This window comes from Pedobacter psychrotolerans (assembly GCF_004340665.1).
GTDB lineage: Bacteria > Bacteroidota > Bacteroidia > Sphingobacteriales > Sphingobacteriaceae > Pedobacter > Pedobacter psychrotolerans.
The window spans coordinates 519,043-576,713 of the sequence record NZ_SLWO01000004.1; the positions used below are offsets into that span (position 1 = coordinate 519,043).

Sequence of the window (57,671 nt, forward strand, 5' to 3'; positions counted from 1 at the left end):
TGAGCCAATACCGGGCAATAGATGCAGAATATGTTCGTGGAATTGGCGCAACCATGAGCTTGAACCTAAATTATTCCTTTTAGAAATGCTAAGGAAAACATTCTTTTGGTTACATAAATGGATCGGCCTGATTACAGGTCTGATTGTTTTTATTGTGAGTGTAACAGGCTGCATCAATGTTTTTTCTGATGAGCTTAAAGAGTTTTTCTACCAGGATAGATTATATGTTAAAAACGGTACAAATGATCGTTTTTTAAGTTTCACTCAACTGCGGGATGAGGCGCAACATGCCCTTAAACCAGGAATCAAAATATCACGTGCAGAAATTTATCCGGGCAAAAACCGCAGCTGGGTATTTCGTGCATCAGCTACAAATAAAAAGGCATTCGGCTACTGGAAACAGTATAAATATTATTATCGTGTATACATCAACCCTTACTCTGGCAAAGTAGTATATGTTGAAAATACCAAAAATGAATGCTTTCAGCTGATCTTGAATCTGCATATGAATTTATTACTGGGCGACTCCATCGGCACCATGATTACCGGAATAGCCGTGGCTTGTTTTTTTGTTTTATTGTTGACTGGCCTTATATTGTGGTTTCCAAGAAAATGGACAAAGAGAGGATTCAAAAAAGGGCTATTGCTTCAGCCAGGTGTAGGGAAAAAGCGCTTCAACTATGATCTACATAATGTCCTAGGATTTTATGCATTAATCCCCGCCATGCTGATTTGCATTACCGGATTGGTTTTCGCATTTTCATGGGCCGATCAATCGGTACAATACTTAGCAAACGGTGCAGAAACAATCAAAAAGCGAAGCATTCCGAAATCAACACCAAACATCAATTATCCCGCTAAACCAACAGACCGTATAGTAGATAGTCTATTAAAAACACATTATGCTGCTGATCTTTTTTCCATCCGCTTCAGGGAAAAAGAAACTGATCCACTTGATGTGCAGGTGAGATTAGCCAAAAACCGCACACACCTTTTTGAGTGGTATTATTTTGACCGCAACACCGGAAAAATGCTCATGCATTATAATGACAGGAATGTGATTGGTGGCGAAAAATTCAGAAGCATGAATTACGATTTACATACTGGTGCATTTGCAGGGATTCCTTCTAAAACCCTAGCATTCATCATTTCCTTAATTTGTGCCTCTATGCCGATAACAGGCTTTATCATGTGGTATAACAAAGCCATACCGAAGAAAAGAAAAGATCACAAATAAATTGGCCATATTTCATATTTCTCACAATATATTGGATCAATAACCAGAAATAAAATTCTGAAGCTTAACAATCGCGCTATCTCTTAAATAAAATATTTTAATATTTATTTTGAACATTCGACATATTTAGTATTTTTGTCGACATGAAAACTAATGTACCTGATGAAAGTGTAAGAGATAGTATAGTTGATGCAGCTCTGGGCGTATTCGAGCGCTATGGTCTTCACCGTGTTTCCATGCATGATATTTCTGTAGCCAGTGGTATGGGAAGAAGTTCACTCTACCACTACTTCGGTAATAAAATGGAAGTATTTGATGCAGTTTCAAAAAAATTACTTGAACAGGTTTTCATTGCTGCAAAGAAAGAAATTGATACCGAATCAACAATGGCGGTGAATGTTTCTAAATATGAACTGAAGAAACTGGAAGGTATCAAAGCCATGAGTCGGAAATATCATCTTGCCTTAATTGATCTGAAGCAAGATCCAGCCTTATTGTTAACTAAAATGAGGATTATCATTCATGATGAAACCAAGATGCTTAATGATTTAATCGACCGCGCTATCGATCGGAAAGAAATTCTCCCGTTAAATATAGAAGACAGACGTTTTTTAGCAGAAACAATAGTTACAGTTTTCAGAAGTTTTGAGCAGGAGATTTTGATTTTTGATCGTTTCCCAGAAATGGAAGCTAAATTATTTTGGCTGGTTTCAATTTTTCATAAAGGACTACAATAGACCTTTTTTTTACGCAAGTTATCGACAAAAATACACAATATGTTAAATGTTAATCATGAATAGAATCAATTTTTTAATCGCCGGTGCATCACTTGCTATGCTATCCGGTATTACAGGCTGCACTAATAAAAAAGAGCACAAAGCAACGCAAAACATTATAAATGTACAGGTTATGCAACTTGGTTCAGCAGCAGGGGATTATACACAATCAATTGTTTATAATGGAACACTTCAGGCCAATAAATCAATTGATTTGAGTTTTCAAGTCTCCGGAACCATTAAAAGTCTTACCGTTCAACCAGGTGATTTTGTAAAAAAAGGACAACTGGTGGCTGCAATAGATGAAACGACATACCGCAGTCAATATCAGGCACAGGCAGCGCAGGCTAAACTTGCTGAAGAAAATTACAGGCGTACTAAAACTGTATTTGAAAAAGGAAGTATTGCAGAAATTAAAATGCTCGAGGCTAAATCAAATTTTGACCAGGCCACCGCGATGGCTAAAGCTACCTATCAGAATATTGTTCATACCAAATTATTTGCACCCGAAAGTGGATATGTTGGTGAAAAGAATGCGGAAGTTGGTGCCATTGCTTCTCCGGGGCAGCCAGTAATCAAGTTGTTAGATACCCGATCTGTTGAAGTGCTGGTATCAGTTCCGGAAAATGAAGTGAACCGATATCAAACCGGAGAAAAAGCTACAGTGCGTATTGAAGCTTTAAATAACGAAGAGTTAGAAGGGCGAATCTCTGAGATTGGCGTATTATCATTAAATAACAGTGCTAACTACAACCTTAAAGTAAAACTTAATAATCCAGATCAAAAGCTTCGTCCGGGGATGCTGAGCAAAGTTGTATTTGACAGTAAAAGCAATAAAAGCCATGTAGGCAATAATGAAATTGTAGTGCCTTTACAAGCCGTTCAGGTAGATGAAAAAGGAAACCAATATGTGTATGTGGCCAGCTCAGACAACAAGGCTAAAAGAAAACAAGTGAAAACTGGTCAACTTTATAGCAATGGATTAGCGATCAAAAGTGGTCTGGAAAGCAATGAACGCCTGATCATATCCGGTTTTCAGAAATTAATCGATCAATCACCTATTGCGGTGCAAAAATAAATCAGGCAAAATGAAAACAGAAAAAAATGGCATGATAGAATGGGCCATGCAATATAAAGTGCTTCCCCTCACATTAGCTTTTGTGCTCGTTATTTTGGGAATCTTTGGGTTATTCAAAATGCCTCGCAATGAATTCCCTGATTTTACCATCAGGCAAGGTGTGGTGATAGGTCTTTATCCAGGCGCCTCATCCGCTCAGGTAGAAGAACAACTCACTAAAAAAGTAGAAGAATATTTATTCAGTAACAACGAGGTTAACAAAACAAAAACATATTCTTACTCTCGTGATGGAATGATGTACATTTTCGTAGAGGTATCAGAAAATGTCAATAGTCCAGATACCAAAGCATTCTGGAACAAGATAAAAAATGGGTTACTCCTTTTACAGGCCCAGTTGCCAAAAGAGGTACGGGGAATAATGGTTAACAGTGATTTCGGAAACACCTCTGCACTTCTTTTAGCCGTAGAATCACCTACCCGCCCGTACAAAGAATTGCAAAAAAACGTGGAGGATATTGAAGCCGAACTGCGTCATGTAGAAGATGTTGCCAAAATTTCACACACCGGAAATCTAACTGAGCAAATCGGCATCTATGTAGATAATAATAAACTATTGCAGAATGGCATATCACCTTCTTTATTGATTAATACCCTTCAAAATGAAGGGGCCATCAGTGCGGCGGGAACTGCAGATGGGCAAACGTTAGAGCGGCCAATTCACCTCACCAGCTTTTATAAAACAGAGGCAGATCTCGCCCAACAGGTAATTCACAGGGATGACAATGGAAACGTCATCAAACTTGGAGATCTGGCAACAATCAAAAGGGAATATGGTGATCCTGATAGTTACATTACAGCTAATGGAACCAAAAGCATTATCATTTCATTGGAAATGATTAAGGGGAAAAATATTGTAAGTTTTGGTAAAGAGCTGGAAGAACGGCTGGATAAAATTAGTGCTAAGCTTCCCTCCGACATCAAACTGGTGAAACTTGCCAACCAGCCAGAAGTGGTAGATGAGTCCATCACCCACTTTATGAAAGAATTTGGATTTGCCTTAATTGGCGTTGTATTGGTAGCCTTGCTCCTGCTTCCATTCAGGGTTGCTGCCGTTGCGGCTGCCACTATTCCAATTACCATCGCGGCAACGATAGCGATTATGTACTTGATGGGTATTGAATTAAATACGGTTACTCTTGCTGCACTAATTGTAGTGTTGGGAATTGTGGTGGATGATCCGATTGTGGTGATTGACAACCACGTAGAGAAAATTGATCATGGAATGTCTGTATGGGATGCAGCCAGAAGCAGCGCCAAGGAACTATTTCCTTCTGTATTTACTGCTACACTTGCTATATCAGCTACTTTCTTTCCTTTAATGTTTTTTATGACTGGAACAGCCAAAGATTTCATCAGCGTTTTTCCGATAACGATATCCATCGCATTATTTCTTTCGCTGATTATTTCCATGTTACTGGTACCCTATTTTAATACATTGTTTATTAAAACTGGTCTTCATGATCCTAATAAGCCAAAAACAAAAAAATCAATGCTTGATTATTTGCAAAGCTTTTTTGATAAACATATCGGTAACGCCATTAAAAACTATAAACTAACCGTTTTATTCGGACTTGGCTCCATTGTAATAGGTATTATTTTTATGGGGCTTCTGCCACAACAGCTCTTCCCAACCATTGACCGTAACCAGTTCGCAATTGAGATTAACCTGCCAAGCGGATATAATCTCAAAGAAACAGATAGTGTGGTTAAAAACATGGAAAGGATTATGAAAAAGGATGAGCGCATCAGGAACTATACCAGTTTTATTGGCAATAGCTCACCCCGCTTTCATACCGTTTACGCACCTAATCTGCCAGCCAAGAATTACGCCCAAATATTGGTGAATACGATATCAGAAGATGCTACTGTAGATATTATCAAAGAATACACCACAAAATATAGCAATAACTTCCCTTCAGCTTATGTGCGCATGAAGCAACTTAATATGGCTGCTGTTCCGGCACCCATAGAATTAAGAATATCTGGAGATAATATCGCCGCACTTAAAAACATTGGCGACAAGATCATCGCCATTGGTAAGGCCAATGATCAGATTACCTGGGCAAGAACAGATTACAATGAGATGGAGGAAGGAATTCTTTTAGATGTAAAAACACAGGAACTCTCGAGATTGGGCCTTACGAAAAGTGATGTGGCAAATACTATCGCCATGAATACGGATGGAATAGATGCCACCAGGGTTTGGGAGGGTAATTATCAGATTGATGTGAAGGTAAAAGGACCCGAGGCATCCAAAACCAATACATCAGATTTACTGGATTTAAATATTCCTTCACAACAAACCAAAGGAACAGTACCACTTAGGCAGGTGGCTAATATCAAACCAGACTGGCATGAAGGCCAGGTAGTACGTCGGAACAGTATCCGTACACTCACCGTTCGTATGGATGTTGCACCTGGTGCAGTAGCAAATGGCGTGCTGGCTACATTGCAGAAAGACATTGAAAAGATAAAGCTCCCTAACGATGTTGAAATTACCTATGGCGGAGAGCTGGAGATGCAAAATGAAAACCAGGGCCCTATGGGAACGGCTTTGGGAATGAGTATCATATTGATTTTTTTAATTCTAATATGGCACTTTAAAAAATTGAAGCATGCCATATTAAGCATTACCACTATGCCTTTATCTCTATTAGGTGCATCATTTGGCCTCTTGGTTACGGGATATCCTTTTGGGTTTACCTCATTTTTAGGACTACTGGCGTTATGTGGCATTGTGGTTAGAAATGGAATTATATTGATTGATCATGCAGAAGAGTTGAGGCATGAAGGCAAAACCGTTCTAGAAGCTGCAACCCTTTCTGCAGAACGCCGCATGCGACCAATCTTTTTAACCTCATCAGCAGCAGCAGTTGGCGTTACCCCAATGATCATTAGCGGATCAGCACTATGGGGACCATTGGGAACTGTAATTTGTTTTGGATTGATGATCTCCATGCTATTAACCTTATTTGTTTTACCAACCCTATACTGGTTGTTTTTTAGAAAAGAAGACAAAGTAGAAAATGAGGTAGAAATCACTCAGCCTTCATCTAATTAAAAATCATTGACATGAGAATTTTCATTTTTTTTATAGTATTATTTTTATCAAGTGGTGTAATAAAGGCACAGAATGTAATTACGCTTGATCAGAGTTTAAAGGCAGCAAACGCCTATAGTAAAGCCATTAAAAATGGCGAACTGAGTGTAAGTTCTGCAGAAGCAGGGGTACAATCTGCTAAATCATATTACCTGCCAAGCGTAAGCGGATCGGCTTTAGGTTTATATGGCTTTAAAGATATTATCCCGCCAATTCCATCACTACTTGATAAAGGAATCAATAACATATACACCGTTGGTGTTACCGCCACCCAAAGCATTTATGCTGGTGGCAAGATCCTCACCAGTAACCAACTGGCAGCTTTGAAGCTCCAGGCGAGTAAAATTCTTGCCAGGCAATCAGCTGATTCCGTGTTATTGCTTACCGAGCAGAAATACTGGAATATAGTAAACTTGCAGGAGCAGCAAAAAACCATCCGGGCTAATGAGGAGTTACTCAACAGTTTGCTTAAATCGCAAAAAGACCTGCTCGCTTCCGGTCTGATTGCAAAAAACGATCTGTTAAGGGTTAAAGTTCAGTTGAGCCAGTTATTGGTAAACAAAAGTAAACTCAACAACGGACGTATGCTTGCATTATTTGATTTCTCGGTATACACCGGTTTGCCTTACGATTCGCTAATGGTGATGCAAGACACCCTAAATAAAACGAAACTACCAACATTGCCTGCCAGTAAGGCTGATACTACCTTGTCAAATCTTTACAGCTATCAGTTACTGGCTCTCGATGTAAAAAGTAATGCCTTGCAAACCCGGCTAGAAAAGGCAAGTAATTTGCCAAGTCTGTCCGTTGGTTTAAGTGCATCACAGGCCGGATCATTTAACGGGGCTTTTAAAAGTTCATTTTTGCCAATCGGATTTGCCACGCTCAGTATCCCGCTATCTGAAAATCTATGGGGAGCAAATCGCCAGAAGATTAAACAGCGTAAAATAACTGAGAGAATTTCTCAAAATAATTTTAACGACGGGCGCAATCAATTGCAAGTTAATATTATGAAATACTGGTATGATTTGAAAGATGCCCTTACCCAAATTAATTATGCAAATGATAACCTGGTTCAAGCTTCAGAAAACCTGAAGATAAACAGAGATAATTATAAAGCTGGCTTAAATAGTATCAGTGATGTTTTAGATGCACAAGCTTCATATCAGCAGGCAGAAACCACTATCAATACGGCGTTTACTGATTACCGGGTTAAGCTAGCTGCATACCGCTTTGCAACAGGTAAAATCAATAAAATGTAGTACCTTTTAGGTTTGAACTAAATAGTAGAAACCACATTCTATTGATCTATTGCGTTTTATATCCAGTCTGCCATTCGCTCCACTCCCCTCCTTTTTTTAAGGAGGGGTGCCCATCGGGCGGGGTGGTTTAAGCCCCTTGTATCGCAATTCCCCTATCCGCCTATCGGCACCTTTCCACTGGAAGGGAAAGGGCGAAAGAAAATAACATTTCTCGAATCTGCCCCATATTGTAAAATCAAACTCCCCCCTCCTTTTTTTGAAGGATAAATCAGTTATTGATTCATATAAGCCTTTGAAAAACCTAATTATGATTTGATTTCAGCACGTATCTTATTTCAGATCATTATTTGATTTTTATAAATTTACAGCATGAAACAAGCTGAGAGTGTAGATGATTTTTATAAAAGATTACCAAGCCCTGCTTCAACACATGTTTCGCCAAGCAATGTTGGTATTGGTCATATTAATGTGTTCAGCAGGGAAACATGCTCTGTAGTGAGCCCTTACAGTCGCCGCGATTTCTATAAAGTTTCGCTGATTATAGGTCAGGGCAAAATCTTTTATGCAGATAAATGGATTCAAATTGACAGACCGGCATTGCTATTTACAAATCCAATTGTACCCTATTCCTGGGAGGCAGAATCCGTGGAGCAGTCGGGCTGGTATTGCCTTTTTACTGAAGATTTTATTCAGCATAGCGAGCGGGTAAATAATCTCCGGGATTCTCCACTATTCAAAATAGGCAGTAATCCAATATTCTTTCCTGATGAAGCTCAATTGAATGAAATTTCAATCCTATTTCAAAAAATGCAGGCAGAAATGGCTTCAGATTACCCACATAAATATGATGTTATCCGCAGCTACTTACACCTGCTGATTCATGAGGCCATGAAAAATAATGCAGCTACCAATTTTCGTACTTATTCCAATGCCTCCTCCAGGGTTTCGGCTTTGTTTCTGGAATTACTGGAAAGGCAATTCCCGATCGATTCCCCAGCGCTTATACTCAAGCTGAAAAGTCCGGCTGATTTCGCTGCTTCCTTATCCATACATATTAATCACCTCAACCGCTCGGTGAAAGACGTTACCGGAAAAACCACAACCACCCATATCACAGCACGGATCATTAAGGAGGCCAGGGCTTTGTTGCAACATACCGACTGGAACATCTCTGATATTGCTTATTGCCTGGGCTTCGAATATCCATCCTACTTTACTTTGTTCTTTAAAAAACACACTGGTTTGGCACCTACTCAAGTTCGTTCATTTGTTTGAATATTATAATGATCGGTTTGATCGTTATAAGTTAGCATTTTGCTTTCATGCCTACATTTGAAAAAACAAAATTTGATCATCATGAAATATAGAACACTTGGAAAAACAGGCGAACAGCTATCTGCACTTGGTTTAGGTTGTATGGGAATGAGCTTTGCTTATGGCCCTACAGATGAAAAGGAAAGTTTAGCAACATTAGAAAAAGCACTTGATCTCGGTATTAATTTTTGGGATACTGCGGATATGTACGCGAATGGTGCCAATGAGGAACTGATTTCCAAAATACTGGTACCTAACCGCGATAAGATATTTATCGCAACAAAATTTGGATTTCGTTTTAAGGATGGAATTGCAGGCCCCAGCAACGCAACCGGTACTTATTTCGATGGCTCTCCTGCCTGGATAAAAATAGCTGTTGAACAAAGCCTGAAACGACTCAAGATTGATACTATTGATCTTTATTATGCGCACAGAGTTGACCCTAATATCCCGATTGAAGAAACTGTTGGCGCAATGGCAGAATTGGTGAAAGAGGGTAAAGTACGCTACCTCGGACTTAGTGAGGCATCTCCCGCTTCCATCAGGAAGGCACATGCAGTACATCCAATTTCAGCACTGCAAAGTGAATATTCGCTGTTAACCAGAGATGTAGAAAAGGAAATCTTGCAGACTGTTAATGAACTTGGCATTTCGTTGGTACCTTACTCTCCTCTTGCAAGAGGTCTGGTAACCAATACGTTGAATGTGAATACCTTGGCTGATGATGATTTCAGAAGAACTTTACCTCGGTATCAGCCTGAAAACATTGAGAATAACAATAAACTAATTATCGAATTTTCTGCATTTGCAGCAACCAAAAATTGCACGCCAGCTCAACTTGCCCTTGCCTGGGTTTTAGCACAAGGTGAAAATATCATTCCTATTCCTGGCACTAAAAAAAGAAAATACCTGGAAGAAAATGTGGGTGCGATTGATGTTAACCTGACGGTTGCTGATCTTACAGCTATCGATGAGCTGATTAAACAATATCCTGTAATTGGTGAACGCGATAGTGAAGGTGCAATGAAGTTAGTTAATCATTAATGGTTAAGAGATCATATCATTTTTAAGACTGGCGAAGTTTTTCTATCAGCAAGTTGACCAACTTACGAAGTTTTAGTGGCCTGAGTATAGGAAGTACTTTGCCAGTCTATTTAGTGGTGAAATTAAATCACGTTTAAACTGGCGAAGTCTTTCCATCACACAACCCTTTGAGACTTCAGTAAGTTGGCTGACTTACATAAAAAAATAATTTAAGCGTCTACACAATAATAAGCCAACATAAGCGTCTTAGTATAGAGAGCGTTAATTTAGATTTAAGGGGAATCGTCCATTGGATGATTCCCCTTTTCTTTTTGTCACAATAAATATTCAGATACATACCAGCCTTACTTCAATAGGATTTTAATGCGGAAGTGATTTAGTAAAACTTATTTAATCGCCTGTACTGCTAAAGTTCGCTCATGAAGTTTTGCAGAACTCACTTTTAGCCTGATTTCTCCCGGTTCTTGTGTACTTCTGATGATCACCAGCGCACGACCCTTCCAAAGCTGGTGTGTTGTACCAACATAGGGCTCTATATCTTTTAGATTAGCATTGCCTACTCCGATAATTTTTCCGGGACCATCCAAATTGAACTGTAATTTATCGTTGGCATTCGGGTCGGAATTGCCCTTATCATCTTTCACTTGTACGGTTACGTAAATAAGGTCTTGTCCGTTAGCACGTATATTTTTTTGATCAGCACTTAATACAAGATGTGCTCCGGATCCGAAGGTAGCAAGAGTTTTTCGCTCAAGTTCTTTTCCATCTGCTACACCTGCCACTGTTAATTCGCCAGGTGCATAGGGTACATTAAATACGGCCTTAAATTCTTCGTTAATACCGGTTGCTTGAGTTGCTAAAAGTCTGCCGTTCAGGCACAAGCTCACCGACGGGTATTTACTATAGGCCACTACTTGCAGGCTATCTCCCTCATGCCCGGGCCAGGTCCAGCTTTCCCAAGTAGGCCAAACTGCCCAATCCGTTAATTTAATTTCCAAAGGCTTCGGTTCAGGTTCCCGAACTGCAAAATAGAGTTTCTCATGATCATTATAGAGCATGCTTCGGTAATGTGATATAGGCTTTCGCCAGCCAGTGAGATCAATATCGCCACAATAGGCACCATGCCACGGGAAAACTTCTGGGGAAGAATGAAAATTTGCAGCCTCACCAGAATAATACCATCGACCGATTCCAGATTCACCAAGATAATCCATTGCAGTCCAAACAAAATCGCCAATGATGTATGGATTTTCGCTAACAAGCTTCCAGTTTGCAAAAGCATCTCTGGGGTAAGATTCTGTTTGAAGAATAATCCGGGCTGGAACCCTTTTATGATCATCTTTTGCCCGGTGTAATTGATAATTGTATCCTGCAATATCATGCTTGGCCATTAATGGATCAAAGATTTCCCAATCATTGTCCCAGGTAGTCATGGCAGAGGTAACAGGACGGGTTGGATCAAGCCTTTTCACTTCTCCGGCAAGCATTTCAGCAGTTTGTACCGCCTGGGGATCCTTCCGTTCAATGATCTCATTCCCTATGCTCCACATGATAATTGAAGGATGATTTTTATCACGACTAACCATCGCATCGATATCTTTTTTCCACCATTTGTCGAAATACATGGCATAATCATATTTGTTTTTAGCAACCTTCCACCCATCAAAAGCCTCGTCAATCACCAATAACCCCAGGCGGTCGCAAGCGGTAAGAAATGCCTCTGAAGGTAAATTGTGCGAAGTTCTTACGGCATTAAATCCTGCTGCTTTCAATATCTCTGCTTTTCGGATTTCTGCATGATCGAAGGCGGCAGCACCCAGGCTACCGTTGTCATGATGTACGCAACCTCCATTTAATTTAATCAGCTTTCCATTTAGTTCAAAACCCTTTTCTGCGGAGTAATTGATTGAACGAATTCCAAATTGTACAGCATTTTGATCAAAAACTATATTTTTAGCTGTAAGACTTACTTCCGCAACATATAATTTTGGTGAGGATACAGACCATAATTCAGGCTTAGAAACTATTATGACCTGGTTAACATCAACTGCATCATTGGCCTTGAGCTTAATATCGCTTTTGCGTGATATAGTTTTATTTGAACCAGGTATTTTTAACTTGGTGTTAAGCGTAACCGTCATGGATTGGTTAGTCTGATTTTTTACTTTCGTAGTGACTTGAATAGTGGCTTCATTTGCCGTAACCTTTGGTGTAGCTACGTTTAAACCATATTGTGGAATATGAATTCGATGAGTGGTTATCATCCAAACATGCCTGTAAATTCCCGATCCGCTATACCACCGACAATTCTTTTGTTTGGAGTTATCTACCCTAACCGATAGGATATTCTCTTTTCCAAACTGAATAAATGGCGTTAAATCGTAACTGAAAGGGCTATATCCGGAAGGGTATTTGCCGAGGGAATGACCATTGATAAAGACTTCTGCATCCATGTAAACACCCTCGAAATTAATGCTGATTAATTTGTCTTTGAATGATTCGGGAAAAGTAAATCGCTTTCGGTACCAGCCAATGCCAGCCTCGAAGAACCCACCATCGCCACCCGTAGTATTTTTTGGGCTAATTTTACTTTCTATACTCCAGTCATGAGGTAGATCAACATTTCGCCAATTGGCATCATCGAAATCCTTTCCTTTTGCTTCAGAATAATCGCCTAGCCGGAATTTCCAATTGTCATCAAATAATTGCTTCCGAGATGTGCTGGTTTGTGCATAGGACTGATGAAAAAAAAGTACTAAAAAAACAAAAAAAATAGATTTTAAAAGCGCATTCATAACTGAGGTCTTAAGATTTTAAAAATGCAAAATAAACGTCATTAAGACAATTATTTTTTAGAGAAAATGATCCCTTATACACCAGCCAATCTTCTATATCAAATCCAAGCATTTTATAATCGAACTTTCATATCAATCATAAATACGAACATACTACCAGATAGACTTTCAAATAATGATTTACTATTTTCTACTGGTAAACCACAAACTAATATGGCAAAATTGAATTAATATTTTATACTTAAACTACTTATATACAGGTAAATAAAAATATAACAAGTATTATACTTAATCATTCTACCTCTCTTCTTTAATCATATTCACACTAATTTATTTTTTGATCTATCAAAAATATTACACAACTTTGGCTATTATTTTTATTCAGTCTAAATAATTATAATATTTATCTAAGGTTAAATTTATATGAAAATCAAAGTCGTACTTTTTTTAATGTTGATCTCAGTACTGATGGTTAAGGCACAAAAACCAGCAACCATTACAGGAAAAATCACCACCACAGATGGCAATGCTGCCGCTGGTATTACCGTAACTGTTTCAGGTACTGCACTCGGAAGTGTGACGGACGGAAATGGTGTTTACAAAATCAAAAATCTACCATTAGGAAATCAAATAATCCAACTCTCCGCTATAGGCATCCAAACTCAGACCAAAACTGTTGAAATAAAATCTGGCGAAACCACCAACGTTGATTTTGTGATCAGCGAAACCTCTAAAGAACTGGAAGAAGTAGCGGTTAGTGCGCTCAGGGCACACAAATATTTATATAAAGAGAGCGATCAGGTAGCCAGAATCCCATTAAAAAACCTGGAGAATCCACAGGTTTATTCCGTTATTCCAAAAGAACTTATTCGCAACCAATTATCCCTTAATAGCAAGGATGTAATTAATAATGCCGCTGGCGTAGTGGCTTACTACACTCCTATTGGTACGGTAAGTGCCTGGATAAGAGGATTTGATACGCGGAATGCGATCCGCAATGGCATGGTGACTCAATATCGGGCAGAGTCTGATCCTATTAATATTGAACGGGTGGAGGTGATAAAAGGACCCGCCGGAACCCTTTTTGGATCAAGTGCGATATCATTTGGTGGTCTAATTAATAAAATCACTAAAACTCCAAATCCTGTAGCATCAAACGAAGTAGCCGTTTTTACAGGCAGCAATAGCCTGATGCGGGTGACTGCTGATGTTAATACCCCTTTAAATTCATCAAAAACATCATTGTTCAGGCTGAATGCGGCTTATCATGCAGAAGATAGTTTTCAGGATATCGGACGTTATAAAAGTATAAGTGCTGCACCAAGTTTTCTTTATAAAATAAATGACAGGCTTACTTTCCTGGTTGATGCTGAATTTGCAGCAGTAACCAGAACACAACAACCCTATCCATCATTCGGCCCCAATACTACCTTTAAAAATTTCAAGGATATCCCTATTGATTACAAAAAATATATTGGTGGTGATGATGTGGATTCTAAAACAACCATTTCTAATTTCTTTACCAAGGCAACCTATAAATTGTCTGATCAATGGGTTTCATCCACCAACTTGAACTTCAGTAATGGTTATGTAGATTATGCCAATCAGCTTTATCCAAGATGGCTGACGGATTCTACCATGACCAGGAATATCGGCATGTATAGCGCCCGTACACTTTCATTCATTCAATTTCAACAGAATTTTAACGGTGATTTTAAAATAGGCAAGATGCGTAACCGGGCAGTTATTGGTACAGATTTTACGAGTACCATTACCCGGTTGAACTATGCTTACTTTAATTATGATACCATTAATGTAAATAAAAATTTCTCTCCTTTATTTGCACAGCGTGCCAATGCCCTGATGGCAGCCACTAAACCAGGCTATTATCAGAATACGCAAACCAATTATAGCCTTTATGCTTCTGACGTTATTAACCTAACCGAACGCCTTCTCGTAATGGCAAGTTTGCGATTGGATCAGTTTGTAAACAAGGCCAGCATTGAGAATAGTCTTCCGGTAAAAGATGACTACCAGCAAACGGCCTTATCTCCTAAATTCGGAATAATTTATCAAATTGTAGATCAGAAAGTTTCCGTATTTGGAAATTACATGAATGGTTTTCTAAATCAGGGCCCTGTTACCCAGCCTGATGGCAGTACACTCAGACTTAAACCAAAGCAAGCCAACCAATGGGAAGGCGGAGTGAAAACGGATCTGTTAAACAAACATTTGGGTTTTACTTTAAGCTTTTACGACATTAAGGTTAATAATGCCACTTATACCGACAACAATAACTTTAGCTTACAGGGTGGTACTCAAAGAAGCAAAGGTTTTGAAGCGGAATTGAATGCGGAGCCTGTTGATCATTTTTACATTATATCCGGATATGCCAAAAACAGCAACAAATTTATATCAGGTGATCCCTCACTGATCGGGAAAAAAGTTGCAGGTGCTCCGGGTGAGGTCTTTAACCTTTGGATGAATTACCAATGTGTTAGTGGATTTTTGAAAAATTTTGGCGGTGGCTTTGGCGGCAATTATGTAAGCGATGTATACTGGGATGCCGCAAATACCATTACCATACCTTCTTATACTGTATTAAATGCAGCCGTTAGTTATAATCAACCAACCTGGACTGCCTCCGTTAAAATGAATAACCTATCCAACCAAAAGTATTGGAACAGTGATGCACAACCGCAAATGCTGAGACAGATTATTGGTTCTATCGCTATGAAATTTTAAACGATAAGTTATACCTAAATCTACCGATCAACATGCGATTTAAAAATATACATAGTGTCCTGATACAGAAAAGGTGTGAGGAACAAGGCATCAGCTGTGAACTTCTGGTGCCTGGGGATGAAGAGATTTTTGTACTGCAAAAAGGAGACCGTAAAATTTTCATCAACCGTGGCGTGTCTCCACATGTAAGCCATATGGCAGCTACCATTTCAGAAAACAAGTTGGCCACCAATACTTTGCTTCACAGCCACGGGATTCCTATTCCTGAATTTATGTTCTGTGCTAATCTTCAAAAAGATGCCAGATCATTTCTGGATAAACATAAACCTTTGGTAATTAAACCTTTCGACACCAATAAGGGTGTTGAAATCCACATGAATATCTCCAATCAAGAAGAATTGGAGCATGCTTTCTTAAATGTACGAAAAGTAAGTAGCCATGCCATTCTTCAGCGTCAGGCAGCAGGTAAAGATTACCGGATTTTACTGATCGGAGATGAGCTTGCTGGTGTGCTATTAAACGAATGGGCTTATGTAACCGGCAATGGAAAAGATGAACTGGAACAGCTGATCGAAACTGAAAATGATAAAAGAGAAACAGAGGGCACAGCCGTTTATGATCGGAATTTTAAAATGCTTTCTCCAGTTCCGATGGAAGATGTAGCACGGGCACTAGCATTACAGGGGTTGAATTTTCAGTATATCCCCGGCGAAGGTGAAAAAATTTACATCAGCTATTGTGGAAACGGATGGGCAGGTGCACTGGCAATTGATAAAACAGAAGATATTCATCCAGATAACCTTCAGCTGGCCAAGAAAATAGCAGCGGTATCCGCCATTGATGTAATTGGGATAGATCTCAGATGTGAAGACATTGCGATATCTTATAAGGAGTCTGCATTTGCAGTAATCGAAGTGAACATACGGCCCAGCATGGTCGATCACGAGTATCCTACCGAAGGAAAACCCCGACGTGTGGTTTCGCAATACCTTGATTATTTATTTAAACAAGCCCATCATGAATAACTCAGCCCAACAATTATACTCCCCTATTTTGCCGCAAACTGAAACAGCAGGTTACGCTCAAGCTTGTCAGGAAGTGATGCAAAGATTGCTTTATGCCCTAATTCATGAAAGTTCAGATCAGCGGCAGCTTATTTTAACCACTGTTAACGATCAGTTTAAAGTAAGGCGGATTGTTCTTCCTTCCAATGGTGGGGTTTTAACCTGCATAGAAGCAAATGATAGGAATATCACGGTTTATTTATCAGTGGTATTACTCAGAAATGATGGTGATTTAACAGAGCTTGATGTGATGGCGCTGTTGAACTGCATACTGGATTTATGGAAAACAGAAGATGCCTGTAGCAAAAAAATCAGGGCTGAAATCAATAACTGTTTAGATCATCTGGCTATGGCATTTGATCATGAAGCAGAACATGCAGATCAGGTCAACCACTACATTAAAGCAGCAATTTTAGCAAAGCAATCTGTTTTTCAGCAACGGGAAACATTATTAAATTCAGAAATCATACCTTTTAAAGGGCATCCCATCCATGTTTGCGCCAAAACCAAAATGGGATTTTCCAGGGAAGATGTATTAGCCTACAGTCCGGAATTTTCGCCGAAGGTTAATTTACAGTTCCTAGCTGTACATCGATCACATCTGGTGCATTCGGATGAAATTGATATCTGGACGAAATACAGTGCTGAACGGTTATCACATAAACAAGCTGAGGATTACCTGATTATGCCGGTTCACCCCTGGCAGTACGAACATGTTATTTTGAAAGCATATAAAGCGCATATAGACAGTGGGGTTTTATTTAAACTCGAAGATGAGGCGATGCAAGTTCTACCCACCTTATCCATGAGAACTGCATTTTTACCGGCCACTGCCAACCAGCCATTCTACCACATCAAGGTTCCTATCAATGTTCAGGCTACCAGTGTTAAAAGATCCTTAACCCTCCGCGATTTATATAACGGTATTGAATTTAGTAAACTGATTCCGGATATGGCTCAGAAAATCCCCTCCATAGCTAATAAACGTGGAAGAATGATCAGTGACGTATGTGCGGCGCATCTTAAAATTCAAGGAGAAACAAATCCAGGCCTGTCTTTTCTTTTAAGAAATGATCCGATCAACTATTGTTTACCAGGAGAAACCATGGTTGTTGCAGCGGCTTTAACACACTCCACTAAATTACACCCAAGTCCACTCCTTTGTCAGTTTATTGATCAGTCCAAATTATCAGTGGAAATTTACCTGGATCAGTTGATTGACACCCTGTTAACCATGCCGTTAGAAGTATTTCTTCTTGAAGGTATCGCCCTCGACCTTCACGGACAAAATACCATGATCGTTTTTGATGAATCTCATCAGGCATGCGCACTGGCTTACCGGGACCTTGGCAGTGTACAAGTGGTAGAAACTTACCATTCCTTGAACGACCAGAAACACCTTTTTTACGGAGAAACGTCAACTTTTATGAACTACAGAGATACGGTTAGCGAACTGATGCATACACTTTTTAATAACCTTATCGGTGGCATTATTAGTTGTACGGCCAGTGCCTATGCAATACCTGAGCAGCAGATTTGGAGAAAAGTTAAAGAAACCAGTATCCGCATCATCCAAAGTTGTAAAGTACCTGACCAGGTAAAGAATGACTTTTGCGGAATGCTTTTTAGTCCGACACTGATGATAAAACCCTTATTGAGAATGCGCATTGCAGAAAAAACTTTATATCAGGCTATTCCTAACCCAATGTTCAATATCAGCTAATGGCTATATTTCTTAATAAAAAAGCAGAAAACAACCTGGCAGATCAAGATCTGTCAGGTACATTTTATCCTAAATTTCTGATCTGTTCATTTATCGGTGCATTGGGCGATTACATGACGCTTTCTGCACTGGGATGGTATATTGTAGATTCGGTAGGATCTGCAGAAGTATTAGGCTGGGTATTTTTTGCGAGAACAGTTCCTCGGTTTTTCATGAGTTTTGTCGGCGGTTATTTTGCCGACCGAATGGACCGTAGAAAGCTGATTATTGGAGTATATTCCGGTTTAATGATTACGACAGGTTTGCAAATTTTAGTGATCTGGAACCTATCTGATTTACACTGGATCTATATCGTAGCGGTTGTTTTTTTACGGAATGTTTTTGACAGTGCAGAGCCCAGTATCAGAAATGCATTGCTGCCAGATATTGTTAAAAAGGAAAACATCGCAAAGGCAGTTGGTTTTTATGCATCCAGTTTAAACCTCGCGGCTATTTTTGCTCCGGTTTTAGCCGGATACTTGCTATCAGTTATGACCATCACACCTTTGCTTATTGCAGATTTTTGCTCACAGATACCCTCTTTTCTAATCCTTTTTTTGCTCCCTGCCATACCCATCCACAAAGAGGACACCAGTAAGGGGCCTGTAAAGAAAGGCTACATTTTTGCGATTTCTTATATCAGGCAATCTCCTGTTTTGCGCAATAGCTTAATATTGAGTGTTACACTCATGTTTTTTCTTTTTCCATTTGGGGCTATGCTTCCGCTACTGGTAAAAAATACATTCCATTTAGATGCAAAATCATTTGGGGTAATTAGTGCTACGGAAGCCTTTGGTGCGGTACTTGGTGGACTCTTACTAAAATACATCACTCAAGATCACCTGCTCCGGTTATGGCCGTGGATGGGAATGCTTTCTTGCTTTTTCTTATTTTTATTGGGCTTTGCAGGCAATTCGCTATCCCTTTTTCTAATCATTTTTGCCTTAGGATTAATGAGTCAATTGTTCAGAAGCACAGGCCGCAGCATCTTTCAGCTCAACACACCCACAGAAATCAGGGGAAAAGTGATGTCGGTATTAATTTCAGACAGTGGCATTGTTTCTTTGGGGATCTTATTTTTTACGTTGATCACCGGTAAACTATCTGTTGGTTTTGTTTATAGCTTAATGGGCTGTTTAGGATTTCTATGCTGCTTAGCCAGCTATATGTTTTTATTTAGAATTAACCGAAAACTCAATATCAATTGAGGGTGAGCCATTTTACCAAAAACAATCAAATTTCTTTATCAATTTTTCACCTTACCTGGTGGAACGGAAAATTTATTTTTAAACGCATTGCTAAAATGTTGAACAGAAGAATAGCCCATCTGAAATGCAACAGACTTTATCGGTATACCCTGAAGAAGGAGCATTTTAGCATGGTTCAATTTGTGATCGCTTAAATAGCCAAAAATGCTCTTATCAAACATGCCCTTAAAACCTTGCTTAAGCTTAAATTCATTAATGCCACATATCTTAGCCAATTCAGCAATAGAAGGCGGCTGGTGAATATGCTCTATCAGGTAATCTCTTGCAAAAAAAATGCAATCTTTATCATAAGCAGATGGCAAGGATATATTCTGATTAGTCATTGCCTTTTCAAAGGATTCGGCCTGAAGCACCAGCAATTCTGTACATTTAGATTCAATGTATAGGAGTTTTAATCTACCAGTGTAAGTACAATTGAGGATATCCTGCATGCAGTTTTGCATGGCCCAGGTAATGGGCAAATCTTGTTCAGCAATCTGTGCATAACGTCCACTATCCAGGTGATCCGCTAAAATCTGAAGCGCCTTATTTGAATTTTCTGCCAGTTGTAAAAACTTTTCTTTCGAAAAATGTACTTCAAAAAAACGATAATTTTGCTGCGTATCATATTCCCCTGTACCATCCAGTTCAGGCATATAGATAATATTTTGTTGATTAGAACTAAAGTGATACCGCTGTTGGTTTACCTTATTATATATCGTTCCATTTCCAGATAGCGTAAAACGCAACTTAACCATATCTGGTACATCATTAGCGGGACTAAAATAAAGTTGATGTCGTTTAAATAAAATATCTCCGTAAACAATATAAAGATTGGGAGTAGTTATTTGAAATAATTCAGCATCACTGAATGAAAAATGGTATTGGTCTTTGCTTTCTTTAATAAATTGCTTCTGATCTGGAAACTGCTCAAAACTTCCTCCAACATTTTTCCAGGCTCCATAGTCTTTTCCAACATTAATCCCCATATTGACAATAATCATAAAAAAAAAGGAATTCTGACGAAACGATTATCAAAATTTACATTTCTTGTAAAAAAAAATCCTTTTTGTGTAAATCCCTTCGCAAGCCAATATCCACCTTTGCCGAACGATTAAACTCGAAAAATTAACGCCCCTAATAGATTTTTTGAGAAAAGGGTACAAAACAATATGGATAAGCCAATCGATTATATAAAAACCAGTAAACAAAAGCCGGATTTTAAAAACAACAGCAGAAGGAAGAAAAATCCTGACATCCAACAAAAGAATCAAAATATCATCTTCAAAACTATAGAGGAATTAAAGCTGACAGATCATTCTTTTGTTATGGAATTTGATTATCAACACATTAAACATTTACCTTTTCTTTTTCGGCAGGTTAAAGGGATCAGTTATGCTGGAGTTAGCTTTTCGGATAAGTTGATGGAAGAAATTTCTTCATCCCAGGCCTTGAAATTAAATGAAGGCCATGCAGAATTTATCAGTACAAAGGAAGGTGAAAAATTAAAATTTGAAAGCAATTTTTTTGATTGCTGCTTTACGGTCAATACCATCTATTTTTGGAGTGATCCAGTAAGTACCTTCAAAGAAATTCATCGCGTATTGCGCCCGGGTGGAACATTTAACCTGTCGTTCATCGAACAAAAATCTGGAAAAGATCTTCCCTGGACACAGACCGATTTCACTTTCTACACAGTTAATCAACTGAAAACTTTTTACAGGACCGCTGGTTTCGGAGATCTTGAAGTGAAACAAATGACCGAAGAAGTAATGGCTCAGGATGGACAGAAAATAGTCAGACCCTTTGTACATATTATCGGAAGAAAATAGAGTTTTTTTTGCTTTCTTGTTAATTACTTTATCTTAAACTGAAGAAGTTTGCTCAATCGACTTACGAAGTTTCAACGTGATCGTGCGCAAGAAGAACTTCGTCAGTCTAAATGTAGAATGAAAGCTTGTTAGAAGCTTTACCTAAACTGGCGATTTTTGCTACCTCTTCTGCCCTTTGAAACTTCGCAAGTTTGCACAATCGACTTATGAAGTTTCAATGGGATTGGTGTGCAGTAAGAACTTTGTCAGTCTAAATGTAAATTTGAAAGCTAGTTAGATGCTTTACCTAAACTGGCGATTTTGCCACCTATTCCGGCCTTTGAAACTTCGCAAGTTTGCTCAATCGACTTAAGAAGTTTCAACGGCATCGTGTGCAAGAAGAACTTCGTCAGTCTAAGTGTAAATTTTGAAGACATTTATACAGTAAAGTTTCACCAATCTTATAACTAATCCCAAACTACAGATAATTGTATTTTTTTAAATACTAAAATGAATAAAAGTAAAAATACATATAAAAAAAGCTCTATTACTTTTATTTATATCTTTTTACTACAATATAAAAAATCTCATTAATTGCAATAAAAAAATCATCTTCACTCAATTCATAAATATTTTTTTCAAATTCTAAATTCGTGCAGATTTAATCTTAAATCTGAACGAATTTACCGCTCTTTTTAAGAATAATGCTTGTTTTTCAAACATCAAATCAGCGTAGAAAATTAATCGTAAATATTGTTGAAATTTAAGATTTGATATGGTTATTCTTCTAAGAGCAGGCCAGGAGAAATATTTAAGGCAGCTGCGATATCGAAAATAATCGATACATTAGGGTTCACTAAGCCCCTTTCCATTCTACTAATCTGAGAATAATCAACATCAATCAGGTTAGATAATTCTTCAATTGTAAGTAATTTTAGTTTTCTGTATCTTCTTATATTTTTAGCTAGAATCGATATCCCCCGTTCATTGCGTTTATGCTTCCCTTTCATCAACCAGCTTGACACAATTTTAATGCAAAGATTATTATCTGCAATAAAAAGAAAATATTTATTTTAAAATAGGGATTAAAATCCCTATTTTTATTCCTCAAAGCTTTACGTTTTTATAGTCTATTCCTAATCTATTATAATGAATGCACATTTAAAGTGGGACTTTTTTTTTTACAAATGTAGATTTTACACCCGGATTTTATGCTGATTTTATTTGTCTTCCAGTCTGTTTTCTAAACGAAAATTTATTAGTAAAACTATCGGAAAATCTTTTACATCCGATTCAACGAAAAACCTAAATACATCATATTTCCAGTCTTTAATAATGGAAAAGAATCTCATCAAAACAACAACAGATATAGGAAATTATCACAAACGTTGAAAACTTAGAATTTAGATGTTTTATTTAAAAGAAGTAAAAATGAATATAGCTAAGGCTAGAGCTTTTTTAAAAATTTTCGGAGCGTTTAGTATGAGCCGACATGCATTGAAGCAAGTATACCGACATACTAAACTCGTTAAAATAAATCCCGGTGAACAGCTATCCTTCCCTGATAAAAAAGATGACGACCGAATTTTATTCACGATATATGGCATACTCAATGGTTTTTTTATCCATGAACAAAATGAAAGAATAAATATTTGGCTAGGCCATAGTGGAAGTATCATTAAACCTTCTGAGGTTAAGGCTATACTCCCTGAGGCATTTTTCATTGAAGCGATAGAATATACTGAAGTACTTGAAATTAGTCAGAGAAAGCTGGAAGAAATAGGCCTTTATTTCCCTAATATGGAAAAGCATATGATTGAACACATCTTTCTAAAGATGATTCAGGATACCAATAACAGAAATACGCTGTTTCGAATGTGCAACCACACCTCCAGATTTAATTATTTCTGTGAAATTTATCCTGGACTGGAGAAAAAGTTACCAAAAGACCTTTTAGACACTTACATTCGCCCATCTACTTTGTAATCAATTTGTCTCCACAAAAAAACCGATGTCGTTAAACAATCGGCTGAACTAAGAAAACTAAAAATTAATCCTTAAAAAATATAAAACCTTTTAAAACAACGATAACATTTAAACCGCCTTACGGGAACAAATGTTAATACGGTTCCGAAAATAAATCCTCTCTTCACTCTATAGGTTTCAGGATTTTTACATTTCGGGCATTTATGCGTAGCGGCACTCAATTTTGTTTGGTTTAATCAGGGATGGAAACTATTATGCAAACATAATATCTCTTTAAAAAATTAGATAAGCATGTAGATATACTCATGATATTAGTCGATGAATGAACGAAAAACATCGTTTATGTTAAATAATTGTGATGCTATTATGCATTTAATATTAAAATTTATTTCCATCTGCTTTTGATAAATAATAAGTGCTTCTCTAAATATCAATTGGGGTTTAACTTACGTTAATGGGATATGAAACTTCAAAAATTTTTACTCGTTACCTTGTTAATCATTGGCAGCGACCGCGTATTTGCACAATCAACTTCTCCATCATCTACCATGAACCCATTGGAAAGTAACAGAAAAAAAATAGATTCTTTAGATCAGCAACTTATTGAGCTATTGGGGCAGCGTGAACTTGTAGTGAAAGAAATAGGGATTTATAAAGCAAAGAATAACATCCCACCTTTGCAGGCTGCACGCTTTCAGCAGGTACTGGAAAAAAATATAGCAGCAGGTAAAAAGCATGATTTATCACCAGATTTTGTAACCGAAATTTTTAATGCCATTCATAAAGAAAGCTTAAGAAAGGAAGAGGAAATAAAATCAAGCCATTCCGGGCAATAAGCTCATCCAACTTGATGATTGATGTCCAATAAATCATGATTTTATTGAACATCAATCAGGTTTATTTTTAAGTAGTATTTAATAACTGGCTACTGTTTTTGGGCAGAAATTTCTACTGTCCCACTAATTAGTGATTTACCTTTAACTTTTAATACCATACTGCCTTGTTTGTGTGTAGACTGGACAAGGATTACGAGTTTTCCGCTAAAAAGTTTCATTGTTGGCTTATCAAACATTTCAAGTGAAGTGGCATCGCCGTTACAAACCGCTTTAAAAATTCCATCACCCTTTACTTCAAAACCCAACCTGTTGTTGGCTGTAGGGCAAGGATTTCCATCTTTATCCACCACTGTTGCAGTAACGAAAGAAATGTCCTTTCCATCAGCGGTTAATTGTTTACGATCTGGATCAAGCACAATGCGATAAGGTTTACCTGCGGTTGTTTTCGTTTCCTCTGCAACAGCTTTACCATTTTGATCATAGGCCACTACTTTCAAAGTACCAGGTTCGTATTTTACATCCATCCACATTAAACGGTAACGGTTTTGAGGCGTAGCCTTATTTTTCTTTTGCACACCTAAGCTTTTGCCATTTAAAAAAAGTTCAGCACTTTCATAATTGGTATATATAAATACAGGTGTGGTTTGCCCTTCCCTACCTTCCCAATTCCAGTGTGGGAGTAAGTGTAAGGTTGGCTTTTCTGTATTCCATCTGCTTCTGTATAGGTAATAGCGATCTTTTGGAATCCCGGCTAAATCACACATACCAAAATAGGAACTTCTTGAAGGCCAGCTTTCATCATACGGTGTAGGTTCACCCAGGTAATCAAAACCTGTCCATACAAACTCACCGATTACCCAAGGCTTATCGTCCTGCATCACAAAGTCATCATCTGGTACATTAGACCAGTCGCAACATTCCAGATCATAGGATGAACTTTGGAAATCGGGATAAGTTTTATTCTTAGCTTGTACAACAGGAAATTTATAAATCCCTCTTGAACTTACTGTTGAAGCAGTTTCAGAACCCAATAACATCCCTTGAGGAAATGCTTTATAGGCTTCATCATATAAATGAACCCTGTAGTTTAAACCCGGAATATCCAGCAAGGCACCAAAACCAGAAGCCATCGTGGCTTTTACCTGGTCCATGCCTACCGTTACCGGACGTGTTGGATCTTCCCTGTGGAAAATTTCCTGCAGCCATTTTGCCCGTTTCACGCCTTCAGCTCCAAATTGATCTGGTACTTCATTGCCCGAACTCCACATTACAATGCAGGGATGGTTTCTGGTGGCTTTCACTAAATTTACAATATCCTTTTCTGCATCTTGCTGAAAAAAGCGGTGATAACCATTTTCTACCTTTGGCTTTGCCCATTCATCAAAGGTTTCGGCAAGGAACATGAAACCAAGCTCATCACATAATTCCAGTTGCTCTAAAGATGGCATATTGTGCGAACTGCGAATGGCATCACAACCCATATCTTTTAAAATCATCAATTGTCTACGCAATGCAGCAACATTAACGGCCGTGCCCAGCGGACCTAAATCATGGTGCAGGCAAACGCCCTTAAACTTTCTAACCTTTCCATTTAAACTAAAGCCTGTTCCGGCAACGTAACTGATCGACCTCACGCCAAAACGCGTGGTTACTTCATCTAAAAGCTTATTCCCATCATATAACCCGGAAATAGCCGTGTAAAGATTGGGGGTTTCTGGACTCCATAAATTTGGATTTAATAGTTTAATATTTTGATCAGCTTCATTGCCAAAGTATGTTTTTGCTGTATCTGTAGCGACCAATTTCCCTTGGCCATCTAAAATCCTGGTGATCAGTTTGGTTCCAGGAGCAGAAAGTTTGGTTTTGATGTTTACCTTGGCGAAATCTTTGTTTACCTCTGGCGTAGTAATGCTTACACCCCACTGTTCAATATTTTCTTTATTTTTGGTAATCAACCGAACATTGCGGTACAAACCCGCACCAGGATACCAGCGTGACGATTTTGGCTGGTTACTCAGGTGAACAGCCAACACGTTTTTCTGACCTGCTAAAACATGATCCGTAATGTCTATATAAAAATAATTGTAACCGTAATTCCATTCGCCTACTTTAACACCATTTAAATACACTTTTGGTTCACTCATTGCCCCATCAAACTGCAAAATTATCTGCTTATTTTTTGCGCTGGCAGGCAGGCTGAACGTATTGCGATACCAGGCTTCGCCAATGTAGGGCAATGCGCCTGTACGGCCAGTTTTCTCACTTGGCTTTGATTCACCGTTTTGCACGATGGCCACCATTTGCTTGTCAATTTCCTTATCAAAAGGTCCTTCTATTGCCCAGTCGTGAGGCACGGTGACAGTTTTCCACGCCCGGTCATTAAAATCTTTTGCAAATGAGGCTTCGTTTTTACCTTTTAAAAACTTCCATCCGTCAGTAAGCAGTTGTTCGGTTCTATTTTGTGCAAATGAAGTAAACGTAACAGTGAATAGGAAAAAGATGATCAGCGTACTTTTTAAGGAATAAATTTTCATAAGGGATCAATGTAATTGAATATGGTTTTATGCTAAAATGGAGGTAATCGCTTATTTAAAGTAAACAGATGATATGGTTAAGTTAACGGGTTGAATTTTGTCGCTATAACCAAAGGTAACTTCCAGTTTTTCGATTAGGTTTAAATCAAAACTGGCTTTTGTTGGCGATTGATAATATAAAGGTAGGAAACCAGGATATGGCCGTGGCAATAACAATTGCTGGTCTGCTTTCAGCTGGTTTAACGGAATCTCTATTTCTCGGAAATCGGGATCAGCCGAAATCTCTTTTGAAAAGAAATGTGCATCGGCATCAATTAGACCCACTTTCACTTTTGCATTTTTAAGGTTTGATTTCATTCGGATCACCAATGTGCTCATGCCCGATAAGTCAGTCATTCTTCCCAACAGGTAATCTTTAATAAAACTTTGAAATCCCATAATAGCTGCCTTTTCTGGCGCATTCATCGAAAGCTTTAATTCCAGGTTTAATGGATTTTCATTTGAAGTGAATTCCATTTTATTATTCTTCCAATCTGGATTATAAATATTGATGTTATTCCTGTCTTGCTCGGAGTTAAAGATTTCCAGATGAGCATTTTTTGCAGCTACATAAGTCTGGTAGCTTTCAGTTTCCAATTTATCCCATGCATAGGGATTACCTATAACATTCCCTGGAAAAGTGCGGTATTTTCCATCTGCCTGATGAACCATAACCTGATAATTTAATAATCCTGGTTTTAGCATTTCGGCAGGAACAATCGCACTGAACTGGTAGGAATCAATTTGTTTTAAACCGATACTTTTCCATTGGCCAAGCGCATTGTTCAATTCCACATAAACAGAATCTTTTTGATGAAGACCAAAAATCTCCATTTTAAGCTCAAGATCTACATTTTCACTCGCTGTTTTTAAGGATTGATGTTTGACAAAAACACCTTTCAAGCTAGCCTTCGGTGCAACGAAATCGCCAAGGAAGATATTTTGATAGGCATCCTTAGCCTTCCATAATGATTTTACCCCTTTCTTTATGAGCAAATAACTTCCAGGCGAAATATTGAATCGACCAGTCTTAGTTTGGGCAGTATACTGATTACCAGTATTTAAGCCTTTAATTTCAAATGCTCTTCCCAGATCTTCAAGGTGAATATCCATTGCTGAATTTTTCCAATCAATTTGTGTGACCATTTTTTGAGGCGAGGCTTTTGCAAAAGGATCATCAACCGGAATCGCATCAGGCATCACTTCCAAACGCCAGATCCCATTGGCAACCTGATCAATAAAATAAGCGCCATTGCCTTGATATTGAACTACAGGAGAACTGCCTACACCTGCAATATGTTGAAGCTTCTGCGCATTAACTGGTTTAGAAACGGTAGAATTGGAATAATAAAAAGCATCTGCCGTATTCATTTCGCTGAGTGCTTTTTTATAATCGAGTTTAAAAGCACTAAAACTGGTTTCACTATCCGGCTTAAATGATCGGGGAAGTTGATGAAATGCTTTGGAGGCGATTAATAAACTAATGGCTTTTGAAGGCGTATAAGCCAGATTTAAATAATGGGTTTGGTACTCGGTATTGGCATAAGCAGTAGCCATTGGATCATAAGCAAACTGTGTAGCCCACTGGAAACCTGCTGCCCTAAAACTTTTCGCCATTGCAGGATACATGATGGGTGTCATCACATCACCTGCATCAAATTCATACACTACTTTTGCACGGTTGGCGAAGTTCGGAATCGTATCAAATGGAATGGGATAAGCTGCTACATTTGGCAGAAAATTACCTTTTAACGTATGCCCGGCTACCAAACCTGTTGGGTACCATTGAAAACTATGCCCCTGAACATCTGCCTTAACAATAGCCGCAGCATATTTAGGCGATTCACTGATGTTATAAAAAACAGGCTTGGTCCACCCTGTGCTTTTAATGGCGTTTACCATTCTGTTGATGTATTCTGTTGTGCGGCCAGGTGCGCCACTATGCTGTGGTTCATTGTTCACTTCGGTTGCCAGAATATCAGCATCTTGCTGATAGGTTAACCCAGTATATGGATTTTTATGTTTGAAGAACTGTTTCAGGTAATTTTCCTGAGCCTTAAAAGCCGCTTCATTAATTAATGCATCATGCTTTCCGTATTTACTGGAAAAACTTCCGGTACGCTCATCTTTTTCAGGGTATCCGTTTCCCCAGAAGGCAATGGGTGTAACCAATGTTTTAATTTTTCTCTTTTTCAGCTCCGCCAGCAAAAAATCGAACAGGCGTAAATGTTCATTGTTTAGCAGATTCCCTAATGAATCTGAAATCTCCGTATCCCATACATGTACCCTAAAGGCATCTAAACCTAAGCGGGAAAAATGGTAAACATCATCTTTAATAGCCTGTTCTGCAGTGATGCCCGTTTTCAAAATAGCCCGATTGCCATAGGCAAAGGGCGCTGTATAATTGGTGCCGAAAAAGGCAGCTTCCTGATCATTCTTTTCCCAGCGGATCACCCCTTTTGCATCTACATAAATGCCTTGCTTATTTTGTGCCCGAACAAAGCCAGACATCAAAATAAAGATCAGAATAAATAAATATTGTTTATTTAAAATCATGGAAGAAGTTTTTGGTCAACGTATTTTTTTTATAACCACTCCACCCTTGGGTCACTCCTCTAAGGGGGGAATGGTCGCGACTTATACAGCTTGCAAATTAAGGCAAAAAGGCATCCATCGCAACGGTAGGTTTGCCTGAATCGTCAAATGCGCCTAACTTATAGCCATTCCAGCTGTTGTATGATTGTGGTTCCCAGTAAAAAACACCTAAGCCTTTATTATTGGCAAGCGATTTATTTTTCGCCATAATATCCTTAATAAAATCTCGGCAAGCCACAGCTTCCGTAACGGGCATACCCACTTCACAAATCATTACTTCAGAACCATAACGTGTTACCATATCATTCATATTGGCTAAACATTGAGTATTTTTTGAAGACCAATCTGCCGCAGTTGGGTAAAGCGACATGCCCACCACATCCCATTTGGCACCATTTGCTTTTAGCCCGTCGAAGATCCATCTGAACAAAGCATTGTCATATCCATTTGCAATATGCACCACTACTTTAGAAGCTGGATCTACAGCCTTTACACCTTCATAACCTGCCTGAATTAATTCGGCAAAGTTTTTCATACTAACAGATGCCTTTCCATCATTCCACAACATGCCATCATTGGTTTCATTCCCCACTTGCACCCATTCCGGGATGATGTTCTCTGCTTTCAAAGTGGTTAAAACAGCAACCGTATGACTGCGAACGGAAGCTTTCAAGGTGGTAAAATCCTGATTGGCCCAGGCCGCTGGTTTGTTCTGCTGCCCAGGATCTGCCCAGGTATCGCTGTAATGAAAATCAATTAGCACACGCATGTTTGCGGCCTTTGCCCTTTTTGCTTTAGCCAATACATCTGCAGTATTACAATATCCTGAAGCCGGATTTACCCACACCCTTAAACGAATGGTATTAATGCCTTTATCTTTAAGGATTTTGAACAAATCTTGCTGTTCGCCAGCACTATTAAAAAATTTACGTCCTGCCGCTTCCATTTCAGTCACCCAGCTTACATCAGCACCTTTGGCATAGGTTCCAACCGCATCAGGCTCCGGATAAAGCTGTGTTTCACCTTTAATGGTCTTCTTACAGCCAACGCTGGCTAAAATCATGATCACCAACAAAGCAAATCCTTTGATGCCTTTTATATATTTTATGAACATATTCATTTTATTTAATGGTATAAGTATAATTTCCATCGCCCGCACTCAAATCTAAAGTAACGGTAAACACACCTGTTTTGGTTACCGGGATATTAATTCCACCCCATACTGGTGCACCTGCAAACACTAAATTGCCAGAGGCATCAACCTTATAACTGATATCATAACCGCCATTACAGGTAAATACAAATGATTTTCCGGCTGTTAATGCTACGTTTGCAGCTTCCAGTTTTCCAGTTGTTGCATTGTAGTTTAATGGTGTGGAAGAGGTACTCCAGCCATTATCATCCCCTGAAATGAAAAACTTAACAGCAGTATAAGAAATGGTCAGTGCATCTACATCAGCATTCACTTTCATATATGCCGGTGATGGCGAAAGGTATAAATTACCACTGTTCAAACTCATCGTAGTTGCCGTTCCACCCCATCCGTATACCTTACTTGCATCCAAAGTAGATACCAGCTGAAAGGCATCGCCTCCATAGCCGTCGGCGTTAGGCAGATTCAGGTAACCTTCATACTTACTGTTGAATTTAGACGAAGTGAGCAGAAAACCATTGGTTCTTACTGCAGGCGTTTTCCAGGAGTTACCACCTTTAACTAACAATGCCGGATATTCCACAATGGCTTTGTATGGATTTACCGTCATGGTAATAGTAGAGTACACTGGTTTAATGGTAGAGGCCACCCCCGTATTTTGATTTACTTCTGCTTTTAATCTTACGGCCAGCGTACTTACGGTACCTGTTGGCATCATTAACTGCACACCGGTAAGGGCATTAAAATCTGCTCCTGAATAAGCCTTAGTAAATGCACCTTGCGGAAGTTTAACCACCACAGCATTTGCCCAGGCGTTAGCGCCACTGGTATCTGTAGGAAGATCAAATTCCAAAGAATAGGTTGTTACCACATTTGCACCAAAGTTCGCCTGATCAAAACTAAAACTAACTACATTGGCCGCATCAGTTGCTGGGCTTAATACCACTGTGGATACTGAACTTTTAAATGCTAAAGCAGAGGCTGATGGATTTACTACCACGTTGCTACTTTCATCCTTTTTGCAGCCCAGCATAAAAATGCACAACAGCAGCAGGGTAAATAATGGATTGAATATTTTTTTCATCTTTTTTGAAGCGTTAATTAATAACCAGGGTTCTGACGAAGATTTGGATTAGCAGAAAGATCTGTTGGTGGCAATGGAAATAATGAAAATCTGCCATTTACTGCCGCTCCATTCTTGGTGCCACCTTTCCAGGCCCATAAATAATTAGCAGAGGTAAACTTGCCATAACGAATTAAATCGGTTCTTCTAAAAGCTTCGTACCAAAGTTCTCTTCCACGCTCATCAAGAATGAAATCAGTGGTTAAGGCACTTGAACTAATATTTCCGGCTGTACTACCATTATAGGCACGGGTGCGTAACTGGTTCACATAACCTAAAGCAGTGGCTAAACTTCCGCCGGTGCCTCCTCTTAAAACAGACTCTGCATAGGTCAGGTAAATTTCACCTAAACGGAAAAGCGGGAAATCAATATCAGAAAAATCTTTCGCCACATCCTGATGAGGTGCTGGTCCGCCGGAACGGGTTTTGTTTCTGTATTTGGTACTTGAATAGCCGTCAGTAGAAGTATATAGATCATTCACTTCCAGATTTTGTCCGCTCATATAAAATTGCGCCCTGCTATCAGTAGCACCTGTTTTATCGGCAAAAAGGTTCACAAACTGTTGCGTAATGCGCAGGCCACCCCAGGTTCCGCTAGAACCTGAAACCTCTGCAGGCACACCTGCCGGACCATGCATCAGATAAGTAGTACCGCCATAATTCTGGGTACTTGTACCATCGTAGTTGATCGTTAATATAAATTCGTCTTTGTTTAATTGGTTATCAGCAATCGTTAATTCCCTGTAATTGTTGTGTAGGGCATAACCTGCTCCTGTAATTTTATTGCAATAGGTAATGGCATCAGTATATCTCGGTGTGCCAGTGTACACTTCAGCGTTTAAATAAATCCTGCTCAACAGTGCCCAGTCAGCCGCCTGATCTGCACGTCCATATTCATTACTTTTTGCAGTGGCCAGTTCGGGCTCAATCGCCTTCAATTCCGACTCTACATAATTGAACAAGTCTTTACGCTGCATCTGCATAGGCAAATCTTTCCCGCCAATCTGCGTTTGCTCAGTTACCATAGGCACGTTTCCATACAGATCCATTAAAACGGAATACTGAAATGCCCGGATAAAACGTGCCTCTGCCCGAAACTTACGCACCTCATTAGCGTCTGCTCCTGTAATTCCACGTTTGCTCAGATTATCATCTGATGATTGGTTAATGAAATCATTACACAAGGTGATCTGAAAATAGGAACGGTAATATAACCCATTGATGATTGAATTGGTGGACGACCAGCTCATTTCATGTAAACCCTGAATACCAGCATCACTTTGCCAAGACCAAACCGCTTCATCTGTGGTGAGTTCCTGCAAGTTCCAGTATAAGCGAAGGAAATCTGAGTTACCCTCATCTTTAATAATTTCAGTTGGAATATCGGGCTGACCAACTGAGGCATTTCCGGTAAGCGCAAAAGCACCATAAACTTTGGCCAATGATTGTTTATAACCGCTTACGCTGGTATACACATTATCGGCAATTAAATCATTAGTAGGTGTTAAATCCAGTTTGGTGCAGGAAACCATCAAAAAAGAGGTCATGCAAACCAGCAGGAACATTTGTAAAACACGTAGTTTCATATATTTTGGATTAAAACGGTTCATCTTATTTTAGTGTAATCGTTTAGTAATTAAGGTTTAAGCCAATAGAATACACACGAGGTCTTGGGTAGATATTGTTATCTACTCCGGATGCTACCTCAGGATCAAGACCTTTATATTTAGTGATTATAAATACATTCTGCACGCTGGCGGTTAGCTGTAAATTGGCCTTGCTTTTAAACAGTTTTCCAAAAGCATAACCTAAGTTAACGTTATCCATACGCAGGAATGAGGCATTCTGCACGTAATAATCACTTAACAATTGCTGTGTTTTGAAATTGGTGGTCAGGTAGTTTGGCGACGCATTCAAGATAACCGATGTACCTGTAATTTGTGCCAGGTTACCACTTTGGCTATAATTATTGTTGTATACATAGCCGCCTAAATTAGCCCTTAAAGTAAAGGAGAGATTCCATTTTTTATAACTCAAATTATTGCTGAAACCCAGGAACAATTTCGGATCTGCTTGCTTACCTTTCTTTAAATCGCTGGCGGTAATGGCACCATCACCATTCTGATCAACATAAACACCTTCGATAGGATTTCCAGCCTGATCATACACCTGTTCATAAAGGTTAAAGGTATTTTTCGGTCCGCCAACTGCATTAATAAACACGAATTGTCCGCCAACGCCACCTGCTATTGAACCACTTGGAAAGCCTGCATAGTTAGGATCGTTCGGAACAACAGTCAGGTTAGTGATGGTATTTTTATTGTAAGTGGCATTCACGCTGAAATCCCAGTTAAAATCTTTTTCTTTTACCGGATTAAAATTCAGGGTCATCTCTACCCCTTCATTCTTCATGTCGCCTACATTCACAATTGCCGTAGCGGCAAAATTTGTTCCCGCCGGTTGTGGAATTTTATTCAGTAAGTCACTGGTTTTTTTCTGATAAAAATCCAGGCTACCACTAATGCGGTTATCAAATAAACCAAAATCTAAACCGATATTGGCTGTTGCAGTTTCTTCCCATTTAATATTGGCAATGTAAGCACTTGGACGGTACATTTGATAAAAAGTATCGCCAAACTGATATTGCGCATTTAGCGAACTCAAACCGTAAGTGGAAAGGTAGCCATAGTTATCAATTCCATCCTGCTGACCAGTAATACCATAACTGGCACGAACTTTCAGGTTGGAAATGGCTTTAACATCTTTTAAAAAGGTTTCATTTTTCGCGGTCCAGGCCAAGGCTACAGATGGAAAAGTACCATATTTAAACGCAGGGCCAAAACGCGATGATCCATCACGGCGAACCGTAGCTGTTAACAAAAAGCGTTCATCGTAATTATAATTAAATCGACCAAAATAAGAGATCAGGCGATATTGAGGTTTATTAAATGGAAATGCCGGATCAGAATTGGCTACTTTATTCCCCACGGCATCAAAAACCGGATAAAAATATTGAGTCGTTAAATAATCATTATAGGAATAGCCAGCCGTAGCATCAATCCTGCTTTTAATTGATTTAAAGTCTTTAACATAGTTCAGGTAAAAATCAAGAACGGTGTTTTGTCTGTTGGTTTTATATTGATTGCTTACGCCATTGCTTAGAATAGATTCAGCTGCATTCGGATCAACATAAACGGTTCCTTTTCCGGTAGCCACATCATAAGCGGCATTGAAATTAGCATGTAATTCCGGTAAAAAAGGGAACTGGTAATCCAGTTGTAAATTACCAATACTTCTCATGGGCTTAGCCCGATCTTCCCTTTGTTCCAGTAAACCAACCGGATTCCGGCCAACTAAATTAACCAAACCTGTAGGACTGGTTGGATCTAACCATTCCCAATAGCCATTGTATGCTGATCGGTTGGTATAAGTTGCTTGCGTTGGATCAAAACTTACCGCACCACCAATGGCAGCCGTATTGGCAAAACGTGTTTTTTGCATGCTACCCTTCAGGTTTAAATCCACCTTTAAGTGATTATCAAAAAAGCGTGGATTAAGTACCAATGCTGCAGAAGTTTTTTCCAGTTGATCAGTTCTTAATAAACCAGTTTGATTCTGATACCCTACAGATATGCGATAAGGTAATTTTTTGATTCCACCGCTAATGCTCAGGTTATTATCACTTGAAAATCCATCCTGGTAAATCAAATCCTGCCAATTGGTATTAAAGCCACCCAACTGCGCTTTTTGAGCAGTAGTTCCTTTTGAATTTACAATGGAACGAATTTCATCAGCACTTAGCACTTCCAACTGCTTTACAATTTTAGAAATGGAATTAACCGAGTTGAAACTCACTTTTAATTCGTTGCTTAATCCTTTTTTGGTGGTGATGATGATTACCCCATTGGATGCCCTGGCGCCATAAATGGCCGCGGCTGATGCATCTTTTAATACGGTAAAGCTTTCAATATCATTTGGATTGATGAAACTTAAGGGATTTGAAGCACCTGAAACGCCACCGTTTTCTAATGGTACACCATCAATCACGAATAAAGGATCATTACTGGCATTTAAAGATGAACCTCCGCGAATCCGGATGGTACTTCCTGCACCTGGCTGACCGCTGTTGGAGGTAATGGCTACCCCTGAAACCTTGCCCGAAAGCATTTGTTCTGGCGTGGTAATGCTTCCTTTTTGAAAGTCCTTCACACCTACCACAGCAACCGAACCCGTTAAATCTTGTTTTCTGGTGGTACCATAGCCCACCACAACCACATCATTTAAAGTGGATGCATCTTCGATCAGGGTAATGGTTAAATTAGTAGATTGGGAAACCGGAACTTCCTGTACTTTGTAACCTATAGAGGTAAATACTAAAATTCCATTTGCCGGAATTTTAAGGGTAAAGTTTCCGTTTCCATCAGTTGAAGTTGCGGTAGCTGTTCCTTTTAATCGAACGCTTACCCCAGGCATACCCAAATTATCAGGAGCTGTTTTCACCACACCAGTAATAGTGGCTTGTTGTGCGAAAAGATATCCATGGGTAAAAATCAATAGCAATAGCATAAACATTCGCTTGTTACTCTTGAAGAAAATTGTAATCATCTGCATAGAAATATCGGTTAGAATTGTGGTCACAAATAAAGCCTTTATCGCTGTTTTAGATTTGTGCTATCGTGCATTTTTTTTGTGCTAATCGTCATAATATCGCCCTATTTACCTACAAACCATGCAAAACATACCCAAGCTGCTGAAAAATCAATTACATTTGACTTCTAAAAAATTGCGTCTGGCGAAGCACCCGAATGATCCGTATTGTTAAATTTATTTTCTCTTTTCTTTCCATTACTTTAGCAATAAACAGCTACGGACAAAACTTAAAGTTTAAGCACATCAACGTAGAAAATGGTTTATCTAACAGTACCATAGAATGCATTTTTCAGGATAGCCGTGGATTTATTTGGTTTGGTACACGTGACGGCCTTAACCGTTATGATGGTAATCAGATTACAGCTTTTAAAAGCAATGGCAAGCCGGGCAGCATCAGCGATAACTTCATCAGGTGTATTTTAGAAGATAAAGACAAAAACCTTTGGATTGGAACTTCCAATGGCCTTAATAAATTTAATCCGGAACAAAGTAAGTTTACCCATTATCCAGGTTCCGGGCAGAATAGCAACATCATCACTGCCATTGCTGAAAATAAACAAGGCATTTGGGTGGGCACTTATGGAGCTGGTCTTTTTAAGGTCAACCAGCAGCAGCAAAACCTCAAGCATTATGCCTTCGGAAATACGCAGCATATAGGTACGAGAAAAGATTTTATCAATGATATTTATACTGATTCTGGTGCTCAACTCTGGATCGCCAGCGATTCGGGGGTTGAACTCCTGAATACCACAAATGGCACCACGCAGGCTAAATTAAACAACTATAAAATCAGGACGATCAAAAAAGCCAAAGACAATTCCTTCTGGATGGCAACTGAAGAAAATGGCCTGATTTACTTTGACGCAGCCAATAATTCCTTTAAAACCTACCAGCATGAGGAGAAAAACCGCAATAGCATAGGCAGCAATTTAGTCAGAGCCATTGCATTCGATCATCAAAATAAGGTATGGATAGGCGGCATTAACGGCGGGCTAAATCACTTTGACCCAGCAACGGGAAATTTTACCCATTATCAGAATCAGGCAGGGAATGCTTTCAGCCTTTCTCAAAGAACGGTTTCGGCGCTTTTCGTTGATAAACAAGGTAATTTATGGGTAGGTACGCACCGTGGAGGCGTGAATCTTTATAGTCCGAATGCCGAAAAATTTAATCTCTTCAGGCAGGAACCTGATAAAAACAGTTTAAGCTATAATGATGTCAGGGCTTTTTATGAGGCAGATAATGGAGAAATTTACATTGGTACGGATGGCGGCGGACTGGACATTTATAATAAAAAAAGCAAAGTTTTTAAGCACTATAAATTCAGCCCTTTTGATCCACAAACAATAGGTGCCGATGCCATCTTAGACATCACCAAAACCAAAGGCGGATTACTGATTGGTACCTGGGCGGGTGGTTTAAACCGAATGAATACGGACGGTACATTTACCAGATATAACCACAGCGACAATAATCCTTATTCCATATCATCGGATTATGTTCAAAAAACTTTTGAAGATAGTGATCGCAATATCTGGATTGGAACCTATTACGGTGGACTAAACTTGTTTGATCCCTCAACAAATAGATTTAAAAGACTTACAGATGGCGCAAACGGAAGTCGTTTAACAGGCAATAATATTGTATCGATTAATGAAGATCTGGCTAAAAACCTCTGGATTGGATCAGATGATGGTGGTTTAAACCGATATAATTTAAAAACCAAAGTGTTTAGTCACTACTTTACGGAAGGTGGTAAAAAGCCTGATTTACGGGTAATCTTTGTGGATCGGAAAGGTAATTTATGGATAGGCCAGGTCGGGCTCTACCGCTTCAATGCCCGTCAAAATAAATTTACGCTGGCTACCCAAAAGGCTGGACTTAGCACCGCTTTTATTAAAGGAATTACAGAAGATGAACAAGGCTATTTTTGGATATCTACGGCAAATGGTCTGACTAAATATCATCCCTGGAAACAGACCTTCAAGCAATACAATATGGCAGATGGTTTGCAGGGACAAGAGTTTGAATCCAATGCTTATCTTAAAACTAAAAGTGGTGAAATGTTTTTTGGCGGAATCAATGGATTTAACTCTTTTTTCCCAAAGGATATTAAAACCAATGGCTTTGTGCCTCCGGTATACCTCACTGAATTAACAATATTTAATAAGGTGATCTCCCCGCAAAGCGATGAAAATATACTGCAAAGTGATATCAGCTATACTAAAAAGCTCAAGTTAGATTACGATCAGGCAACGATAACCTTCCGTTTTGCAGCGCTCAATTACGTTTCGAGCGAAAATAACAATTATGCCTACCAGTTAGAAGGCGAAGACAAAGAGTGGATTAATATTGGCAATAGCCGTCAGGCCGTATACACCAATCTTGATCCCGGCACCTACACCTTTAAAGTTCGGGCATCCAATAATGATGGCGTATGGAATAATGTTGGAGTATCCATTGAAGTACACATTTCTCCCCCATTCTGGGCCACCTGGTGGTTTAGGTTGTTGGTAATTGGTACGGCTGTTTACCTCACCTATCTGGCCTTAAGCTTCAGGCGCAGACTGGAATTGAGAAAAATTGAGGAAGAAAAGCGTGAGGAAATCCACCAGACACAACTGCAGTTTTTCACCAATATTTCGCACGAATTCCGTACGCCACTCTCCCTTATTTTGGGTCCTATTGAGCGTTTATTGAATGAAGATAAGCAGGAATCTTTCCAAAGTTATTACAACACCATCCACCGCAATGCCAACCGCCTGCTCAGGTTAATTAATGAGCTGATGGATTTTAGAAAAACTGCCACGGGTGCGTTGAAGTTAAATGTTACAGCCGGAAACCTCAACCTTTTCATTGATGAAATTGCTGAAGAGTTTAAGGAAATGGCCGCTGATAAAAACATAATATTTACAGTTGAGAAAGATACTTTACCCTCTGAAATATGGTTTGACCGACAAATTATTGAAAAAATCATCCTTAACCTGGTAAACAATTCATTGAAGTATACGAAGGCTAATGGTACTTTAAAAATCCAGGTACTTCATTCTATGGATGGTGTTACGCCACTATTTGCAAACCAACTGAATATTGAAAGTGATTATAAGGGAACGGAATATGTTTATTTCAGGGTTATTGATAACGGAATTGGCATTTCGAAAGCTTCTATCCAGCACTTGTTCGAACGCTATTACAGGATAACGGAATCACATCTGGGTTCTGGAGTGGGCCTGGCCTTTGTTAAAAGCTTAACATTACTCCACAAAGGCTTGATCAAAGTATCAAGTGAGAGAAATGAAGGAACGGAAATCATCATCGGGATTCCTGTGCGCAAAGGCGATTACCAAAACGAAGAGTTGTTTACCCAAAGCGATACGGCTGGTGGAACGCGGCTGGAAAGCATTATGTACCAGGTAGAAGCTGATATTAAAGCGACTACTCCTTCTGTGACGACCAGCCAAAAGGTAAAGCAAACGATTTTAATTGTGGATGATAATGATGAACTGCGTAATTTCTTAAAGGATACTTTAGCGGGGCAATACCAGATTCTGGAAGCAGCAGATGGCATTAAGGGCGTGGAGGTAGCCCGAAAAAACCTTCCCGACCTCATCATCAGCGATGTGATGATGCCTGGTATGAGCGGAACGGAATTTTGTAGCATCATTAAAGAAAATATAGAAACCAGCCACATTCCATTTTTAATGCTTACGGCAAAAAACAGCATAGAGGCTGAAATTGAAGGTGCCGAATCTGGCGCAGACCTTTATTTTACCAAGCCAATAAATACGAACCTGCTACACATCACCATTCGTAATATTTTTGAACAACGACAAAAAGTAAAAGAGCATTATTTAAAAAACAAAGAAATTCTGCCGAGAGAGCTGGTTAATTCAGAAAAGGATAAACTTTTTATGAATAAATTACTTTCCATTATCGATGCCCAAATGGTTAATCCAGAACTGGACATTGACTTTTTATGTAAAGAAATCGGCATGAGCAGAACGAAACTTTACCAGAAACTGAAATCAATTACGGGGCAATCAATCGGCGAGTTTGTTCGTTCAGCCAGACTTCGTAAAGCCATTGAAATCATGAAAAATGAGGATGTTTTAATGACTGAAGTGATGTATCGAATTGGGATTCAAACACAATCGTATTTTACAAAAGCCTTTAAAAAGGAATTTGGTGTTACACCTACAGCTTATATTCAAGGATTGGGTAAAAATACTTAATGCTTGGCTACTTAGCATAATTTTATAAAACATCCGTAATGGCCTGATTCTGTTTCAGGTGCAATCGTATCATTTTTGTTTGATCAAAACCACACGTTTTTGTTCTTGTTCTATAAGTACTGAATTCGCAGCCAGCAATTGAGTAACCTGTCATCTCAAAACAGCTAAATGAAACAAAACAAATCACCTCTTAGCCCAGAAGAAGAAAAACTTTTCGGCGACCTCATGCCTGAAGAACTTAATGAAGTATTAAGCTCTGGCCTTCAGCGACGACATTTTTTAAAATTAATGGGCCTGGCATCTGCCGGTTTGCTAGTGAGTCATATGGTTGGTGCCGAGCAGCTTTTTGCCCGATCGGTTGAATTTGATGAAATACCAGATTTGATTCCTACGGCGATTGAAAATGGCATCAACGTCAGTTTTAAAGTCAACTCAGGTACTAAAAAAGTACTCATCGACTCTAGAATGACCTTGCTGGATACATTACGTGAACGAATCGGACTCACCGGTTCAAAAAAAGGCTGTGACCATGGCCAGTGTGGTGCCTGTACCGTGATTGTTGATGGAAACCGGGTACTCTCCTGCCTGACACTTGCGGCAAGCTGCGAGGGGAAATCAATTATTACTATTGAGGGGCTTGCAAAAGACAACGAGCTGAACCCTATGCAACAGGCATTTTTAAAACACGATGGCTTTCAATGTGGTTTTTGTACACCTGGGCAGATCTGTTCCGCAGTGGCGCTAATGAAAGAAGCGAAGGAAGGACAGGCCAGTTTTGTCACGCAAAATATCAGGGATCAAGCAGGTGCAGTAATGCTTTCAGATGAAGAGATTGCAGAGCGGATGTCGGGCAATATTTGCCGTTGCGGAGCCTACCCCAATATTGTTGCTGCCATTAAAGAGGCACAAACCGGAAAAAATATCGAACAGAACTGGCTTTTTGCAGGCTAACATCAACCCATCAGATTATGATACCATTTAAGTTTTCAATAGCCAAAAATCAATCAGAAGCGCTGGGTTTGATTCATCAGCATCAGCATGCGGCATTTTTGGCGGGCGGCACCAACATCCTTGATCTTATGAAGGAACACGTGGCCCAACCCACTGAGATCATTGATCTTGGTCGGTTACCTTTAAGCACTATAAAATCTACTAATACGGGCATAAGCCTGGGTGCACTCGCTAAAAATACAGAAACGGCCAATCATCCGCTGATCAGAAAAGATTATCCAGTGTTAAGCAAAGCAATTCTGGCTGGTGCATCTGCACAAATCAGAAATATGGCCAGCAATGGCGGTAATTTAATGCAACGCACCCGATGTAGTTATTTTTATGACATCAACATGCCTTGTAACAAACGGGTTCCGGGAAGTGGTTGTGCTGCCATGAAAGGCTTCAACAGAATGCATGCCATTTTTGGATGGTCTGATCAATGTGTGGCAGTTTACCCTTCTGATATGGCTATTGCGCTTTCTGCTTTAAACGCTAATGTTAAAGTGATGCAGCAAAATGGCAGTGAAAGAAGTATTCCTTTTACTGATTTCCACGTCCTTCCGAAAGACCATCCTGAAAAAGACAATAGCTTAAACCATGGTGAACTGATTACCTCCATAGAGCTTCCCAAAAATAATTTTGCCAGTCATTCTTCCTACATAAAAGTAAGAGACAGGAATTCATATGCTTTTGCATTGGTTTCAGTGGCTGCTGGTTTTGAGCTTGAGGGCAACACCATTAAAACTGCACATATTGCAATGGGTGGTGTGGCACATAAACCCTGGCGGGCGTTAAAGGCAGAAGCATTTTTAAAGGATAAAGCTGCGACGTTTGCGAATTTCATCAAAGCTGCAGATCTGGAAATGAGTTCGGCAAAACCGCTTTCTCACAATAAATTTAAAATAGAAATGGGTAAACAGACTTTAATCCATGCATTTGAAGTGGCTTTAAAAGGTTAAGAGATCTGGAACATTATGGAAAATACGAATAAAATAATCGGCAAGGGCATAGATCGGATCGATGGCATCATGAAGATTACGGGTAAAGCCAGTTACGCAACAGATTATCCTGCAAAAAACATGGCTTATGCAGTGCTTTTTAAAAGCACCATCGCCTCCGGAAAAATTGTTCAGATCAATACCACTGATGCTGAAAAATCTCCTGGAGTAATTCAGATAATTACACATGAAAATGCACCAAAATTAAATATTAAAGGTGGGTTAAGGGGTGGAGCATTGTTACAAGGGCCTGAAATTATCTTCCATGGCCAGCATATTGGTATGGTGGTTGCCGAAACTTTTGAACAGGCCACTGCCGCAGCACATCTTGTTCAGGTTAAATATCAGCAGGATAAAACAGAGAAAATTGATTTTGATGAACTGGCAAAAAACCCTGAGATGCCTAAGGGGAAAGAATTAGCCGACCTGGTGAGGGGTGCAGGAAAATCAGCCCTGGCACAAGCTGAAGTTAAAATTGAAGAAGAATACGAAACACCTATTGAACACCACCATCCAATGGAACCGCATGCTACAGTGGCCGTATGGGAAGGAGAAAATGTGATTCTTTATAATGGTTCGCAGATTATAAATGGCGCACAAACGGCCGCCGCAGCCACGTTAAACTTAAAGCCCGAACAAGTAAGGATTGTTTCACCCTATATTGGAGGCGGTTTTGGTTCAAAGGGCGGACAGTGGGCTAATTTAGTACTTACGGCTGTAGCTGCACAAATGGTTAAGCGCCCGGTAAAACTGGCACTTACTCGGCAGCAAATGTTCAATTCTGTAGGTTTAAGGCAAAGAAATATACAAAAGATAAGTTTGGGTGCAACTAAGGAGGGCGTACTAACCACTTTAGCACATGAAACCATTTCACATACGGCTGTTGATTTTGAGTACATTGAACCCTGTGGCGATTGTTCCAAAATCATGTATGAGGTTCCGAATTCTTTGATATCTTACCGGGTAGTGCCTATGAACCTGATTCTGCCCACTTACACCCGTGGTCCCGGCAAATCGACCGGTAGTTTTGCACTTGAATGTGCAATGGACGAACTGGCGCATCAATTGAAAATGGATCCTATTGCCCTGCGGATTAAAAATGAACCTAAAAAAGATCCGTCAAATGGCAAACCATGGAGCTCCCGAACCACAGTAAAATGTTTGGAAGAAGGCGCCAAGGCTTTTGGCTGGGAAAAACGCAAAGCCATCCCGGGAACTCATTTCTCTGGAGAAAATTTAATTGGCTACGGTGTAGCTTGCGGTACTTATCCGGCCCGTCAGCGAGACAGTTCAGCAAATATTAAACTTACCTTAAAGAATGGTCAGGTTTATGCCACAGTGGAGATTGCAGCATCTGATCTCGGAACGGGTACGAATACTATTCTTGCGCAAACTGCTGCCGATGGATTAGGAATTCCCCTATCTCGAATTACCATGAAAATTGGCGATTCAGACCTCCCTCCTGCTGCCGGATCAGTCGGTTCAGTGGGTGCCTCCAGTTTTGCCAATGCAGTAAATGATGCCTGCGGCAAAATTACGGATGAACTCCTCGCCAAATCCGGGAAACAATTTTTCGTCAGGCCAACCGCCAATGATTTAATGATCTCAGAAAAAATAGCTGCATTTGAAACCCAATCTAGTTCGAAAGCCCCTGCAGAAGCCGAACAATATTCGGCACACAGCTTTAATGCAAATTTTGCTGAAGTAAGCATCAACAAATTAACCGGGATGGTAAAAGTAACCCGTTTTCTTGCTGTAACCGGGGCCGGAAAAATTCTCAATCCGAAAACAGCCAGGTCACAAATTATAGGTGGAAATATCTGGGGAATTGGAATGGCACTAACGGAAGAATCGGTTGTCGACCCACGGTATGGAAATTTTGCCACCAGATCTTTTGCAGATTACCATGTGCCGGCTAACCTGGATGTTGGTCAATTAGATGCCATGTTTATCAATGAAGTCGATTTGATTCCTAATAAAATGGGCGTAAAAGGAATTGGTGAAGTTGGTATTGTAGGCGTTGCGGCGGCAATAGCCAATGCCGTTTTCAATGCAACGGGCAAAAGAATCAGGTCTTTACCAATTACCCCAGATAAATTGCTTCCTTCCTAAAAAGACGAAAGGTTTTTACTGGTTTTGGTTTTCGGTTTTTGAAATACCGATTAAAAGAGGAAAGTAAAACAGGAAGACAAATATAGAATCTTACTCAAACAGCCTTCCCTTAAATCATCGTCATTGCGAGGCACGAAGCAATCTTACTACAAAATAGATTGCTTCGTGCCTCGCAATGACGAATATACAATTTGGGGTCTCACTATCGATGACTATCAAATGCTTGACACCTATTCTCCCCAGCTCACCTGAATGTTGTGTTTTTCGGCATAAGCCTTACCTTTATCCATCAAGGCATCGTGCTTTTGCACAAAGGTAGGTCCGTATTTCGTATCGATATTTTTAATGATTTCATCTTTGGCACTTTGATCACCTTTTGTATCGCAAAGTTTTGCGTAAGCAAGATATTCGTTTTTATAAACTGGAATTACATACTCATATAAATCAATAGATAGTTTTTGAATTTCTTTCTGTTCATCTCCTGAGGCAGATATCTTTTTGATTTTTTCCAGCGCTTGATCCATAAATAAGGTATGCATCTTCACATATTTTACTGCTTCATCACCCTTTTTCTTACTGGAAGGAATATCTGGAAATTCCGTTGTTTCATCCTGAATATGGCGGGCTAAATCTGGACTGGCGAAGTCTTTAATGGTATTGGTATTCAGAATGGTGATATCGAAGAATTTTGAAGGTGATTCTGAGCAGGAAGATAAAAGCAGGAGCCCCAAGGCTAAAAAAGATAATAATTGTTTCGGGTAAAATACGTGTAGGTTCTTCATCATTTTTAAATATTTAAGTGCTATAAATCTGAGTTGGAGCATCAGCAAAGATGATGCCGTATTGGTCATCAGAACGATGTTAAGATTACCAAGAGGCAGGTTTTTCTTGTGGCAACAGGTCTAAAGATGCAGTATCAATCTCATTTTCAGCAACTAATATTGCTTCTATTTTCCGGGGATTAATGAGAGATAAATTACTTTCCCCGAGTTCAAACTTTTGCACCTCACACCCCCGGAGAAATCTCTTCTCCGGTGAGAAAAAAACCTTTTACATTAAGCTTTAGCTTTAACATTTCCAGGCGATATCGGCAAGCAAATCTTATTAATGGTTCTTTGTTTAACCCACATAAGTTAAGTAACATGAAGTAAAACCACCCATTATTTGTTATTGATATTTTCTGCTGTAGGTGCTTTATCCAAACTTGGGGGGAAACCGTTTAGCTGACGCCAAATTTCATACCAAACCGGAACTGTTCTGAGGATTACCCTTCCATATACTCCAGAACCCTGACGAAGCTGAATTGGCCAGGGTTCGTCATTTTTCGGCGTTTGATTAGGCTGCCTCACCAACACCCGATACTTACCATCTGTGCTTACCCTATCAATTACAGAAACTTTACCTCCAAAAGTTCCGATGGCAACCGATGGCCAACCAGAGAATTGTACCGAAGGCCAACCCTCAAACTGCAGGCGCACATTGCTGCTATCCAGAATGAGCGGGACATCCATCGCATCTACATAAATTTCTGCGGCCACCAATGGCGAGAGCGGCTGAAGTGTAGCGACCGATTCTCCTTCCTTAATATTTTCACCGATTCCGGCTTTAAGGGTTTTCACGATGTAACCATCCTGAGGTGCCCTGACCACATACAATCCACGCCTGATGTTTACATTAGACATTTCGTTTCTCAGCTTCGCTATCTCTTCCTTTACTGAAGCTTTACCAGAGAGTGCCGAACTTTTATCTGATTGTGCTGATGCCAGCGACTGGCTGTATTTTGCACGGATGTTATCCAACTCGATGTAGGCATTGGCCAAACTCTGCTTCGAACTGTTGAGCTTATTTTCCTGACTTATTTCTTTAGCTTTGTCTTCCTGGAGTTTCAGTCGACGTGTTTCAATATCTGTTAGTGAAAAGAGTCCGTTTTTATATCCAACCTCATAGCGCTCTAATCTGGCCTTACTGGTTTGATAATAGTTTTTCACCGCAACCAGTTCTGCGCTGTCTATTCTAACAGTATTACGTGCCTGCACCACATTGTTTTCCGCAGCAGATAACTGAATCCTCAAACCACTGCTTAAAGCGCTAATCTGTGCATTTGTTGCTGAAATTTTTTGTTCAGCGGCCATTTCACTTCCTTTTTTTGCAGCCAGTTGTTCATTCAACCTATCGGGAAGATCCGGATTAAAATAGGATTGGTTGGTCTCTGAAAGAATTAAAATGGTATCTCCTCTTTTTACTTCCTGCCCTTCGCGAACGGCCCAATGCTCAATCCTGCCACCAATTTGATTTTGGATGGTTTGTGGTCTATCCTCAGGTCTAAGGGCGGTAACGATTCCACGTCCGGATATGGTTTGTCTCCATGGCAAAAGCAAGATAATAATGAAGAGGATCAATACACCGATCATCACCCTGCCTAGTAACCTTGGGCCATTGGAGGAAATGAGTTTTGCTTTGGATAATACGGCATACTCTTCTATTTTATTTTCCACTATTTTTTTCGATGCATTAACCATTTCCGTGTACTCCTTCCTCTATTTCCAGATCAGTAACCACAGCAAGTTTTTCACTTCCGGTAACCATATCGAATACGGTGTTCAGGCTGGTCATGAGTTTTTCTACCGCATAAGAAATCTGCACAATGATTACCTCGGCAGCCACAAACTGACCGAAAGTCATTTGCCGTTGCACCACAAAATAAGATCCCATCAGCAACAAACCTCCCATTAAAACGGTCCGCAAAACTACTGCACTGGCAAACAACCTTTTCAAAATACTGAAGTGATCATTTCTTGCACTAATATATTTGGAGGTAATCTCATCTGTGATGGTCATCACCTGATCCATTTTATCTGATCGACCTCGGTAAGCGTCTAAATCAGAAGCTACATTTTCCAGGTAGGCCACTACTTCATATTTGTACTCCGATTCTTCAATACTGGTGTTAACGCCCCTGCGGTAATATACAAAGATGATAATACCGATGCATAGGATGGTAAATAACCCAAATCCGATAAATACCAGGTGATAAAATGAAAGCAGTATGGCGCTGAAAAAAATTAATACTGCAGCGGCAACAATATCGATTAGTAACTTGGTAAGGCCTTTTTGTATGGTTAACACATCGAAGAAACGGTTTACAAGTTCCTGGGGGTTTTCACCTTCAAGTTCCTTTTTCTTGATTCGGGGTAACCGATAAGCAAAATCAAGTGCGGCCTTTATAAAAATCTTTTGCTCTAGAAATTCCACCAGGCTGAGCTGCCCCAGTAATAAGATGCCACCAACAATAATTCCAATTAAAATCGCAGCGATTAAAATATAGGTAGAACCGTACATAGAGCCATTAGACAATAAATTGAAAACTGCTGCTGTTCCGAGTGGAAGCGAAAGTCCGATCATCCCGATAAGCCCGGCATAGATAAAAATATAGTTAATGGTGGAGCGCTCTGCATGCAAAATTTCGACGAGCCGCTGCCAGGGTGTAGGGCTATTAGAGAGGTGGTGCTTTTTCATAAATCTAGAACGTAACAGCATTTTTATAATAATGTTTTGCTGTACAGAAATAATTATTGCGATCGGGCAACAAAGAATACTTTTATTCTCTAAAGCGCTAGATGATGGAGCTTTTAGTTGAAAAATGATGGGATCTGTTTAACTTTTGATTGAAAATAGCCTGTATTTATTGGTGCTACATTTTATTAATATCCATTTTATTAAACATGCAATAAGATGCAACTATCATGCCTTAGGACTGGGCTAGGAATGCAGTCAAGATCGGAGGGTTAGTGAAGAGGATTTTGAAAAAGAGTTGAGTTAGTTAAGAAAGACTTTGCCTGACGTTATTTAGAAAACATTAAATTTAACCAAAACAGTAGCCACACAAAATAAATATGCCAGCCTTCTAATTCAAAGTTAAAAAACTTTACGATTTTGGTAGGCCAATTGCAATCCATCAGTAAATAACAAAGCGACTTTAAGTCGCTTATGATTAGCTTTTGTTCCAGTCTGGAGGAAGGCGAAAATTCGTGTCTTTACTAAAAAGTGTTTCTTTTGAAGACTGAATATTGTGGTTACTTGAATAATCTCTAACACTTTTAATTAAAAATAATTGATAATTTTTCCATTGTTCGTAATCATCTGATTCTATCCATAATTCTCTAAGTTCTGAATGATCTTCAAAAAATACTATTTTTTCACTGGCCAATAACACCTTTTCAATGAGACCATAAGACAAAGTAAAATGAATATTCACTTCTAATTCAGTTTCTATCAGTTTGAATTTAATAGCTATTAATTCAAGAAATGCAAGCGTAATAAAGCTTTCTTCATCATCTATAAATTCTTTCTCCTCTAGTATTTGGTTAAAGATGTCTTCTAATATCTTAATGTCGCTATTATTCTCGAAATCAACTAACCAATCACATGCTGTATCATTTTCGAAATTTTTTATTCCCCAGGCTCCCATATTATTTAATTAATAAAACCTAGCTAAATCAAAGCCCATATCTTTAGATAATTCGTAATAAGACTTCTTTGGATCAATGTTCAGATCTGAATATACCTTATTTCTTAATTCTGGAAAATTTCTAAGATCCATTTTTAAAAAACTTTTTTCGGAATGAAACCCTTCTACAATAGTATTTTGGCCTTGGATATAAGCAGCTTGATTTGCAATAACAATTGGAAATTCAGCTCCAAATCTTAAATTAAAATCACATGTATTTTCATATTTAGTTGGTATAGATAATTCTCCCTGCAACAGTTTAACTACACCATCAACAATAGCAATAACTTCAGGAAATTCGATTTTTTCATATTGAACTGTTTGGTTATCTAAAATCCCCCAATTTATTTGGTTAGCTTTACTATCAATTCTATAAGTGAATGCGCTAGGAATAATAGTTTTTGTTATTTCTATCTTAGCTAGATCATCGAAAATTAAATCATATATTTCTACAAGTTGACATTCTCGAAATACATCAAAATAATTATTGGAATTAGCATCAGTTTTATAAAATTGATGTTCAACATCAAATAAAACTCTACCAATAACATACTTCTCTTTATTTTTTAATTGGAGATAGAAGATATCCCCGCAGTTTAAAACTCTTTTTTTAGTCATAGAAAAATATCTTCAAATACGCTAACGTCTGCATTATTCTCAAAATCAACTAAATAATCGATTGAAATATCCTTTCAAAATTCTTTATTTTCCAAGCCCCTATATCATTTAATTAATAAAACCTAGCTAAATCAAACCCCATCTCTTTAGAAAGCTCATAATAGGATTTATTTGGATCAATATCTAAATTAGCATATATCTTATTTCTCAGTTCTTGATTATATAATAAGTCGCGATCTTTTAAATAAACTGGCCATCTTATATCTTCGGGAATTAGATCAGTTCTATTTTGAAAGAATAAACTTGAATTTGCTATTGTAAGTGGTACATTCATCATACTTTTATATCCAACTTCATCAGCAACTTCTTTTGTTAAGTTGGTATTAAAGGCTAGCTCCCCTCTACATAATCTTACTTTATTACTTCCATAATTCAATTGTTCAGGAAAATCTACTTTTGTATAATCTACTAATTTATTGTCTAAGATTCCCCAATTTAAAACATTGCTTTTAGAGTCAATACCTTTGGTAAACACACGTGGTAATAAGATTTTAGATGAATTAAAATCATCTATTCTATCGTAAATGCCATCATACATTTCAATAAGTTGACATCCATTATAGAACATCCTTAAATAAGGAAAATAATCGGGTGGAAGCTTATTAACATCTACAATTTTATGGTACTGTTTATTTACATAAAATAAAACTCTACCAAATACATATTTCTCTACATTTTTTAATTTTAAATAGAAAACATCTCCAAGATTTAATTTATGTTTCATTTTTAAGGAGGCGATAGACTTAATTTTTATTCCAATCTGGCAGAAGCCACCTATTTTGTTTACTATTATTTTCATTATCCGTTTCCTCTATAGCAGACACAAACAACTCACTCAAAATAAAGGATTTACACTCCTCAAAATCCACCAATCTATTTAGAATGTAATCTCCATGGTCTAGTTCGAAAAGATAAATCTTATAGGCATCATACTGATCACTTTTAATCTTATACCGCTTGTTACCATATATAAAACCAACATAGGAAACATCATCATCAGCAAGATTAAATAATTCGTCAATTGCTTCTTCAGAAGTTGTCTCTTCTGCATCTTCTTCAGTTAGCAGATTTTCTGTATCATCATCATAATAAAAAATAACTGTCATAATTAATATGCTTTTAATGCATCAATAGTTTTCACTTTCGCGGTCTGATAATCACCAGTTACATCTCCATATTTAGATTCCTTAAGACCAAGTTTCTTTTTTAAGAGTTCCTGCGCAGTAATAATGATGCCTTCAAGGGCACGGTCATCATCTTCCTGAGCAATGGCCGCTTTAAGATAAGAAAGAATTTCGTCTTTTGTTTTTGGATGATTGAACCAGATTTGTCGCATTGCGGTTGCGGCGTAACCTCTAAGTTGTCCATCGGGATCATTTAACAGGCGATCGTTTAATACGCTTAAATCTTTATGAGTTCCAACCCACCCTAAAACAATGATGCTCCGGTAACGGAGATCTCCTTTTCTGATGGTGATGTTTTCCAATGCGACTTCTCTCGCATACTTACTTCGAAGATGACCTAAAATTTGTATAAGATCTGCTTTGACGTTTAGATCTTCAATACCTGATTTATATCTGTCATAAAGAAATTGGCCTACATGTGTTTTATCTTTCCTATCCGAGAAAAAAGCAAACAAATCTCTTTTTAAATACTCATCATCCCCCTTAGAAAGGATTTCTAAATGAAAGTCAAGCACTTCGTCAGCATCAGATGATAATAATTTGGTCTTAAATTCAAAAATACCATCATCCGTGTCCTCCATTTCTAACAAGGCTTTATATTGCACCTTAAGCTCATCTAAATCCATAATTAATCTTTTGGGTTTTTTGGTTTATTTGCAGGACCATATTTATGATATTGATCACCACATTCTTTATGACGTTTTCTATGGGCTGCCTTTTGCTGAGTCTTCATATTTTCTGCTTTATCTAGTTTTCGTTTGCCTTCTGAAGTACGTCTTGTATATAAGGGTTTTTCATGTGATACTTCATGTCCTTTAGGAACCTTATTTCCATCATTTTTTTTAATAAATTCTCTTGCTTTATCACTTAGTCCGCTATTGGTATCTGCAGCATCTCGCAACAATGCTTTCCGTCGTTCAGACATACTTCTTCTAAACTTATCTATACCGCCTTTAATACAAATACCCTTTGTACCATTATGTACCAGTATTCTTAAATTTCCAATATGAAAAGTTTCAAAATCTTCTACCTCGAAATTATAAACTTTTATTTTTTTACTGCCATTAAATACCTCTATTGAACCTGGAACCACAGTTTTAGAAAAATCTATTTCCTGATCGTCAGGATCGGCATTTTCTATCATATAGTCAACACTTGTAACTTCTTCTTGTTTTCCCTGAAATAGCACAACTTTATCTCCGGGCTCTAGTGCACCTGCATCTACCCATTCACCTTCGCTATAGAAGAGGTGAGTGGGGGTTGTATTTATTACTTCCTTTCCAATAGTTAACCTAACTAAGACATCCGTTTCGCTCTCAATAATTCGACTAACCTTCTTAAGTGCATATTCGTTAAGACTTTCACTCCAAGCCCAAATTTCTTCGCCAAGGGCGATATCTTCAATATTTTTGAGATTGTCCTTCACGGCGACTGGTGTTCCTGCTGGAAAACAGGCAAATACACACAATTTACCTCTAGTCATACTGCGGACACTTAATTTTTCCAACTGTTTAGCAGCCTGCTTTGCAGCAGCTTCAAGTGCTTCTTTACTCATTTTTTTCGCCACCTGCTTCGCACCAGCTTTAATGGCTTGCCTAATTCCTACTTTAGCCGCTGTACTTCCTACTAATGATGCCCCACCTGTAAACGGTGCTCCTACGATACCCACAACATCAAGGGCCAGAAAACCAACATCAAGGGCCGCCATGCCCCAGTTACCTTCGGTAACATTTTTAACAAAGCTCACTACCGGGCCAACAACCGGGATACAATCCACCACAAAGTCGCCGGCTTTTTTCCACCAAGGTCTGTTTTTTTCTTCCTGCTCTTTTTCGTATGCTTTTTTGGCATCGTCACGCATGCCGTTAAGTTCATCCTCTTCTTCTGGGGATAAGGGAATTTGTCCGCTGGTTAGAAATTCGATTTTCCCGCCTACAGTACAATTCATGCAACTTTTTCCAATAAGAGTTTGTGCTCCTTTAATTTTAACAGGATAAGTGTCATGCCATTCTGTACTAATTGGCACACACGGCTTCTGAGTTTTTTTACATACAACAAATGAGGGAATATTTGTAGTAGGAATTTTATCATTTTTCGTAGAAACCAAGCAGCTGTTAATTCTGGTTGTCTTATTGTAGGTGGGCGTAAATATACCCGGCACACTACCTTCAGTACACTGCATCATTGCTTTCTCCGTTATGTATTCCAGTTCTTCCATCGCCTTTTCTTTTAGGTTATATCGGTATCACTTGAATTAATTCTGATTGTGGTTGTGCCGTTCATTTTTACGTCAGCACCATCAATTTTAGTTTCTGTACTGGCCTTAAGAGAAGCCGCAGCTGTTGTACTTTCCAGGCTTACGTCCGTTTTACCGGTTATGGCTACCCCCATTGTAGTGGCATCCAATGTAATTCCTTCTGTATCGGCCGTGGCAGAAATCGTTTTCTTCGCGCTAATGTTAATCGTTCCTTCACCACCTCCTTGTTCTCCGGGCTGCGCATTAATGGCAATACTGTTGCTAGCGTTAACAATGAAATCAGTTGTATTGATGGTGAATTTGTTTGGGGCCGTAAGGGTAACTTCTCCGTTTCCATGCATGGTAAGTACGTTTCCACTTGGATCTTTCACGTTGATGCTTCCATCATGATCATTCATAATGATGGTGTTGCCACTTCTGGTGGTAAGTGATTTGGTTTGATTGGTTTGACCACCACCCGAACCTATTTTACCATGGAAAATTGAACCCATAACGATCGGGCGGGCGATGTTTCCTTCTTCGAAAGCAATCACCACCTGATCTCCTTTTTCCGGTACAAATGCAAAGCCTCTGTTTTTACTTACTTTCTCACTGCTTCCGGCGTCTGGCGTAACTACTCGCAGCCATTCGGTTACATTATTGGTTAAACATTCCCATTTAAATTTCACTTTTATGCGGCCCTGACCTTGCGGGTCATTATTATCAACCACGTCTGCCAGCTGCATATCTGGATTAGGTTTATCATAATTTTTCACCAGGATGCGTTCGGTATTAGATACCACACCTTCAAAGGTATTGTGGTATTTCCCTGTTCCATCCAGGTTATGGGTAATGCTGGTGATTAAAAACTGGCCCAGGCTCTCTGTTAAAAAAGCAACCTCCTGCCTGATGCTCATGGTAATTTCTGCGATGGTACCAATGCCCAATGCGGCATTATCGCCACTGGCATTTACTTTTAAAAGGTCACTGATGTGTGCCTTTTCTTCATTATCAACATGACTTTTAATGTCACTATTGTTATCTACCCTGATGAGCGAAGGCTGATTAAAGGTTTTGCTGTACATCAGGTTTGAAGCCTTGATGGCATGGGCCAGATCGGGATTACCATCGGCTTTGCCACTGCTTTCACTCTGCAGCATTTCATCCTGTTTGGGGTTATAAGCAAAACGTTTGTTTTTAATCGGCGCAACTTCCATCGCATATTGCAGGTTATGCACATCGCGACCATAAAATAAGGCAACGTCTTTTTGTACATCTGGTTTACCAAAATTCAATTGCTGTCCGTCATAGTACAACCATTCATAATACTCTCCCGATAAGCGGTTTAAAAACTCCCAGTCGCTCTCTTTATACTGAATCAGGTAATCTATAGTGGATTGCCTGCTCGCATTCGCTACTATTTTGAGGTCGTTTGCAGGTGTATCACTCGTAGCCAGTTTTACAATGTCGTTTAAATCTTTATCCAGGTAAGAGCCCAGATCCTGACCACGATCTATCAATATGGTTGGGCTGTAACCACTTACAATTAATACACCATGATAACCATGACTTTGCGCCAGCTCTACCCGGGTAACCAAACCAGAAAAGTGTTGAAGTTGCTCTGGTGAATATCCGAAAGATGCGGTTAAGGTTTTACCTACAAAATCCCGACTATCGTTTAAATTAATCAGACCTGGTGCCCCCATTTGATCATGGTTAAACCGCAGTTCAAAATAATGATGGCTGTTAAATTCCTGCTGAAGGCTGAAGGAGGCAAAATGGCTAATTGCTTTATCTTCTATATTGATTTCGGTGATGAGTTTGTTTTCCATATGAATTTCAAGCTTAGTGGCAACTACAGGGAGGAACCTAACATCTAGGTGTTGTTGCGACTTCTACCCAGGTGAAATGTGAAGATTTATTTCAGTGGCAGGTGTTAATTTTATATATGCTAACTCCAGTGATAAGTTGAAAAAATAAATACTTAAGCGATTTGGATCATGGAGCATTTACAGCGTACTAATTTAGATTTGCACGTTTAGTGAAATGTTTGATACACCAAAAGCGACAGGCAAAACCCGTCACTTTTGGTGATATCAATTGGAGAACTATGCCTTTGGCCAATCGTTTTCATGTTCAGCGTTACCCAATTTGAGTTTGCGTGCTGATACCACGAAAGTAAGTGTCATTGGCGTATTATCATTTACCGCGATGCCCTCGCTGTATTGGATAATGTAGCCATCCTCGAAAGTTAATTCCTTCATTTTTGCATCCTCTTCGCCTTTTTTGAAGATGATGGTTCCTGATTGAGGTTTGTACTGGTTGTTTACCATTGATTCGATTACTGAAGTATCTTCTGTAGATTCGATTTCAATGTTAATGGTTCCACCGTATACCCCTGATGATGGACGACCCTTAGCGTCTACATCTCTGTTTAATGAAAAGCTGCACTGTAAAACATCAAATTCTTTTGAACCTAATGTTAATCTGGTTTTAAATGCCATTGTTTTAAGTTTTAAATGTTTTGAAAAAATGAATTGTGGTTAGGTGTTTAGGCGGTTAGTTGTAAGAACCTGAAAATGTTTAGATGGGTTATGAGGTTAGATGGATTAGACTAAAATTAAAACAACACAAAGTCTAAAATCTGTTTAGATGGTTATAAGGTTAGGAGGTTAGACTATATATTAAATATTATAACTAACCACACTAACGCTAAACTATACTAAACCCTTAACTATACTAAACGAATCTAGTTAATATACCAATTCAAAGTACTAACCCTAAACAATCACCCCGTCTACGCTTTAGGCCAATCGTTTAAATGCTCTGCATTTCCAAGTTTCAGCTTTCTGGCTGAGATCTGGAATTTCAGTGTCATCGGGTGATCGCCCACAATGTTGATTCCTTCGGAATACTTCACAATGTAGCCATCTTCAAAATCAACTTCTTTCATTTTGGCATCTTCTTCAGATTTTTTAATCAGAAGGGTTCCGGTAATGGGTTTGTACTGGTTATTTACCATCGCTTCGATAATTGAGGTGTCTTCGGTTGACTCGATCTCAATGTCAATGGTACCGCCGTAAACTCCGGAAGAAGGTCTTCCTTTAGCATCTACATCGCGGTTTAACGCATAGGCGCAATGAAGCACATCGTACTCCTTGCCCGAAAAATTCAATCTAGCTTTGAAAGCCATAAGTTTTAAATTTAAAGGTTAAATAATTAGGTTTATTGTAGCCTCCGCTACAATTTGTTCAGACCAAAAATTAAGCCAATAATTACTTATATGACTCATTTATAACCAGTAAGCATCAATATAATTTGTTTAAAATTGCTTTGAGGCTCTCAGAACGCATATTTTATGAGAAGCGTAAATGTATTTTTTAAAGAATTATTTTTGTATCGATATAATTACACTGCCTGATTTGTAGAATTTATGGACAATGTGTTGCTTTATGCTACACCAATTTTGATTTAACACTGATGACCAGTCATTTAATTAACATCAGCCCGAATCAGCTGTATATTTTTTTAGATAATAATGCACCCAATAGTGTTAACCTTTGGCAGCATTGTAAAGGCTAAGATTTATTAACCAAAAAGTACATCATTATTAATGACTTAAATACCCCCGGTCTGCACCACGTCTCTGATAGAGGACAGATTATTGACAAGGCTAAAATTATCCGAGATCATATCAGCTTAATGATCCAATAAAAAAGGCCGTAGCGAACGGCTACGACCTGTGATATTTATTTTACTTCGTTTACCTGATCCAGTATGGGCTTATTCAAACTGGTCAGCACATTGTTTTCGGGTTTATTCAACTCCAGTATAACGATTTCATTTTCTCCTTTCTTTAACCATTCTGCAGGAAGATAAATGGTTTGCTGAGGGCCAATACTCCAGTATTTACCGAGGTTATGTCCATTTACCCAAATCACTCCCTTTCCCCATTTGCGTAAATCCAGATAGGTATCTACAGGTGTGGTGACTTTAAATGATCCTAATTTCAATACTGGAGAATTTCTGGCAGCCTTTACTGCATTAATTTTTGAGGTTTCTACTTGATCAAAAGGCAAAGAATACATCGTCCATGATTTAAGTGAAGTGCCTGCGAAGGAAACCTGACCTACTATACCCTTTTTATTTTTCAACAGGTTTGGACCAAAGTTGATTCTGCCCATATTCTCTACAAAAATCTCCAGCGTATGGCTTCCGGCCGATAAATCAAGTGTCAGGCTTTCCTGTCCTAATCTTCTATCCAGCGTGCCCTTGCGTTCTCCATCGATAAAGACAATGCCATAATCACGTAGCCCATCTATTTTCAATTCACCTTTTTTCCCACCATTAACTTTAGTTTTGTAGAGCATGTAACCGTAGGCTTGATTCATGTCTTCAAAGGTTAAGGGATCCTGACTTTCTTTACCAGTTCCCAGGTTATCAAAAACACCAATTTCTTTGGTAAACTTAATTGGCTCCATTGCTGCAGCGGGTTTTGCTTTGGGTACTTCCGGCAATTT

At 39.0% G+C, this 57,671-nt stretch carries 41 protein-coding genes (2 of these 41 only partly in view); 19 read left to right on the top strand and 22 right to left on the bottom strand.

What is annotated here, in order from left to right:
* The 8 genes from EV200_RS12485 to EV200_RS12520 all read left to right on the top strand — a co-directional run.
* Positions 1–83: the 3' portion of a TonB-dependent receptor gene (locus EV200_RS12485; RefSeq protein ID WP_132533061.1), read on the top strand. It extends 2,284 nt beyond the left edge of the window; the window shows 83 of its 2,367 coding nt (coding positions 2,285–2,367); the start codon falls outside the window, past its left edge; its stop codon occupies positions 81–83.
* A gap of 2 nt (positions 84–85) precedes the next feature.
* Complete coding sequence (locus EV200_RS12490; RefSeq protein WP_132533062.1) at positions 86–1,237, top strand: PepSY-associated TM helix domain-containing protein; 1,152 nt, start codon at positions 86–88, stop codon at positions 1,235–1,237.
* Positions 1,238–1,380: 143 nt separating this feature from the next.
* On the top strand, positions 1,381–1,974 hold the full coding sequence (locus EV200_RS12495; RefSeq protein WP_132533064.1) for a TetR/AcrR family transcriptional regulator: 594 nt from the start codon (positions 1,381–1,383) through the stop codon (positions 1,972–1,974).
* 55 nt (positions 1,975–2,029) lie between these two features.
* Positions 2,030–3,091, top strand: coding sequence for an efflux RND transporter periplasmic adaptor subunit (locus EV200_RS12500; protein ID WP_132533066.1), 1,062 nt, complete (start codon positions 2,030–2,032; stop codon positions 3,089–3,091).
* A 10-nt stretch (positions 3,092–3,101) separates the two neighbouring features.
* On the top strand, positions 3,102–6,212 hold the full coding sequence (locus EV200_RS12505) for an efflux RND transporter permease subunit (protein ID WP_132533068.1): 3,111 nt from the start codon (positions 3,102–3,104) through the stop codon (positions 6,210–6,212).
* 11 nt (positions 6,213–6,223) lie between these two features.
* On the top strand, positions 6,224–7,513 hold the full coding sequence (locus tag EV200_RS12510) for a TolC family protein (protein WP_132533070.1): 1,290 nt from the start codon (positions 6,224–6,226) through the stop codon (positions 7,511–7,513).
* Between the two features lie 369 nt (positions 7,514–7,882).
* The gene (locus EV200_RS12515; RefSeq protein WP_132533072.1) at positions 7,883–8,788 is read left to right on the top strand and encodes a helix-turn-helix domain-containing protein; all 906 of its coding nucleotides are present in this window, start codon (positions 7,883–7,885) and stop codon (positions 8,786–8,788) included.
* Positions 8,789–8,869: 81 nt separating this feature from the next.
* A complete protein-coding gene (locus EV200_RS12520) occupies positions 8,870–9,871 on the top strand; it encodes an aldo/keto reductase (RefSeq protein ID WP_132533074.1) in 1,002 nt (333 codons plus the stop codon).
* Positions 9,872–10,257: 386 nt separating this feature from the next.
* On the opposite strand, the gene EV200_RS12525 is transcribed toward EV200_RS12520, so the two are convergent.
* Entirely contained in the window at positions 10,258–12,666 is a 2,409-nt protein-coding gene (locus tag EV200_RS12525) for a glycoside hydrolase family 2 TIM barrel-domain containing protein (RefSeq protein ID WP_132533076.1), read from the bottom strand.
* 423 nt (positions 12,667–13,089) lie between these two features.
* Here EV200_RS12525 and EV200_RS12530 point away from each other — a divergent pair, with 423 nt between their 5' ends.
* From EV200_RS12530 to EV200_RS12545, 4 genes are read left to right on the top strand one after another with little or no spacing between them, the layout of a single operon-like run.
* Positions 13,090–15,411, top strand: a complete 2,322-nt coding sequence (locus EV200_RS12530; RefSeq protein ID WP_132533078.1) for a TonB-dependent receptor — start codon at positions 13,090–13,092, stop codon at positions 15,409–15,411.
* A 32-nt stretch (positions 15,412–15,443) separates the two neighbouring features.
* On the top strand, positions 15,444–16,436 hold the full coding sequence (locus EV200_RS12535) for a hypothetical protein (protein ID WP_132533080.1): 993 nt from the start codon (positions 15,444–15,446) through the stop codon (positions 16,434–16,436).
* Positions 16,429–18,198 (top strand): IucA/IucC family protein, encoded by a 1,770-nt coding sequence (locus EV200_RS12540; protein WP_132533082.1) that lies wholly within the window; start codon positions 16,429–16,431, stop codon positions 18,196–18,198. The genes EV200_RS12535 and EV200_RS12540 overlap by 8 nt, the downstream gene beginning before the upstream one ends.
* Positions 18,198–19,445: an MFS transporter gene (locus EV200_RS12545; RefSeq protein WP_132533084.1), complete on the top strand. Its 1,248-nt coding sequence runs from the start codon at positions 18,198–18,200 to the stop codon at positions 19,443–19,445. Before EV200_RS12540 ends, EV200_RS12545 begins: the two co-directional genes overlap by 1 nt.
* A 38-nt stretch (positions 19,446–19,483) precedes the next feature.
* On the opposite strand, the gene EV200_RS12550 is transcribed toward EV200_RS12545, so the two are convergent.
* Positions 19,484–20,488, bottom strand: coding sequence for a helix-turn-helix domain-containing protein (locus EV200_RS12550; protein WP_132533086.1), 1,005 nt, complete (start codon positions 20,486–20,488; stop codon positions 19,484–19,486).
* A gap of 168 nt (positions 20,489–20,656) precedes the next feature.
* Between EV200_RS12550 and EV200_RS12555 the strand changes: the two genes are divergently transcribed.
* Entirely contained in the window at positions 20,657–21,316 is a 660-nt protein-coding gene (locus EV200_RS12555) for a class I SAM-dependent methyltransferase (RefSeq protein WP_132533088.1), read from the top strand.
* A gap of 758 nt (positions 21,317–22,074) precedes the next feature.
* Here EV200_RS12555 and EV200_RS12560 read toward each other — a convergent pair.
* A complete protein-coding gene (locus tag EV200_RS12560) occupies positions 22,075–22,305 on the bottom strand; it encodes a helix-turn-helix domain-containing protein (RefSeq protein WP_132533090.1) in 231 nt (76 codons plus the stop codon).
* 421 nt (positions 22,306–22,726) lie between these two features.
* Between EV200_RS12560 and EV200_RS12565 the strand changes: the two genes are divergently transcribed.
* Positions 22,727–23,281, top strand: coding sequence for a cyclic nucleotide-binding domain-containing protein (locus tag EV200_RS12565; RefSeq protein ID WP_132533092.1), 555 nt, complete (start codon positions 22,727–22,729; stop codon positions 23,279–23,281).
* 461 nt (positions 23,282–23,742) lie between these two features.
* The gene (locus EV200_RS12575) at positions 23,743–24,117 is read left to right on the top strand and encodes a chorismate mutase (protein WP_132533096.1); all 375 of its coding nucleotides are present in this window, start codon (positions 23,743–23,745) and stop codon (positions 24,115–24,117) included.
* 89 nt (positions 24,118–24,206) lie between these two features.
* Here the strand turns inward: EV200_RS12575 and EV200_RS12580 are convergent, their stop codons facing one another.
* The 6 genes from EV200_RS12580 to EV200_RS12605 form a co-directional block, all read right to left on the bottom strand.
* Positions 24,207–26,651: a DUF4982 domain-containing protein gene (locus EV200_RS12580; protein WP_132533098.1), complete on the bottom strand. Its 2,445-nt coding sequence runs from the start codon at positions 26,649–26,651 to the stop codon at positions 24,207–24,209.
* 51 nt (positions 26,652–26,702) lie between these two features.
* Entirely contained in the window at positions 26,703–29,246 is a 2,544-nt protein-coding gene (locus EV200_RS12585; protein ID WP_132533100.1) for a membrane or secreted protein, read from the bottom strand.
* 97 nt (positions 29,247–29,343) lie between these two features.
* Positions 29,344–30,399: a glycoside hydrolase family 53 protein gene (locus EV200_RS12590; RefSeq protein WP_208864544.1), complete on the bottom strand. Its 1,056-nt coding sequence runs from the start codon at positions 30,397–30,399 to the stop codon at positions 29,344–29,346.
* A gap of 7 nt (positions 30,400–30,406) precedes the next feature.
* Positions 30,407–31,522, bottom strand: coding sequence for a SusE domain-containing protein (locus EV200_RS12595; protein WP_132533102.1), 1,116 nt, complete (start codon positions 31,520–31,522; stop codon positions 30,407–30,409).
* A gap of 17 nt (positions 31,523–31,539) precedes the next feature.
* Positions 31,540–33,147 carry a RagB/SusD family nutrient uptake outer membrane protein gene (locus EV200_RS12600; protein ID WP_132533104.1) on the bottom strand — a complete coding sequence of 536 codons (1,608 nt, stop codon included), beginning with the start codon at positions 33,145–33,147 and terminating at the stop codon, positions 31,540–31,542.
* A gap of 43 nt (positions 33,148–33,190) precedes the next feature.
* A complete protein-coding gene (locus EV200_RS12605) occupies positions 33,191–36,172 on the bottom strand; it encodes a SusC/RagA family TonB-linked outer membrane protein (protein ID WP_132533106.1) in 2,982 nt (993 codons plus the stop codon).
* A 194-nt stretch (positions 36,173–36,366) separates the two neighbouring features.
* Between EV200_RS12605 and EV200_RS12610 the strand changes: the two genes are divergently transcribed.
* From EV200_RS12610 to EV200_RS12625, 4 genes are all read left to right on the top strand, one after another.
* Positions 36,367–40,443 carry a hybrid sensor histidine kinase/response regulator transcription factor gene (locus EV200_RS12610; protein ID WP_132533108.1) on the top strand — a complete coding sequence of 1,359 codons (4,077 nt, stop codon included), beginning with the start codon at positions 36,367–36,369 and terminating at the stop codon, positions 40,441–40,443.
* Between the two features lie 168 nt (positions 40,444–40,611).
* A complete protein-coding gene (locus EV200_RS12615; RefSeq protein WP_132533110.1) occupies positions 40,612–41,394 on the top strand; it encodes a (2Fe-2S)-binding protein in 783 nt (260 codons plus the stop codon).
* 17 nt (positions 41,395–41,411) lie between these two features.
* A complete protein-coding gene (locus EV200_RS12620) occupies positions 41,412–42,395 on the top strand; it encodes an FAD binding domain-containing protein (protein ID WP_132533112.1) in 984 nt (327 codons plus the stop codon).
* Between the two features lie 15 nt (positions 42,396–42,410).
* Positions 42,411–44,546 (top strand): xanthine dehydrogenase family protein molybdopterin-binding subunit, encoded by a 2,136-nt coding sequence (locus EV200_RS12625; RefSeq protein WP_132533114.1) that lies wholly within the window; start codon positions 42,411–42,413, stop codon positions 44,544–44,546.
* 230 nt (positions 44,547–44,776) lie between these two features.
* Here EV200_RS12625 and EV200_RS12630 read toward each other — a convergent pair whose 3' ends face one another.
* The 13 genes from EV200_RS12630 to EV200_RS12690 all read right to left on the bottom strand — a co-directional run.
* On the bottom strand, positions 44,777–45,331 hold the full coding sequence (locus EV200_RS12630) for a hypothetical protein (protein WP_132533116.1): 555 nt from the start codon (positions 45,329–45,331) through the stop codon (positions 44,777–44,779).
* Between the two features lie 375 nt (positions 45,332–45,706).
* The gene (locus EV200_RS12635; RefSeq protein ID WP_229676722.1) at positions 45,707–47,041 is read right to left on the bottom strand and encodes an HlyD family secretion protein; all 1,335 of its coding nucleotides are present in this window, start codon (positions 47,039–47,041) and stop codon (positions 45,707–45,709) included.
* Positions 47,042–47,057: 16 nt separating this feature from the next.
* Positions 47,058–48,062, bottom strand: coding sequence for an ATP-binding cassette domain-containing protein (locus EV200_RS12640; RefSeq protein WP_132533120.1), 1,005 nt, complete (start codon positions 48,060–48,062; stop codon positions 47,058–47,060).
* A 475-nt stretch (positions 48,063–48,537) separates the two neighbouring features.
* The gene (locus EV200_RS12645; RefSeq protein ID WP_132533122.1) at positions 48,538–49,014 is read right to left on the bottom strand and encodes a DUF4259 domain-containing protein; all 477 of its coding nucleotides are present in this window, start codon (positions 49,012–49,014) and stop codon (positions 48,538–48,540) included.
* Positions 49,015–49,023: 9 nt separating this feature from the next.
* Positions 49,024–49,671: an Imm26 family immunity protein gene (locus EV200_RS12650; protein ID WP_132533124.1), complete on the bottom strand. Its 648-nt coding sequence runs from the start codon at positions 49,669–49,671 to the stop codon at positions 49,024–49,026.
* A 112-nt stretch (positions 49,672–49,783) separates the two neighbouring features.
* The gene (locus EV200_RS12655; RefSeq protein WP_132533126.1) at positions 49,784–50,455 is read right to left on the bottom strand and encodes a hypothetical protein; all 672 of its coding nucleotides are present in this window, start codon (positions 50,453–50,455) and stop codon (positions 49,784–49,786) included.
* A gap of 19 nt (positions 50,456–50,474) precedes the next feature.
* Positions 50,475–50,837, bottom strand: coding sequence for a hypothetical protein (locus EV200_RS12660; RefSeq protein WP_132533128.1), 363 nt, complete (start codon positions 50,835–50,837; stop codon positions 50,475–50,477).
* Between the two features lie 2 nt (positions 50,838–50,839).
* Entirely contained in the window at positions 50,840–51,541 is a 702-nt protein-coding gene (locus EV200_RS12665; RefSeq protein ID WP_132533130.1) for a HEAT repeat domain-containing protein, read from the bottom strand.
* Between the two features lie 2 nt (positions 51,542–51,543).
* Positions 51,544–53,133 carry a PAAR-like protein gene (locus EV200_RS12670; protein WP_132533132.1) on the bottom strand — a complete coding sequence of 530 codons (1,590 nt, stop codon included), beginning with the start codon at positions 53,131–53,133 and terminating at the stop codon, positions 51,544–51,546.
* An 11-nt stretch (positions 53,134–53,144) separates the two neighbouring features.
* A complete protein-coding gene (locus EV200_RS12675; protein WP_132533134.1) occupies positions 53,145–54,983 on the bottom strand; it encodes a type VI secretion system Vgr family protein in 1,839 nt (612 codons plus the stop codon).
* Between the two features lie 276 nt (positions 54,984–55,259).
* Positions 55,260–55,655, bottom strand: coding sequence for a type VI secretion system tube protein TssD (gene tssD / locus EV200_RS12680; RefSeq protein WP_029288482.1), 396 nt, complete (start codon positions 55,653–55,655; stop codon positions 55,260–55,262).
* Positions 55,656–55,948: 293 nt separating this feature from the next.
* Positions 55,949–56,344, bottom strand: coding sequence for a type VI secretion system tube protein TssD (gene tssD, locus EV200_RS12685; RefSeq protein WP_029288480.1), 396 nt, complete (start codon positions 56,342–56,344; stop codon positions 55,949–55,951).
* A gap of 556 nt (positions 56,345–56,900) precedes the next feature.
* On the bottom strand, positions 56,901–57,671 hold the final stretch of the coding sequence (locus EV200_RS12690) for a glycoside hydrolase family 35 protein (RefSeq protein WP_132533136.1). The gene runs 1,071 nt beyond the window's last position; only the last 771 of its 1,842 coding nucleotides appear in the window; the start codon falls outside the window, past its right edge; it ends in the stop codon at positions 56,901–56,903.

Excerpts from the sequence above, each read along its gene's own strand:
- EV200_RS12490 (WP_132533062.1), top strand. The coding sequence starts at position 86 with ATGCTAAGGAAAACATTCTTTTGGTTACATAAATGGATCGGCCTGATT.
- EV200_RS12495 (WP_132533064.1), top strand. The coding sequence starts at position 1,381 with ATGAAAACTAATGTACCTGATGAAAGTGTAAGAGATAGTATAGTTGAT.
- EV200_RS12500 (WP_132533066.1), top strand. The coding sequence starts at position 2,030 with ATGAATAGAATCAATTTTTTAATCGCCGGTGCATCACTTGCTATGCTA.
- EV200_RS12505 (WP_132533068.1), top strand. The coding sequence starts at position 3,102 with ATGAAAACAGAAAAAAATGGCATGATAGAATGGGCCATGCAATATAAA.
- EV200_RS12510 (WP_132533070.1), top strand. The coding sequence starts at position 6,224 with ATGAGAATTTTCATTTTTTTTATAGTATTATTTTTATCAAGTGGTGTA.
- EV200_RS12515 (WP_132533072.1), top strand. The coding sequence starts at position 7,883 with ATGAAACAAGCTGAGAGTGTAGATGATTTTTATAAAAGATTACCAAGC.
- EV200_RS12520 (WP_132533074.1), top strand. The coding sequence starts at position 8,870 with ATGAAATATAGAACACTTGGAAAAACAGGCGAACAGCTATCTGCACTT.
- EV200_RS12525 (WP_132533076.1), bottom strand. The coding sequence starts at position 12,666 with ATGAATGCGCTTTTAAAATCTATTTTTTTTGTTTTTTTAGTACTTTTT.
- EV200_RS12530 (WP_132533078.1), top strand. The coding sequence starts at position 13,090 with ATGAAAATCAAAGTCGTACTTTTTTTAATGTTGATCTCAGTACTGATG.
- EV200_RS12535 (WP_132533080.1), top strand. The coding sequence starts at position 15,444 with ATGCGATTTAAAAATATACATAGTGTCCTGATACAGAAAAGGTGTGAG.
- EV200_RS12540 (WP_132533082.1), top strand. The coding sequence starts at position 16,429 with ATGAATAACTCAGCCCAACAATTATACTCCCCTATTTTGCCGCAAACT.
- EV200_RS12545 (WP_132533084.1), top strand. The coding sequence starts at position 18,198 with ATGGCTATATTTCTTAATAAAAAAGCAGAAAACAACCTGGCAGATCAA.
- EV200_RS12550 (WP_132533086.1), bottom strand. The coding sequence starts at position 20,488 with ATGATTATTGTCAATATGGGGATTAATGTTGGAAAAGACTATGGAGCC.
- EV200_RS12555 (WP_132533088.1), top strand. The coding sequence starts at position 20,657 with ATGGATAAGCCAATCGATTATATAAAAACCAGTAAACAAAAGCCGGAT.
- EV200_RS12560 (WP_132533090.1), bottom strand. The coding sequence starts at position 22,305 with ATGAAAGGGAAGCATAAACGCAATGAACGGGGGATATCGATTCTAGCT.
- EV200_RS12565 (WP_132533092.1), top strand. The coding sequence starts at position 22,727 with ATGAATATAGCTAAGGCTAGAGCTTTTTTAAAAATTTTCGGAGCGTTT.
- EV200_RS12575 (WP_132533096.1), top strand. The coding sequence starts at position 23,743 with ATGAAACTTCAAAAATTTTTACTCGTTACCTTGTTAATCATTGGCAGC.
- EV200_RS12580 (WP_132533098.1), bottom strand. The coding sequence starts at position 26,651 with ATGAAAATTTATTCCTTAAAAAGTACGCTGATCATCTTTTTCCTATTC.
- EV200_RS12585 (WP_132533100.1), bottom strand. The coding sequence starts at position 29,246 with ATGATTTTAAATAAACAATATTTATTTATTCTGATCTTTATTTTGATG.
- EV200_RS12590 (WP_208864544.1), bottom strand. The coding sequence starts at position 30,399 with ATGTTCATAAAATATATAAAAGGCATCAAAGGATTTGCTTTGTTGGTG.
- EV200_RS12595 (WP_132533102.1), bottom strand. The coding sequence starts at position 31,522 with ATGAAAAAAATATTCAATCCATTATTTACCCTGCTGCTGTTGTGCATT.
- EV200_RS12600 (WP_132533104.1), bottom strand. The coding sequence starts at position 33,147 with ATGAAACTACGTGTTTTACAAATGTTCCTGCTGGTTTGCATGACCTCT.
- EV200_RS12605 (WP_132533106.1), bottom strand. The coding sequence starts at position 36,172 with ATGCAGATGATTACAATTTTCTTCAAGAGTAACAAGCGAATGTTTATG.
- EV200_RS12610 (WP_132533108.1), top strand. The coding sequence starts at position 36,367 with ATGATCCGTATTGTTAAATTTATTTTCTCTTTTCTTTCCATTACTTTA.
- EV200_RS12615 (WP_132533110.1), top strand. The coding sequence starts at position 40,612 with ATGAAACAAAACAAATCACCTCTTAGCCCAGAAGAAGAAAAACTTTTC.
- EV200_RS12620 (WP_132533112.1), top strand. The coding sequence starts at position 41,412 with ATGATACCATTTAAGTTTTCAATAGCCAAAAATCAATCAGAAGCGCTG.
- EV200_RS12625 (WP_132533114.1), top strand. The coding sequence starts at position 42,411 with ATGGAAAATACGAATAAAATAATCGGCAAGGGCATAGATCGGATCGAT.
- EV200_RS12630 (WP_132533116.1), bottom strand. The coding sequence starts at position 45,331 with ATGATGAAGAACCTACACGTATTTTACCCGAAACAATTATTATCTTTT.
- EV200_RS12640 (WP_132533120.1), bottom strand. The coding sequence starts at position 48,062 with ATGAAAAAGCACCACCTCTCTAATAGCCCTACACCCTGGCAGCGGCTC.
- EV200_RS12645 (WP_132533122.1), bottom strand. The coding sequence starts at position 49,014 with ATGGGAGCCTGGGGAATAAAAAATTTCGAAAATGATACAGCATGTGAT.
- EV200_RS12650 (WP_132533124.1), bottom strand. The coding sequence starts at position 49,671 with ATGACTAAAAAAAGAGTTTTAAACTGCGGGGATATCTTCTATCTCCAA.
- EV200_RS12655 (WP_132533126.1), bottom strand. The coding sequence starts at position 50,455 with ATGAAACATAAATTAAATCTTGGAGATGTTTTCTATTTAAAATTAAAA.
- EV200_RS12660 (WP_132533128.1), bottom strand. The coding sequence starts at position 50,837 with ATGACAGTTATTTTTTATTATGATGATGATACAGAAAATCTGCTAACT.
- EV200_RS12665 (WP_132533130.1), bottom strand. The coding sequence starts at position 51,541 with ATGGATTTAGATGAGCTTAAGGTGCAATATAAAGCCTTGTTAGAAATG.
- EV200_RS12670 (WP_132533132.1), bottom strand. The coding sequence starts at position 53,133 with ATGGAAGAACTGGAATACATAACGGAGAAAGCAATGATGCAGTGTACT.
- EV200_RS12675 (WP_132533134.1), bottom strand. The coding sequence starts at position 54,983 with ATGGAAAACAAACTCATCACCGAAATCAATATAGAAGATAAAGCAATT.
- tssD (WP_029288482.1), bottom strand. The coding sequence starts at position 55,655 with ATGGCATTTAAAACCAGATTAACATTAGGTTCAAAAGAATTTGATGTT.
- tssD (WP_029288480.1), bottom strand. The coding sequence starts at position 56,344 with ATGGCTTTCAAAGCTAGATTGAATTTTTCGGGCAAGGAGTACGATGTG.